At 62.7% G+C, this 54,805-nt stretch carries 58 protein-coding genes and 1 riboswitch; of the genes, 20 read left to right on the top strand and 38 right to left on the bottom strand.

The window, feature by feature from the left end:
• Nucleotides 1-42: 42 nt before the first annotated feature.
• The gene (gene purC, locus CR492_RS11125; protein WP_012590218.1) at nt 43-837 is read right to left on the bottom strand and encodes a phosphoribosylaminoimidazolesuccinocarboxamide synthase; all 795 of its coding nucleotides are present in this window, start codon (nt 835-837) and stop codon (nt 43-45) included.
• A 428-nt stretch (nt 838-1,265) separates the two neighbouring features.
• On the opposite strand from purC, the gene CR492_RS11120 reads away from it, so the two are divergent.
• From CR492_RS11120 to lepA, 7 genes are all read left to right on the top strand, one after another.
• On the top strand, nt 1,266-1,583 hold the full coding sequence (locus CR492_RS11120; RefSeq protein WP_102843821.1) for a DUF1476 domain-containing protein: 318 nt from the start codon (nt 1,266-1,268) through the stop codon (nt 1,581-1,583).
• 65 nt (nt 1,584-1,648) lie between these two features.
• On the top strand, nt 1,649-2,608 hold the full coding sequence (locus CR492_RS11115; RefSeq protein ID WP_432431206.1) for a tyrosine recombinase XerC: 960 nt from the start codon (nt 1,649-1,651) through the stop codon (nt 2,606-2,608).
• Nucleotides 2,609-2,699: 91 nt separating this feature from the next.
• Entirely contained in the window at nt 2,700-3,140 is a 441-nt protein-coding gene (locus CR492_RS11110) for a hypothetical protein (RefSeq protein ID WP_102843819.1), read from the top strand.
• Between the two features lie 143 nt (nt 3,141-3,283).
• Nucleotides 3,284-3,529: a hypothetical protein gene (locus CR492_RS11105; RefSeq protein WP_102843818.1), complete on the top strand. Its 246-nt coding sequence runs from the start codon at nt 3,284-3,286 to the stop codon at nt 3,527-3,529.
• 137 nt (nt 3,530-3,666) lie between these two features.
• Nucleotides 3,667-4,332: a tetratricopeptide repeat protein gene (locus CR492_RS11100; RefSeq protein WP_180982515.1), complete on the top strand. Its 666-nt coding sequence runs from the start codon at nt 3,667-3,669 to the stop codon at nt 4,330-4,332.
• Nucleotides 4,272-4,895 (top strand): tetratricopeptide repeat protein, encoded by a 624-nt coding sequence (locus CR492_RS11095; protein ID WP_102843816.1) that lies wholly within the window; start codon nt 4,272-4,274, stop codon nt 4,893-4,895. The genes CR492_RS11100 and CR492_RS11095 overlap by 61 nt, the downstream gene beginning before the upstream one ends.
• An 86-nt stretch (nt 4,896-4,981) precedes the next feature.
• On the top strand, nt 4,982-6,787 hold the full coding sequence (gene lepA, locus CR492_RS11090; RefSeq protein WP_102843815.1) for a translation elongation factor 4: 1,806 nt from the start codon (nt 4,982-4,984) through the stop codon (nt 6,785-6,787).
• A 48-nt stretch (nt 6,788-6,835) separates the two neighbouring features.
• Here lepA and CR492_RS11085 read toward each other — a convergent pair whose 3' ends face one another.
• On the bottom strand, nt 6,836-9,061 hold the full coding sequence (locus tag CR492_RS11085; protein WP_102843814.1) for a TonB-dependent receptor: 2,226 nt from the start codon (nt 9,059-9,061) through the stop codon (nt 6,836-6,838).
• A 135-nt stretch (nt 9,062-9,196) separates the two neighbouring features.
• Nucleotides 9,197-9,571 (bottom strand): DUF2946 family protein, encoded by a 375-nt coding sequence (locus tag CR492_RS21505; protein WP_432431205.1) that lies wholly within the window; start codon nt 9,569-9,571, stop codon nt 9,197-9,199.
• 258 nt (nt 9,572-9,829) lie between these two features.
• Between CR492_RS21505 and CR492_RS11075 the strand changes: the two genes are divergently transcribed.
• Nucleotides 9,830-10,306, top strand: coding sequence for a hypothetical protein (locus CR492_RS11075; RefSeq protein WP_102843812.1), 477 nt, complete (start codon nt 9,830-9,832; stop codon nt 10,304-10,306).
• A gap of 13 nt (nt 10,307-10,319) precedes the next feature.
• A complete protein-coding gene (gene ppk2 / locus CR492_RS11070) occupies nt 10,320-11,132 on the top strand; it encodes a polyphosphate kinase 2 (protein WP_102843811.1) in 813 nt (270 codons plus the stop codon).
• Nucleotides 11,133-11,180: 48 nt separating this feature from the next.
• Here the strand turns inward: ppk2 and CR492_RS20790 are convergent, their stop codons facing one another.
• From CR492_RS20790 to CR492_RS11050, 4 genes are all read right to left on the bottom strand, one after another.
• Nucleotides 11,181-12,374 (bottom strand): hypothetical protein, encoded by a 1,194-nt coding sequence (locus CR492_RS20790; RefSeq protein WP_245412049.1) that lies wholly within the window; start codon nt 12,372-12,374, stop codon nt 11,181-11,183.
• 245 nt (nt 12,375-12,619) lie between these two features.
• Entirely contained in the window at nt 12,620-13,297 is a 678-nt protein-coding gene (locus CR492_RS11055; RefSeq protein ID WP_102843876.1) for an energy-coupling factor ABC transporter permease, read from the bottom strand.
• 36 nt (nt 13,298-13,333) lie between these two features.
• Nucleotides 13,334-13,560: riboswitch (cobalamin riboswitch) on the bottom strand.
• Between the two features lie 170 nt (nt 13,561-13,730).
• Entirely contained in the window at nt 13,731-13,865 is a 135-nt protein-coding gene (locus tag CR492_RS21380; RefSeq protein ID WP_280951540.1) for a hypothetical protein, read from the bottom strand.
• A gap of 68 nt (nt 13,866-13,933) precedes the next feature.
• Nucleotides 13,934-14,950: an NAD-dependent epimerase/dehydratase family protein gene (locus CR492_RS11050; RefSeq protein ID WP_102843808.1), complete on the bottom strand. Its 1,017-nt coding sequence runs from the start codon at nt 14,948-14,950 to the stop codon at nt 13,934-13,936.
• Nucleotides 14,951-15,282: 332 nt separating this feature from the next.
• Here CR492_RS11050 and hemA point away from each other — a divergent pair, with 332 nt between their 5' ends.
• Entirely contained in the window at nt 15,283-16,602 is a 1,320-nt protein-coding gene (gene hemA / locus CR492_RS11045) for a 5-aminolevulinate synthase (RefSeq protein ID WP_102843807.1), read from the top strand.
• A 241-nt stretch (nt 16,603-16,843) separates the two neighbouring features.
• Here hemA and CR492_RS20505 read toward each other — a convergent pair whose 3' ends face one another.
• The 5 genes from CR492_RS20505 to CR492_RS11025 are packed head-to-tail and all read right to left on the bottom strand — an operon-like array spanning nt 16,844 to nt 21,412.
• The gene (locus tag CR492_RS20505; protein ID WP_146030242.1) at nt 16,844-17,704 is read right to left on the bottom strand and encodes a hypothetical protein; all 861 of its coding nucleotides are present in this window, start codon (nt 17,702-17,704) and stop codon (nt 16,844-16,846) included.
• A 58-nt stretch (nt 17,705-17,762) separates the two neighbouring features.
• Nucleotides 17,763-18,770 (bottom strand): adenosine kinase, encoded by a 1,008-nt coding sequence (locus CR492_RS11040; protein WP_102843806.1) that lies wholly within the window; start codon nt 18,768-18,770, stop codon nt 17,763-17,765.
• A 57-nt stretch (nt 18,771-18,827) separates the two neighbouring features.
• Nucleotides 18,828-19,598, bottom strand: a complete 771-nt coding sequence (locus CR492_RS11035; protein ID WP_102843805.1) for an ABC transporter permease — start codon at nt 19,596-19,598, stop codon at nt 18,828-18,830.
• Entirely contained in the window at nt 19,595-20,377 is a 783-nt protein-coding gene (locus CR492_RS11030) for an ABC transporter ATP-binding protein (RefSeq protein WP_102843804.1), read from the bottom strand. Before CR492_RS11030 ends, CR492_RS11035 begins: the two co-directional genes overlap by 4 nt.
• Complete coding sequence (locus CR492_RS11025; protein WP_102843875.1) at nt 20,378-21,412, bottom strand: ABC transporter substrate-binding protein; 1,035 nt, start codon at nt 21,410-21,412, stop codon at nt 20,378-20,380.
• A 138-nt stretch (nt 21,413-21,550) separates the two neighbouring features.
• Here CR492_RS11025 and CR492_RS11020 point away from each other — a divergent pair, with 138 nt between their 5' ends.
• Entirely contained in the window at nt 21,551-22,372 is an 822-nt protein-coding gene (locus CR492_RS11020) for a creatininase family protein (RefSeq protein ID WP_102843803.1), read from the top strand.
• 109 nt (nt 22,373-22,481) lie between these two features.
• Here the strand turns inward: CR492_RS11020 and CR492_RS11015 are convergent, their stop codons facing one another.
• The 3 genes from CR492_RS11015 to CR492_RS11005 form a co-directional block, all read right to left on the bottom strand.
• Entirely contained in the window at nt 22,482-23,321 is an 840-nt protein-coding gene (locus CR492_RS11015; RefSeq protein ID WP_245412048.1) for an FkbM family methyltransferase, read from the bottom strand.
• Nucleotides 23,322-23,423: 102 nt separating this feature from the next.
• The gene (locus tag CR492_RS11010) at nt 23,424-23,870 is read right to left on the bottom strand and encodes a GNAT family N-acetyltransferase (protein ID WP_102843801.1); all 447 of its coding nucleotides are present in this window, start codon (nt 23,868-23,870) and stop codon (nt 23,424-23,426) included.
• A 7-nt stretch (nt 23,871-23,877) separates the two neighbouring features.
• The gene (locus CR492_RS11005; RefSeq protein WP_102843800.1) at nt 23,878-25,461 is read right to left on the bottom strand and encodes a glucan biosynthesis protein; all 1,584 of its coding nucleotides are present in this window, start codon (nt 25,459-25,461) and stop codon (nt 23,878-23,880) included.
• Between the two features lie 846 nt (nt 25,462-26,307).
• Between CR492_RS11005 and CR492_RS11000 the strand changes: the two genes are divergently transcribed.
• Together CR492_RS11000 and CR492_RS10995 are read left to right on the top strand one after the other, a co-directional pair.
• Nucleotides 26,308-27,438: a type III PLP-dependent enzyme gene (locus tag CR492_RS11000; RefSeq protein ID WP_102843874.1), complete on the top strand. Its 1,131-nt coding sequence runs from the start codon at nt 26,308-26,310 to the stop codon at nt 27,436-27,438.
• A 155-nt stretch (nt 27,439-27,593) separates the two neighbouring features.
• The gene (locus tag CR492_RS10995) at nt 27,594-28,178 is read left to right on the top strand and encodes a GNAT family N-acetyltransferase (RefSeq protein WP_180982514.1); all 585 of its coding nucleotides are present in this window, start codon (nt 27,594-27,596) and stop codon (nt 28,176-28,178) included.
• Between the two features lie 44 nt (nt 28,179-28,222).
• Here CR492_RS10995 and CR492_RS10990 read toward each other — a convergent pair whose 3' ends face one another.
• Nucleotides 28,223-28,777, bottom strand: coding sequence for a hypothetical protein (locus CR492_RS10990; RefSeq protein WP_146030241.1), 555 nt, complete (start codon nt 28,775-28,777; stop codon nt 28,223-28,225).
• Between the two features lie 289 nt (nt 28,778-29,066).
• On the opposite strand from CR492_RS10990, the gene CR492_RS10985 reads away from it, so the two are divergent.
• Nucleotides 29,067-30,497 carry a homospermidine synthase gene (locus tag CR492_RS10985; protein ID WP_102843798.1) on the top strand — a complete coding sequence of 477 codons (1,431 nt, stop codon included), beginning with the start codon at nt 29,067-29,069 and terminating at the stop codon, nt 30,495-30,497.
• 209 nt (nt 30,498-30,706) lie between these two features.
• Nucleotides 30,707-31,552, top strand: coding sequence for an indole-3-glycerol phosphate synthase TrpC (locus CR492_RS10980; protein ID WP_102843797.1), 846 nt, complete (start codon nt 30,707-30,709; stop codon nt 31,550-31,552).
• Nucleotides 31,553-31,584: 32 nt separating this feature from the next.
• On the opposite strand, the gene CR492_RS10975 is transcribed toward CR492_RS10980, so the two are convergent.
• The 12 genes from CR492_RS10975 to CR492_RS10920 all read right to left on the bottom strand — a co-directional run bounded on the left by CR492_RS10975 (nt 31,585) and on the right by CR492_RS10920 (nt 43,174).
• Nucleotides 31,585-35,097, bottom strand: coding sequence for an indolepyruvate ferredoxin oxidoreductase family protein (locus CR492_RS10975; RefSeq protein ID WP_180982513.1), 3,513 nt, complete (start codon nt 35,095-35,097; stop codon nt 31,585-31,587).
• Between the two features lie 332 nt (nt 35,098-35,429).
• Nucleotides 35,430-36,551, bottom strand: a complete 1,122-nt coding sequence (gene pqqE, locus CR492_RS10970; RefSeq protein ID WP_102843796.1) for a pyrroloquinoline quinone biosynthesis protein PqqE — start codon at nt 36,549-36,551, stop codon at nt 35,430-35,432.
• Nucleotides 36,548-36,856, bottom strand: coding sequence for a pyrroloquinoline quinone biosynthesis peptide chaperone PqqD (pqqD, locus tag CR492_RS10965; protein WP_102843795.1), 309 nt, complete (start codon nt 36,854-36,856; stop codon nt 36,548-36,550). The genes pqqE and pqqD overlap by 4 nt, the downstream gene beginning before the upstream one ends.
• Nucleotides 36,853-37,614: a pyrroloquinoline-quinone synthase PqqC gene (pqqC, locus tag CR492_RS10960; RefSeq protein ID WP_102843794.1), complete on the bottom strand. Its 762-nt coding sequence runs from the start codon at nt 37,612-37,614 to the stop codon at nt 36,853-36,855. The genes pqqD and pqqC overlap by 4 nt, the downstream gene beginning before the upstream one ends.
• Nucleotides 37,611-38,510, bottom strand: coding sequence for a pyrroloquinoline quinone biosynthesis protein PqqB (gene pqqB, locus CR492_RS10955; RefSeq protein ID WP_102843793.1), 900 nt, complete (start codon nt 38,508-38,510; stop codon nt 37,611-37,613). Before pqqB ends, pqqC begins: the two co-directional genes overlap by 4 nt.
• 45 nt (nt 38,511-38,555) lie before the next feature.
• Nucleotides 38,556-38,633, bottom strand: a complete 78-nt coding sequence (gene pqqA / locus CR492_RS21500) for a pyrroloquinoline quinone precursor peptide PqqA (RefSeq protein ID WP_083772291.1) — start codon at nt 38,631-38,633, stop codon at nt 38,556-38,558.
• Nucleotides 38,634-39,059: 426 nt separating this feature from the next.
• Nucleotides 39,060-39,665: a 3-isopropylmalate dehydratase small subunit gene (leuD, locus tag CR492_RS10945; protein WP_102843792.1), complete on the bottom strand. Its 606-nt coding sequence runs from the start codon at nt 39,663-39,665 to the stop codon at nt 39,060-39,062.
• Between the two features lie 125 nt (nt 39,666-39,790).
• Nucleotides 39,791-40,186, bottom strand: a complete 396-nt coding sequence (locus CR492_RS10940; protein WP_102843791.1) for a (R)-mandelonitrile lyase — start codon at nt 40,184-40,186, stop codon at nt 39,791-39,793.
• A 62-nt stretch (nt 40,187-40,248) separates the two neighbouring features.
• Nucleotides 40,249-40,674, bottom strand: a complete 426-nt coding sequence (locus tag CR492_RS10935) for a metallopeptidase family protein (protein WP_432431204.1) — start codon at nt 40,672-40,674, stop codon at nt 40,249-40,251.
• 95 nt (nt 40,675-40,769) lie between these two features.
• The gene (locus tag CR492_RS10930) at nt 40,770-41,402 is read right to left on the bottom strand and encodes a Smr/MutS family protein (protein WP_102843790.1); all 633 of its coding nucleotides are present in this window, start codon (nt 41,400-41,402) and stop codon (nt 40,770-40,772) included.
• Nucleotides 41,363-42,427 (bottom strand): murein transglycosylase A, encoded by a 1,065-nt coding sequence (gene mltA / locus CR492_RS10925; protein ID WP_102843789.1) that lies wholly within the window; start codon nt 42,425-42,427, stop codon nt 41,363-41,365. Before mltA ends, CR492_RS10930 begins: the two co-directional genes overlap by 40 nt.
• A 27-nt stretch (nt 42,428-42,454) precedes the next feature.
• Nucleotides 42,455-43,174 carry a Tim44/TimA family putative adaptor protein gene (locus CR492_RS10920; protein WP_102843788.1) on the bottom strand — a complete coding sequence of 240 codons (720 nt, stop codon included), beginning with the start codon at nt 43,172-43,174 and terminating at the stop codon, nt 42,455-42,457.
• Between the two features lie 135 nt (nt 43,175-43,309).
• Here CR492_RS10920 and CR492_RS10915 point away from each other — a divergent pair, with 135 nt between their 5' ends.
• On the top strand, nt 43,310-43,801 hold the full coding sequence (locus CR492_RS10915; RefSeq protein WP_180982512.1) for an FxsA family protein: 492 nt from the start codon (nt 43,310-43,312) through the stop codon (nt 43,799-43,801).
• 1 nt (nt 43,802) lies between these two features.
• Here the strand turns inward: CR492_RS10915 and CR492_RS10910 are convergent, their stop codons facing one another.
• The 5 genes from CR492_RS10910 to CR492_RS10890 all read right to left on the bottom strand — a co-directional run bounded on the left by CR492_RS10910 (nt 43,803) and on the right by CR492_RS10890 (nt 47,041).
• A complete protein-coding gene (locus CR492_RS10910; protein ID WP_102843786.1) occupies nt 43,803-44,531 on the bottom strand; it encodes a TetR/AcrR family transcriptional regulator in 729 nt (242 codons plus the stop codon).
• A 90-nt stretch (nt 44,532-44,621) separates the two neighbouring features.
• The gene (locus CR492_RS10905) at nt 44,622-45,083 is read right to left on the bottom strand and encodes a hypothetical protein (protein ID WP_146030239.1); all 462 of its coding nucleotides are present in this window, start codon (nt 45,081-45,083) and stop codon (nt 44,622-44,624) included.
• 4 nt (nt 45,084-45,087) lie between these two features.
• On the bottom strand, nt 45,088-45,909 hold the full coding sequence (gene proC / locus CR492_RS10900) for a pyrroline-5-carboxylate reductase (protein WP_102843784.1): 822 nt from the start codon (nt 45,907-45,909) through the stop codon (nt 45,088-45,090).
• 2 nt (nt 45,910-45,911) lie between these two features.
• A complete protein-coding gene (locus CR492_RS10895) occupies nt 45,912-46,412 on the bottom strand; it encodes a YbjN domain-containing protein (protein ID WP_102843783.1) in 501 nt (166 codons plus the stop codon).
• Nucleotides 46,413-46,774: 362 nt separating this feature from the next.
• Nucleotides 46,775-47,041 (bottom strand): accessory factor UbiK family protein, encoded by a 267-nt coding sequence (locus CR492_RS10890; RefSeq protein WP_102843782.1) that lies wholly within the window; start codon nt 47,039-47,041, stop codon nt 46,775-46,777.
• Between the two features lie 162 nt (nt 47,042-47,203).
• Between CR492_RS10890 and lgt the strand changes: the two genes are divergently transcribed.
• The 3 genes from lgt to pgeF are packed head-to-tail and all read left to right on the top strand — an operon-like array spanning nt 47,204 to nt 49,903.
• Nucleotides 47,204-48,022, top strand: coding sequence for a prolipoprotein diacylglyceryl transferase (lgt, locus tag CR492_RS10885; protein WP_102843781.1), 819 nt, complete (start codon nt 47,204-47,206; stop codon nt 48,020-48,022).
• Nucleotides 48,019-49,128: a class I SAM-dependent methyltransferase gene (locus tag CR492_RS10880; protein WP_102843780.1), complete on the top strand. Its 1,110-nt coding sequence runs from the start codon at nt 48,019-48,021 to the stop codon at nt 49,126-49,128. The genes lgt and CR492_RS10880 overlap by 4 nt, the downstream gene beginning before the upstream one ends.
• Entirely contained in the window at nt 49,118-49,903 is a 786-nt protein-coding gene (gene pgeF / locus CR492_RS10875; protein ID WP_102843779.1) for a peptidoglycan editing factor PgeF, read from the top strand. The genes CR492_RS10880 and pgeF overlap by 11 nt, the downstream gene beginning before the upstream one ends.
• 8 nt (nt 49,904-49,911) lie before the next feature.
• On the opposite strand, the gene CR492_RS10870 is transcribed toward pgeF, so the two are convergent.
• On the bottom strand, nt 49,912-50,346 hold the full coding sequence (locus CR492_RS10870; RefSeq protein WP_102843778.1) for a regulator: 435 nt from the start codon (nt 50,344-50,346) through the stop codon (nt 49,912-49,914).
• 155 nt (nt 50,347-50,501) lie between these two features.
• On the opposite strand from CR492_RS10870, the gene CR492_RS10865 reads away from it, so the two are divergent.
• Nucleotides 50,502-51,527 carry an AraC family transcriptional regulator gene (locus CR492_RS10865; RefSeq protein WP_102843777.1) on the top strand — a complete coding sequence of 342 codons (1,026 nt, stop codon included), beginning with the start codon at nt 50,502-50,504 and terminating at the stop codon, nt 51,525-51,527.
• A 13-nt stretch (nt 51,528-51,540) separates the two neighbouring features.
• Here the strand turns inward: CR492_RS10865 and truA are convergent, their stop codons facing one another.
• The 4 genes from truA to CR492_RS10845 form a co-directional block, all read right to left on the bottom strand.
• Nucleotides 51,541-52,287: a tRNA pseudouridine(38-40) synthase TruA gene (truA, locus tag CR492_RS10860; RefSeq protein WP_102843776.1), complete on the bottom strand. Its 747-nt coding sequence runs from the start codon at nt 52,285-52,287 to the stop codon at nt 51,541-51,543.
• Nucleotides 52,287-53,237, bottom strand: a complete 951-nt coding sequence (gene fmt, locus CR492_RS10855; RefSeq protein WP_102843775.1) for a methionyl-tRNA formyltransferase — start codon at nt 53,235-53,237, stop codon at nt 52,287-52,289. Before fmt ends, truA begins: the two co-directional genes overlap by 1 nt.
• 66 nt (nt 53,238-53,303) lie before the next feature.
• Nucleotides 53,304-53,894 (bottom strand): peptide deformylase, encoded by a 591-nt coding sequence (def, locus tag CR492_RS10850; RefSeq protein ID WP_102843870.1) that lies wholly within the window; start codon nt 53,892-53,894, stop codon nt 53,304-53,306.
• Nucleotides 53,895-53,967: 73 nt separating this feature from the next.
• On the bottom strand, nt 53,968-54,805 hold an 838-nt coding region (locus CR492_RS10845), incomplete at its 5' end, for an NlpC/P60 family protein (RefSeq protein WP_102843774.1).

Below are 54,805 nucleotides of genomic sequence, written 5' to 3'. Positions count from 1 at the left end.
GGAGAGAAGCGGCGGCCTATGGGCCGTCGCGCCTCTTAATTTCTAGCGCACCAACTTCGGTCCGCTGGCGCGGGGCTGCTCGTTTTCCTGCAGGATGCCGAGCCGGCGGGCAACTTCTGTATAGGCCTCGACGAGGCCGCCAAGGTCGCGGCGGAAGCGATCCTTGTCGAGCTTGTCGTTGGATTTCATGTCCCACAGCCGGCAGGAATCAGGCGAGAACTCGTCCGCCACGGCGATGCGCATCATATCGCCTTCCCACAAGCGGCCGCATTCCATCTTGAAATCGACAAGACGGATGCCGACGCCGAGGAAGAGTCCGGTGAGGAAATCATTGACCCTTATGGCGAGCGCCATGATGTCGTCGATCTCCTGCGGGCTCGCCCAGCCGAAGGCGGTGATATGTTCTTCCGACACCATCGGGTCGTGCAACTCATCGTTCTTGTAATAGAATTCGATGATGGAGCGCGGCAGCTGGGTGCCTTCCTCAATGCCGAGGCGGGTCGCGAGCGAGCCGGCCGCGACATTGCGAACGCAGATTTCCAGCGGAATGATCTCGACTTCGCGAATGAGTTGTTCGCGCATGTTGAGGCGCCGGATGAAATGCGTCGGCACGCCGATGTCGTTGAGATTCTGGAAGATGTACTCGGAAATGCGGTTATTGAGCACGCCCTTCCCGTCGATCACCTCATGTTTCTTGGCGTCGAAGGCGGTGGCGTCATCCTTGAAGTGCTGGATGAGCGTACCGGGTTCTGGCCCCTCATAGAGGACTTTGGCCTTGCCTTCATAGATGCGCCGGCGGCGATTCATTGGGATTAACCGTGGCTTGAGAGGATCCATTGGCGGCGTGGCTCCTTTGGAACATCCTTGACCCGCATCCACACGGCGGCAGCGCGTTTGGCGGCGGAAGGAGTGAAATTAGGCTCGGGCAAAGCCGCATCCGGCGGGTCTTACACGCTTTTGCGCCCTGGGGACAAGTTTTCCGTCCCGCAGATCAGACAAGCGAGAACGATCGCCGAGGGCGGCGCTTGCGCGCGGCCTGTCTCAACGCTTTGATTCGACGCTGAAGATGATTCCCCCCAAATGGATCGGCTGAGGCTATTTCTAGCAGACATCCGCTTTCGGATACAGAAAAGAAATCAATCTTGCTCATGGGTCGAATGGCGGGATGGTGGACATGCGACCATGGTTTTTTCAAGAAATCGTGTTAATTAAATGGGCGTGAAGGGCGCGATTTTAAGGTCGCCCGCATAAGGGATAGTGCGCTTATGACGACTTTCGACAAACGCGAACAGGGTTTCGAGGCGCAGCTCGCGCATGACGAAGAACTGCAATTCAGGGCGATCGCGCGCCGGAACAAGTGGTTTGCGCTCTGGGCGGCGGAGAAACTCGGCAAGACGGGCGCGGACGCCGAGGCCTATGCGAACGCTTTGGTCCATAAGGAAGTCGCCGAAGGCGCCGAACAAGCGATAGCCGGCGTTCGCGCGGATTTCGAAAAGGCCGGAGCGGCGGTTTCCGAGCATCAGATCCAGCGCAAGCTCGACGAATTGCTTGTCGCGGCCACAGCCGACATCAAGCGCTCCTAACGAAAATTTAGGCTGCAAGCGGCAAGACTGGCCCCATGGCCAATAAAAAAGCCGTCGCTCCCAGCCTGACCCACGCCGCGCGCCAGGATTTCGCGCCGGCCGACGCCGAACTGGCGTCCTGCGCGAGAGCCTGGCTCGCGCAACTTGGCGGAGAGCGCCGCGTCGCTGAACTGACGCTCGCCGCCTACGCTCGCGATCTTCGCCAATTCCTGAGCTTCGCCCGCGTCCATTTTGGAGCGCCGCCTGCACTTGCGATGGTCTCGACCCTGTCGCCGGCCGATCTGCGCGCCTTCATGGCCGCGCGCCGGGCCGCTGGCGCCGGTAGCCGCTCGCTGCTGCGCCAGCTCGCGGGCCTGCGCTCTTTTTCGCATTATCTGCAGCGCCGCGGCGTCCAGCAGAGCGCCGCGCTCGGCGCCGTTCGCGCGCCAAAGGCGCCGCGCCGACTGCCAAAACCGCTGACCGCCAGCGCCGCATGCGCGGTGACGAGCGTCGAATCGCGCGCGGGGGAGGATCGCCCGCCCTGGATTCTTGCACGCGACGCCGCCGTTCTCGGGCTTCTCTATGGCGCGGGCCTGCGTATTTCGGAGGCGCTGTCGATTTTGCGCGCCGATGCGCCGGTCGGAGAGCGGGACACGCTGCGAATTACCGGCAAGGGCGGCAAGATTCGCGAGGCGCCAGTCATCGCGCCGGTGCGCCAGGGCGTCGAAGCCTATCTGAAACTTTGCCCCTATCATCTGCCGCTGGAGCGGCATTTATTCGTCGGCGCCAAGGGCGGACCGCTGTCGCCGCGCATCATTCAGCTCGCCGTCGAGCGGATGCGCGGCGCGCTCGGCCTGCCGGATTCGGCGACGCCGCATGCGCTGCGCCATTCCTTCGCCACCCATCTTTTGAGCCGCGGCGGCGATCTGCGCTCGATTCAGGAACTGCTCGGCCACGCCTCGCTGTCGACGACGCAAATCTATACGGCGGTGGACAGCGCCAGACTGATCGAGGCCTATCGCTCCGCGCATCCGCGCGCGGGTTGAGACGTCGAGATACAGGCTTGCGGTTGGCGCCGTCTAAAGGCAGTGTCCGGCCGCGTGGGCGTCAACCTCGCCGCGCAAGGGGGGGGCGCTCATGTCCTGGAAGTTCAAATTCGCCTTCGTCGCGCTTGCCGCGCTGGCGATTTTCATCGGCCTCGCGGCGCTGGTGAATTCTTACAATTACTCGATCGGCACGCGCACCGGCGTCATCGATAAATTATCGACCAAAGGCTTTATCTGCTGGACTCGGGAGGGGCAGCTTGCGCTGGCGAATTTCGCCAAATCCGACTCCCTGACGCAGAACAAGGGCGCTATCGACAATACGTTTTACTTTTCCGTCCCCGACAAGACGATTGAGAAGGAGCTTGAGGCGATCCCCCCGGGCAGCGCCGTCAGCCTCGAATATCATCAAAAGCTGTTTCCCCTGGCCCTGCCTCTTCCGTTGATGTGTCATCGGCGGACGGAATATGAAATTGTTGGCGTGAAGCTCGCGCCAGCCTATCCGCCGAACACGCCGGCGCCGGTGAGGCCTTGAGACGATCTGTGTTTCTCGGATACCCGCGACCACTGTGCGCCCGCCCGAACGAGCCTGCGGCGGCGGGTTGCGAGCGGAACAGTTTTCAGGCTCGAGCGTTTTCCATTAACGCCCGCCGCGGCTCGCGGCGCCAAGAGAAAAACATGGCCGGCTATGTCGATCCGAACGGACTGAGTCAAAGCGCCGGCGTGTTGGCTGCCGTGCGCAGCCACGGGAAGAGTTTCGCCCTGGAAATCGTCCGATGCCACAATCGCTACCTGGCCGGCGATCACGAACGGCTCGACGGTAGCGGGCGCAGCTATTACGCCACCAGCGTTTCGACAATCGTCTTTTCGCCGCCGGCAAGCGCGCCATGGTTCGCCGTCGTCAGCCTCGCGCAAGAGCGGTAGCGCCGCTATTGCAACACGGCAATAATCGACGGTTGCGAGCGGCGAAATTTAACGAACAAATGCGCGACGGGCGAAGATTGAGTTTAGTTATTTGATCGTTTTATTTTTGAAACTCTGTGCCAATTCATTCCAGAAAAATGGGCGCCGCAATGAGTTTTTATCGGGATGTCGATCTTTCCTCAATTGTGAATCAATATCAGCAACAGTCCAATTTATCGCGAAGCGAGCTAACTCAAAAGATCTGCGACGAAGCCGCGACTTTGACCCATTCAAGTTCACACGATCCAAATCTATATTTTGCTGTCAGCGACGCGATTGCTGAGCGTAATTTCTTTAATTTCCGCCCACCGGCTTCATTTCATTTCGATGTTGCGCAGACCGATTGGACGCCAGCGAGCCGTTTCTCGGAAAACAGCGCGCTCGGCCCAGCGGTGGATCGGGAGTTTCTTGTCTGGAAGGAAGAAGTCAAGAACGATCTGGCTTGGGGCAAGACGTCGCGCGCGCTTCTGGAGCTTGGACACATCCATTATGATGAAGGCGACTTTGAGCGTGCTCACCAATATTTCGTTGAGGCGGCGAAACTCGACAATAGCCCGATGGCTTACCTTGAGCTTGGTTTCCTCTACAGCCCGGGCGGGTTCAAATATGGCGAAGAAAACCAAGGCGAAAATCTGAAATACGCCTTTCAGTGTTTCGATTTCGCCGCCGCAACGGCGCGGTCGAAGCGTATTTCCCTCTGGCTATGGCCTATTGGAAGAGCGAAGGCGTTGAAAAGGATGAAGTCAAAGCCTTCGAATGGATGAACAAGGCGCATCTGGCCGGAAGTCCTCACGCAAAAACGTTCCTCGCGGAATGCCTTGTGGATGGGAGGCTGAATGTAACCAAGAATCCAGATCTGGCTCATCAGCTACTATTCAATGAGGCGATGCCGACGCTCGAGAAAGCAGGTTCGGATGCTTTCCTCGCCCGCGCCTGTTATGCGGCGGGCTATGTGCGCGAACTCGGGTTTTCCGACATCGCGGGCGCAGTCAGTCTTTATGAACGTGCTACTGGACTTGGATTTTCCGGCGCCAATATTCATTTTCGGCTTTTCGTTATTTATAAAGATGTCCTTAAACCTTCAAACGCCTCCCGCGCCCTTCATTTCTTGCGCCTTTCCGGCGATCAGAACGATCCGCACGCTCTCTATAACCTCGCCAAATTCCATCTTGATGGAACAATCCAAAAGGGAAACGAGCAGGCGGCGCTCGATTTTCTGGTCAGGCATAGCAAAATCCAATATGCGGAAGACTGCGCCAAGCGGCCAGGTCTTGAGCGAGGCCTTGCGAATTATCTGCTGGGGACCTTGCAGCATCAGATAAGGTGAAACGCCGGGCGCCCGCATAATCTGCGCCCGATGGGCGCGCCCCCGGCCGCCTTCCCTTTGCCGCCCCCTCCTGCTATCTCGCAAGGATGACTGCGCACCCCATCAAGAACATCCGCAATTTCTCGATCGTCGCCCATATCGACCATGGCAAGTCGACGCTGGCCGACCGGCTGATCCAGCAGACCGGAGCGGTGGCCGCGCGCGACATGGTCGAGCAGGTGCTGGATTCCATGGATATCGAGCGCGAGCGCGGCATCACCATCAAGGCGCAAACGGTCCGGCTCGAATACACGGCCGCCGATGGCGAGGCGTATATTCTGAACCTCATGGACACGCCCGGCCACGTCGATTTCGCCTATGAGGTGTCGCGTTCGCTCGCCGCCTGCGAGGGCTCGCTGCTGGTTGTCGACGCCAGCCAGGGCGTCGAGGCGCAGACGCTCGCCAATGTCTATCACGCGCTCGACGCCGGCCATGAGATCGTGCCCGTCCTGAACAAGATCGATCTGCCGGCCGCCGAACCCGAGCGGATCAAGCAGCAGATCGAGGATGTAATCGGGCTCGACGCCTCGCACGCCGTGATGATTTCCGCCAAGACCGGCATCGGCATCGATCTCGTGCTAGAGGCCATCGTCACGCGCCTGCCGCCGCCGCAGGGCGACGAATCGGCCCCCTTAAAGGCGCTTCTCGTCGACAGCTGGTACGACGCCTATCTTGGCGTCGTCGTGCTGGTGCGCGTCATCGACGGCGTCCTGCGCAAGGGGCAGAAAATCAAGATGATGGCCGCGGACGCCCATTATGAGGTCGACCGGATCGGCGTGTTCCGCCCGAAAATGCAGGACGCCGGAGAGCTTAGCCCCGGCGAGATCGGTTTCATCACGGCGCAGATCAAGCAGGTCGCCGATACGCGCGTCGGCGACACCATCACCGACGAGCGGCGTCCCTGCGCCGAGGCGCTGCCGGGCTTCAAACCGGCCCAGCCCGTCGTGTTCTGCGGATTGTTCCCGGTCGACGCCGCCGATTTCGAGGATCTGCGCGCGGCGATGGGCCGGCTTCGCCTCAATGACGCGAGCTTTTCCTATGAGATGGAGAGTTCGGCGGCGCTGGGCTTTGGCTTTCGCTGCGGCTTTTTGGGCCTCTTGCACCTCGAGATCATTCAGGAGCGGCTGGAGCGCGAATTCAACCTTGATCTGATCGCCACCGCGCCGTCGGTGATCTACAAAATCGTCCAGCGCGACGGCGTTACGATCGAATTGCACAATCCGGCCGATATGCCGGACCCAACGAAGATCGAAGAGATCGACGAGCCCTGGATCCGCGCCACAATCCTGACGCCCGACGACTACCTCGGCGCGGTGCTAAAGCTTTGTCAGGAGCGGCGCGGCGTGCAGGTCGATCTCAACTATGTCGGCAAGCGCGCGATGGCGGTCTATGATCTGCCGCTGAACGAAGTCGTGTTCGATTTTTACGACCGGCTGAAGTCGATTTCGAAGGGTTACGCCAGCTTCGATTACGCCATCACCGATTACCGGCCGGGCGATCTCGTCAAAATGTCGATCCTCGTCAACGCCGAACCGGTCGACGCGCTGTCGATGCTGGTGCATCGCGACCGCGCCGACACACGCGGCCGGGTGATGGTCGAGAAGCTGAAGGAGCTGATCCCGCCGCACATGTTCCAGATCCCGGTCCAGGCGGCGATCGGCGGCAAGATCATCGCACGCGAGACGGTGCGGGCCCTGCGCAAGGATGTGACGGCGAAGTGCTATGGCGGCGACGCCACCCGCAAGCGCAAGCTCCTCGACAAGCAGAAGGCCGGCAAGAAGAAGATGCGCCAGTTCGGCAAGGTGGAGATCCCGCAGGAAGCCTTCATCGCCGCCCTGAAAATGGATGGATGAGAATCGGTAGCGGCTGACCATCCGCAGGTCAGCCGCTACGCCCTGGCGCTAAAACTTCACGGACAGCCGCGTATTGAACGAGCGGCCGGGCCCCGCCACCGGATAGCCGTAGACTGCGGACGTGCCCATCATGCTGACCGCCTGGTAATTGACCAGATTGGCTCCGCCGAGGGGGAGGTCGTAGTTCTGGTTGAACAGATTGTCGATGCCGAAATCCAGCCTTACCGCCTCCCATTGATAGCCGAGGCGAAGATTAACGAGGGCGTAGGACGATGTGACGAGTTCGTTTCGAACCTGGCTCACAAGCGTCTTCGAGCCAACGAATTGGACTTCGAGGCTCGAGTTCCAGCCGCCAAAAGTCTGATCCAGCGCCAGCGTCGCGTTGACGGGCATCATGTGGTAAAGATTGATCCCGTCGGTCCGCTGACCACGCACAAAATTCAGGTTTCCGCGAAAGCCTCCCTGGCCGAATGTGTCGGTATCCCAGAGCGCCAGCTTGCCATCGAGATTGACGCCATAGAGCCAGGCGTCATGGTTGGCGAACTGCAGATAGACGAAATTGTCCGTCGTGGTCAGGTTTGAGGCCAGATTTGCGAGGCAACCGGAAAGCGCGCAGCGGTCGGCGTCGATATAATCCTCGACATAACTGTAGTAGGGCGAGACCCTGATCTCCCATGCTTTCCTGGCCGCGTCATGCCAGGCCGCGGTGAAGCTGACCGTATTGGCTTTCTCCGGAACGAGATTGATATTTCCGACATAGCCGTTGCCGTCGCCAAACCAGCCGATCATCTGCATGGCCATGGCGTTCGTCGACCAGGCGTAACGCTCGTAGAGATTGGGCGAGCGCGTCTTGCGCGCAAATCCAAGCTCATAAAGGCTCGACGGATCGGCTTCGTATCGGACCAGGGCCGATCCGTCGAAGTTGACATCGGTCCGCGCGCGATCTTGGGCGTTGAAGGCGGCGGCTTCGGCGCCGTACATCATCGCATTATAGCCCTGCACGTCTCCCGTATTCATCATGACGACGTCGTTGCGCACGCCGAAGATGGTTGTCCACGCCGGGTCCCAACGGCGTTCCCACTCGGCGAAGGTCCCAACACGGCCGCGCTGGCCATTGTTGATGTTGACGAAGGTGTCAGGCCCCATCATCGCCGAGCCCGAGACAGGCGGCCACCAATCATCGAGATGGTTATAATATAATTCGTTGCCGATCCTGACGAGATCCTGCGCCGATATCCGGATCGTTCCCTTCACCGTATATCCGGCGTCCATGCTCTGGGTGTCCATCGGCATGTCGCCGCTCTTGTCAGGCTCGATAAAGCCCATCGTGTGGCGGATGCGGTTCCCGAAAGCGGTCGCTTCAAACTTGCCCCAATCAAACAGGCCTTCATAGCGTGCGTTGATGTAGAGGCTGTGATTGTCGACCATGTCCATATATTGATTGGGATAGCCCTGATAGGGAATGGCCTGGCCGCCAACCTCGATCGAAAAGAGGCCGTCCTGGACCTTTTTCGAAACGCTGAGCGCGTAGTTCTGGGTCTGGAACAAGGTGGATTTGATTTTCGTCCCGTCGCCGGCCGTGTAATCGCCTGATCGCGCCCAGCCGCCGGTAAAGGCGACGCTTGTATCCAGATTGGACACGGTCGTGTTCGCGTTCACTCCATAAGAGGAGCCGTTGCTGCGGAAAAATCCGGAAACGCCTCCAGTCGTTATAAATCCTCCATTGGAAGCGAAGATCGGCGGCGCGACGGCCACTTCGACCCTGGCGCCCGTGTAATCGCCGCCAGCGCTCACCGGGGACGACGCCGTATAAACGCGCATGTTGGAGATCATCGCCGGATTGACGAAGGAGAGCGGCGGATTCATCTGGTTCGGACAGGCTGGAGCAAACAGCATGCTGTTGATCGTCACCTGGACGCGATCCGCGCCCATGCCGTTGACGGTCGGCAGGCTTGACACGCCGCCGGCGCCCCAGGTCGCCCCGCCGGGGATATCCGTGATGAGGGAGGCCGAATCGCTGCTCCAGAGCTCCGCTGCGGCGGCGCCCCCACCTGAAATGGCGGCGCTGTTTGCCGGGGCGAAGGCGCCGAAGGAGGCGCCGCCGCCATCCGGGAGGCTGGGCTGGACGACCACGGTCGGCAGGTCTGGGGCGGTTTGGGCGGCAGCCGCGGTGACAAAGAATGGAGTGAAACACAGGACGGCGAGCGAGGGACGTACGAGCGCGCTTGTGGCGCACAAGGCTGCGCGAACGCTCCCGAAGGGCAGGGATTGCATGGTGGATTTCCGTAATGAGGCCGCAAGCCGGCGCGCACCGACGCTCGCGCGTCTTGCGGGCGCTTGTCCGACGGGCTGGGCGATAGGGGAATTAAGTGAGAGTCCCGCGCGCGGAATCAGCGCCGGGGGGCGTTCTTACGTCAGCGTCGGAGGCGCGCGCGGCTGGCAGGCGGAACGTGGCTCAAAGATACGGAGCGAAGCCCGTAAGACAGCCCGGAAATGACATTCTACAGCGATGCGGTCGATGATGAGCGCCGGCGTCGGGGGAGGGAGCGACGCGGAATCCAAACGCAATACGCACAATGGACAATGGGATTTTATGTGATCGCTCTCATTGCCGCTCGTCGATGAATTGCCGCTAAGGCAGAGACGTCCGAGGCCGCTTGGCTCGGTGGCCGGAATGCCGGCGGCGAGGGCGCTCGTCAGGACAAGCTGCAAGACAAGCGCATAGGCGGCGACGCAAGCGGCGATCAACCCGAAATGTCGAAACTGCCCCGATCGCCCCGTCATCGCAATCCTTCCCGCAGAGGTCCAGCAATGACATAAATGTGTCCTCATCGGAATGGCCGCGGTTCGGCCGCTTCGCTGAATGATATGATGTGTGTGGTTTTTGCCGGCGCCAGAGGTCGAGGCGGGCGCCGCGGTTGTCCGCCTTCCCCGCCTTTGAGGAGGGTCTTACAATACGGCGGGCTCGATTGATGCGGATCAATCAAAAGTCTATCATCGTCGTTAAGGCTGAATCCCCCTCTGCAACGTGGGAGCGCGACCATGAACCAACCCGCAGTCAATCATTCGACGCATCCGCTCGGAGACGAGGCTTTCATGTCCGTCGCCGACCTTAAGGCCTATGTCGCCGAAACGGAATCAGCCAAGGCGTCGCAATCCTATGCGGCGATGCAGCGCGCAGGTCAGGCCAAAAAGGATTTGATCGACAAGCTGATGCAGCCGATCGATTTCACGCAGGAGCGAGCCGCGGCCTTCATGAATCGCGTGCGCCTTGCGGCGTCGCGCGGCGAGAATGAGCTGCTGATCGTGCGTTTTCCGTCGGAGATGTGCGCGGACCGCGGGCGGGCGATCAATAACACCGAGCCGGATTGGCCGCAAACCCTCGTCGGCGCGCCGCGTCAGGTCTATGAGATCTGGAAGGAAAAATTCGAGCCCCTCGGTTACCACCTCAAAGCGATGATCGTCGAATGGCCGAATGGATTTCCCGGCGACGTCGGAATGTTCCTCGCCTGGAAATGAAGCGGAGGCGAAGATGGCAAAGAGCAACGCGCCCAAGGACGAGGAAGACTCAACTAAATTGACGCGCAAGGCCTATGAAGAAGAGCTGAGAAAGCTCGCCGTCGAGACGGTGAAGCTTCAGGAGTGGGTGAAGCGCGAAGGCAAAAAAATCTGCATTGTCTTTGAAGGACGCGACGGAGCCGGCAAGGGTGGCGTGATCAAGGCGTTGACCGAGCGCGTCAGTCCGCGAACCTTCAAAATCGTCGCGCTCGCCGCTCCGACCGACCGCGAAAAATCGCAGATGTATATCCAGCGCTATATCCGGCACTTTCCCGCGGCCGGGGAGGTCGTGATCTTCGACCGCAGCTGGTACAATCGCGCCGGCGTCGAGCGTGTGATGGGGTTTTGCTCGCAGGAGCAGGCCGACCAGTTTCTGGCGATGGCCCCCGGCGTTGAAAGATCGATCATTGAATCCGGCATTCTCCTCCTGAAATATTGGCTGGAGGTGAGCCCGGAAGAACAGACGCGGCGGCTTGAAGCGCGCATCACGGACGGCCGGAAAATCTGGAAACTGTCGGATATGGATTTGAAATCCTACAGCCGCTGGTATGATTATTCGCGCGCCCGCGACGCCATGTTCATGGCCTCGGACACGCCCTGGGCGCCCTGGTATGTTGTGCATTCGGATGACAAGAAGCGGGCCCGGCTCAACATCATAAAGCATCTCCTCGCGCAAATTCCCTACAAGGACATCGAGCGAACGAAGATCGAACTGCCGAAGCGGCAGAAGGCGGACGGCTACAAGGAGCCGAATTATCCGTTCAAATGGATCGAGGAGGCGTTTTAGCGTTGAGCAAGCGCCGCGCCCGGACCATGCTCCGGGCGCGGCTCGTCGTCAGATCGGATAGCGCAGAATGGCGGCGAGATCGCCGCCAGCTGGAATGTCAGCGCGCCGGCCGGCCAGAACCTTCGCGCCGGACTGAATTGCGCGGCGGGCGATCTCGTCAACGACGCCGTAATTGACCCCGTCCGCCGCCTGCGCGAAGGCGACCGCGCCCGTCTCCTCATCCACCGTGCCTGGCAGGACGACATCCATGTCGACGATCAGCATGTCGATGGCTCCGAAGGTCGCGGCGCGGGCAGCCTCGGCGACGTCGCCGGTCGCGCGGCCCTGTGCGCCGCGCGCCGCATAGAGATCGGCGAGCGCGGCGATTTCACCGGCGTAGATCTTGTCGAGGATGGCGCGCGCAGCGCCCGCGAGTTCATGCTCGGACGTATGGCCGGCGCTGCCAGCGATGATCTCTCCGGCGAGATGGGGATAGCTGCAGACGCCGCGGAAGATCGAGGCGAGCGGCTCGGCGGCGGCAAGGATCAGCGGACGCTCATGGCCGGCGAGCACCGGCCGCAACGCTTCGTCGACGGCGCGCGAATAGCGGGTCAAAAGCGCGTGTTCGCTCGTTCCCCCGCCGCTCTGCATGTCGCCCGCGTGCTCGGCGTGGCTGCGCCGTCCGATCGCGGCGCTGGCGTCGCGCGGCATGCCCGGAACCTTCGCCTCATGCGGCGGCAGGTCGGCCGAGACCTCGACCAGACGCGCGGCGCCGATGCCGATCGCCAACACATAGGCGTCATGCGGGAAGGTCAGCGCGCGGATCAGCGGCATCAGCAAAAAGCGGTCGGAGACTTCCGCGACGGTGCTCAACCTGTTTGCCAGGCGGAAGGTGCTGATGCGCTGCGGCGTCGCGAAGATTGCAAGGCTGTTTGCCTGATAGGCCCAGAAATCATCATCGTCGATCAACGCGCCGACCCGCTCCTCGATCGGCCAGATCGCCCGCTTGTCGATTCCGGCTTCGGTCATTTCAGCGACAGCGGATTTCAGAAGGTTCTTGAGCTCGATCCGCTCGGCTTTGGAGTCCTGGGTCAGCGGCGTCGTGCGCAAGTAGAGCGAGATTGCGGGCGAGCCGCGATGGCTCGCGAGCTGCGCGATCTCGGCGCGGGTCGGAAGGTCGATGTGCAGCAAGGACTGGCTCCATGAAATGGCGCGCCGCCGCGCAGCGCCGACGGGAACGGGACGCTGGACGCGCCGGTCCATGAAAAACCGCGTCGGTTTCAGGAGGGGCACCGCAACAGACGACCCAAGACGGCAAAGTTAGCGAGCGCTTTTTCGGCCGGCCTGTCATTGATCGCGATCAGAGCCGGCCGAGGCGCAAGGGTTCGTCAGGCCACGTCCATCCGTTCGGCAAAGGCGCACAGCCGCCCGAGCCGAACCTTAATCGACGTCCGATCGGATCTTCGGTCCGATCGGGGGCGCGCTTTTGCCGGCGCGCAAATGTGCGGTCAGGCCGGCTCGTAGAGCCGCCGCTCCAGCAGGGCGCTGCCCTTCCAGCGATGGAACGCTTTGGCTGCGGCGAGAACGGCGAGATCGACCAGAGGCTCGACGATGATAACAAGCATGTAAGCGCCGCCGAACGAGGTGATCGCGGCGATGTTCCCCGCGGCGAAGCCCTGTCCGTAGAGCGCCCAGAACGCCACCCAGCTGACGATTCCCGCCTGATAGGTCGTCGATAGCGCCAGCGCCTGGCGGTAGTTCAGATCGACATAGGGCGTGTTTGGAGCGATCACGCGTTGTGCGAGAGCCGTGAGCGCGAAGAGCGGGACCAGCAGCGTCGTCACGTTCATGCCATATTGGGGCAGGTCGAAGGGCGCAAAGAAAAGGCCCTGGATCAAAAGGCCTAGGGCGAGGCCGATGGCGGCAGGAGCCGCTCCGAAAATCAGGAACAGGGTCGAGCCCAAGATGAGATGCACTTCGGACACGCCCACAGGATAGTGCGGCAGAACCTCGAAGAAAGAAAAGACCAGCGCGGTCGTCGCCGCGCTACGCGACAGCAGGGACGCCGGGCCGCGTTCGCGCAGCGTCTCATAAGCAAGTTTCAGCGTATAGCCGCCGGCGCCGGCGGCGGTGACATAGCTCAGCCAGATTTTCCCGCTGTCCACAAGGCCAGGTTCAATATGCATCGAAAGCTCCTTTGCCGTCTCACCCGACGGCTTGAGTTTGAACATGCGCACAGGGTCGGTCTCCTGACTCGCGGGTCATCGCAACCTTCCGCCTTCCCAGACGACGCCTTGCAAGGGCAGGGTCCAGTGACGTTGTGAAAGGAAGCTCGCCGCTCACAGTCGCGGGGGCGGTCGGGGCTTCGGGCCAAAGGCCCTTCCCCATTCCCATATCCATCCGGGCGCGTCGCCGCGCCCTGGTGAAAACCATGTGCCGCTCAAGCCAGCGGCATTTGCCGTCGGGCGTCAAGCTAATCTTCGCGTCGGCGGCTTGTCGGCTGGTCCGATGATCGGCCTTTGGAGCAAATTCTTGTCGATCAGATTGAATAAAACTGCCCGGCCATCGCATTGGCCTCATCGGCGCTCAGACCGAACTGACGCAGCGAATCAGCGTTCTTCAGCGCGTCGCCGCCGCAAAGCGCAACGGTCCATGCCCCGCCTTTTTTGCGAAGCTCGCCATCAGCACATGCCGGACGGCGGCGACGTCAGGCGCGTCATCGGCCGCCGCCGGAACGATGAATGCAGCAAACAAGGCCGCCGCTGCGAGTCGAAGCGCTCCATGGATGCTCTCTCGACTTATCGACGCGAGCTGCTCCGCCTTTAGCTTACGCCCGCCTGATAGGAGCGCCGCCATGCCACAAAAGCCTTGACCCCTTCGGCCAAGGGGGTCGCCGGCCGGTAGCCCGTCAGTTCGAACAGCAGCCGCGTGCTGGCGAAAGTCAGCGGCACGTCGCCCTTCTGCATCTCAAGGTAATTGCGTTCGGCCTTGAGGCCGGTCGCCATTTCGATCGCCTCGATGAAATCCATCAGCCCGACCGGCCGCTCCGTCCCGATATTGACGATGCGCCAGGGCGCGACGGGCGACAGGCTGTCGTAATCGGGCGTCGGCGAGGTCCGGCTGTCGGGCGCGGGCGGAGCCTTGTCGATGAGAAGCGCCATCGCCTCGACGAGATCGCCGACGAAGGTGAAATCCCGTTTCATCTTGCCGTGATTGAAAACGTCGATCGGGCGGCCCTCGAACATCGCGTCGACGAATTTGAACAGCGCCATGTCCGGCCGGCCCCAAGGCCCGTAAACCGTGAAGAAACGCAGCATGGTGACCGGAATTTTGAACAGATGCGCATAGGAATGGGCCATCTCCTCATTGGCCTTCTTCGTCGCGGCGTAAAAGGTCAGCGGATGGTCGGCGCGGTCGGTCTCATGGAAGGGAATTTTCGCATTGGCGCCATAGACCGAAGAGGTAGAGGCCATCAGCGCATGCTTGGGCGGCGCGTCCCGCATCAATTCCAGAAGATTGAACGCGCCGGTGAGATTGGCGTCGACATAGGCGCGCGGGTTTTCAAGGCTGTAGCGCACGCCTGCTTGAGCCGCGAAATGATAGACGGCGTCGAATCCCGCGCCGTAGACAGTTTTCAGCGCGCTCGCGTCCTCAAGCAGGATCGCGTGGCTCGAAAATCGCGGATTTTGCGACAAGATCGCATTGCGGCGGCGCTTCAGCTCCGGGTCGTAGTAGGGCGTAAAACCGTCGATCCCGACGACCTCATGGCCATCGGCGAGAAGACGCGCGGCCATGTGAAAACCGATAAAGCCGGCGCTGCCGGTAACGAGAATGCGCATGTCAACAGTCTGTGAAAAAAGGGAAATTGACCCGGGGGTTGAAGCTGACTAAAGCATTGCGTCAAGAGCCTTCCGATCAATTCGCACGTTTCCAGCCGAATTGCCAAGGGGCAAGCTTTGCCGTTTTCCGAACGGAAAAGCTCAAAGTCGCTGTCATTTTCGGCAATTCCGCCGGGAATTGATCGAATCGGCTGAGACGATCTGGCGCTTGCGATAAGCTCTTTGTAAAGAGTACAAGGCGTCAACCGGCGCCTGTCGTCACAGCCAAGCCTTGAGCGGAGGTTTGTCCGCCCATCCAGGCCCAAGGCCCGGATCAGAAGGGAACGGAGCCTATGGATTATCGGCGCTTCTTCGACGACGCCATCTCGAAGTTGAAGGGCGAACAGCGCTATCGCGTTTTTGCCGATCTCGCTCGCGACGCGGAAGCCTTTCCGCGGGCGGTGTGGCGGCGCGGCGAAGGCGGTCCCGAAGTCGACGTCACCGTCTGGTGCTCCAACGACTATCTGTGCATGGGCCGTCATCCCAAGGTGATCGCGGCCATGCAGGAGGCGGCGCAGGCGCATGGCGTCGGCGCCGGCGGAACCCGCAATATTTCCGGCAATAATCATCCGATCGTCGAACTTGAGGCCGAACTCGCCGATCTGCACGGCAAGGAAGCCGGCCTCGTCTTCACTTCGGGCTGGATCTCCAATCTCGCCGCGATCTCGACCATTGGCGACATTCTGCCCGACTGCCTCATCCTGTCCGACCAGCTCAATCATAATTCGATGATCGAGGGCGTCCGCCGCTCCAAAGCCGAGCGCAGGATTTTCCGCCACAATGATCTCGCCCATCTCGAACAGCTGCTCGCCGAGGCCGGCGAGCGCCGCGCCAAGCTGATCGTGTTCGAGAGTCTCTATTCGATGAACGGCGATATCGCGCCGATCAACGCCATCGCCGATCTGGCGCAGCGCTACAACGCCATGACCTATATGGACGAGGTCCATGCCGTCGGCCTTTATGGCGCACGCGGCGGCGGCATCGCCGAGCGCGACGGCGTCATGGCCCGCATCGACGTCATTGAGGGAACCCTCGCCAAGGGGTTCGGCACGCTCGGCGGCTATATCACCGGCGGGGCCTCGATCATCGACGCGGTGCGCTCCTATGCGCCGTCCTTCATCTTCACGACCTCGCTGCCGCCGGCGATCGCTACCGCCGCGAAAACGGCCGTAAGCCTGTTGAAACAGGGCGAGGGCGCCGAACTGCGCGCGCGCCACCAGCGCCAGTCGATGCTGACCAAGCATGCGCTGTCGGCCGCCGGCCTGCCGGTGATGCCGAATTCCTCGCATATCGTGCCGGTGCTGGTCGGCGACGCCGAGCTGTGCAAGGCGGCGACCGACATGCTGCTCGACCGGCATGCGATCTATATCCAGCCGATCAATTATCCCACCGTCGCCAAGGGCACGGAGCGGCTGCGCATCACGCCGAGCCCGCTGCATTCCGACGCCCATATCGCGCATCTGGTGGAATCGCTGGTCGACGTCTGGGCGAGCCTGAAGCTGCCCTTCGTGGAGCAGCCGAATATCGTCGAATTCCGCCGCGAAATGCCGGCCCACGCCGCCGCCGAAGCGCAGTGCACGTTTCCAGAGTTCTTCAAGAAGGCGGCGGAGTAGGGGCTTATTACGGGAGCAACGTCCGACAGGGGCCCTTTCTCGTGTTCGACCGTACACTTGCGCCCCTAATTAGGGGCGTAGAGTGACTTGTGCCTTTTACTAGCTGAAAAGTCACAAAATTCTGTGAAAGAGACCAAAGCGGGATTGTGGAGTTGCAGGCCTTGCCGTGCGCGAATTGGGCGCTATGGGCCTGCGAGGCAACCGGCTTTCAATCCGCGTTACGAGTACTTCTTCTTACTGATTAGCCAGCGGTGATATCCCGTAAGATTCTAGGATCAATTGCAATCGACGAATTATCTAAGGCGCTGAATCTTTTTGTTAGATTGCTGCCCAATCGAAGCGTGTAGAGTTGCCAAGAATTTTCGACAGCGGAGCTCAGTAGGTAAATTTCATCCGGTTTGTCGATTGCGTCTTCCTCCACTCGTCTCACTGCATCAGCAACACGCTGATAATTGGTCAGCTGACTATCGCTTTCTTCAAAGATAAGAACACCTCGAACACCGCATTTTTGCCAGTACGAGAGTTTTTTTGTTTTTGCAGCATATGCTCTTCGTATGCGATCAGTTCTTTGGTTTTCTAGGTTTCGGTCGACAAAATGCACTGTACTAATTTCGCCAAGCGGGCCTCCCTTCTGAACTCTATGTAATGCTACGTCGAACGGCACTCCTGGGATCGACGTATATTTGGTATCGATTACGTAGTCATCAAGTCGAGCGATCGGTAGGGTGCTCGCAATGCTTTTAACCCAAGCTATGAGATGTTGTTGTACTCGCTCTAATTCTATTTGTTTTAGTTTCAGCGTCGCGCAGTTTGGAACGTGCAAAACAAAGTGCTCAGTCGCAGGTAACTGTCCCTTAAGGCAATGGCGGATTGGCTGAAAGTGCGCTTGTTCTTTAACTTTCAGCTTAATTGATTTCTCAAATGGCTCGATGCCAGTGTGCTCTAAGGCAAAATGTTGATCTCCTATCAAACAAGTGCATTCAACAGGAGCGAAGTGGTTTTCCTTTTCGGGATAACTCAGAGAGTGACGTGAACAGCCTTCACGGGCTTCGATTCGACGGATCACGGCGTCGCATGCTTTACCTTCATTGAAATGCGTCACCTGACGGTCCTGTGGTGCAAGTTTGCGGCATCTAAAGGATGGCGCGTCGACGAATAAATTACACCTTGAACCCGTTCTGCTCGGCCAACTGCCGCAAATCCGTCTGCGGCCTTGCGCCGATGTGCTGGATGATTTCGGCGGCGGCCAGCGCGCCGAGTGTTGCGCATTCGCTAAAATCGCGCCCGAGCGTGTAGCCGGTCAGAAATCCCGCGGCGAACAAATCGCCGGCGCCTGTTGTGTCGACAACCTGCTCTACAGAGGAGGCCGGGGCGGATACAACAACATCGCCTTTCACTACAACACAACCCTGTTCCGAGCGCGTCACGACGCCCAGAATATTTTCGGCCTTCAGCAGCGACACCGCCGTATCGAAATCGGAAGTCTGGTAAAGCGAATGCAATTCGCTTTCATTGGCGAAGATGATCTGCGCCCCGCCGGAGCGGATGAAGTCCAGAAACTCGTCGCGGTAGCGATCGACGCAAAAAGAATCGGACAGGCTCAGCGCCGTTTGCCGGCCCGCCGCGCGGGCGATTTTCGAGGCCTTGCGAAAGGCGTCCTTGGCGGCCGGCGGGTCCCACAGATAGCCTTCGAGATAGGTCACGGCCGAATCCTTGATGACCGTCTCGTCGACGTCGGCTTCGGTCAGATCCTGGCAGGCGCCGAGAAAGGTGTTCATGGTGCGCTGGCCGTCGGGCGTGACGAGGATCAGGCAGCGCGCGCTCTCGGCGCCGTCGCCCGCCGGCGGCGTCGAGAAGCCGACTTTCGCCGCGCGGATGTCATGGGCGAACAACCCGCCGAGTTCATCCGCCTTGACCTTGCCGATGAAGGCGGCGCTACGGCCAAAACTCGCGAGCCCGATGATCGTGTTCGCCGCCGAGCCGCCGGAGACGATGGTGGTCTGTCCCATCGCCTCATAAAGCTCTTTCGCGCGCGCCTCGTCGATCAGCGTCATGCCGCCCTTGCGCAGATCATGGGCGAGCAGAAAATCATCATCAGTGCGGGCGATGACGTCGACGATGGCGTTGCCAAGACCGACGACGTCGTAACGGCAAGAAGAGGCGGGCATGGGTCGCTTTCTGTTGGGCTTGACGGGATGTAAACTTAACTTGTGCTGCGGCGGAGTCTACCGCCTTGCCAAAACGTCGCGCCAGCGGCCGAGCAGCAGATCGGAGAGGGCGGCAAGGCTGGCATAAATGGCGACGCCGGAGAGGCAAATCAGCAGGAGGGCCGCGAACATGCGCGGAACGTTGAGGCGATAGCCGGCTTCGACGATGCGGAAGGCAAGACCCGCGCCCTTGCCGCTCGCGCCGGCGGCAAGCTCCGCGGCGATCGCGCCGACCAGCGCAAGGCCGCCGCCGATACGAAGGCCGGCGAGGAAATAGGGCAGCGCGGAGGGCGCGCGCAAAAGGATCAACATGCGCCAGCGCGAGGCGCCATAGAGGGTGAAAAGATCGACGAGATTGCGGTCGACCGAGGCGAGGCCGAGCGCCGTGTTCGAGAGAATCGGAAAGAAGGCGACGAGGAAGGCGCAGGCGAGCGTGGCTTCACGCGAATCGAGATAGACGAGCAGCAGCGGCGCGATGGCGATGATCGGCGTCACCTGCAGCACGATGGCGACCGGCAGAAAGGCGCGCTCGATCCATTTCGATTGCGCGAACAGAACCGCCAGCGCGACGCCGCCGCCGACCGCGGCCGCCAACGCTTGCAGCGTCGCGCCAAGCGTGACGAGAAGGGCCGGAAACAGGATGGCCCGATCCGAGGCGAGCGTTTCGAGGATGAGGCTTGGCGCCGGCAGCACATAGGGCGGCGTGCCGCTGGCGCGAACGAGAACCTCCCACAGCGCCAGCGTTCCCGCGAGGACGAGCAGCGGCGGCGGCGCGGCGGCGGCGCTCACGGCGCCTCCTCGCCCATGGCCCGATGCAAAGCGTTTGACGCCGCCTCGCACAGCGCCGCGAAAGCGGGGCTCGCGCGAAAATTCCCGGTCTCGCGCGGCGCGGCGGCGTCGATTTCGGCGGCGATTCGTCCCGGCCGCGGCCCCATCACCGCGATGCGGGTTGAAAGATAGGCCGCCTCGAAAATCGAATGGGTGACGAAGACGATCGTCGCGCCGGTCTCACGGCGCAGCCGCAGGAGATCGTCGTTGAGCTGAAACCTTGTGATTTCGTCCAGCGCCGCGAAAGGTTCGTCCATCAGGATAAGAGAAGGGCGGGGAGCCAGCGCGCGGGCGATCGAGACGCGCATCTTCATGCCGCCGGAGAGTTCGTTCGGAAAGGCGTTCTGAAATCCGCCAAGCCCGACGAGCGTCAGCGCCTGCTCCACGGCGGGCGCGGCCTTGCCTCGGCTTTGTCCGGCAAGGCGCAGCGGGAGAAAAATATTGTCGAACACTTTCGCCCAGGGCATCAGCGTCGGCTCCTGAAACACGAAGCCCACGCTGCCGGCCGAAAAAGAGCGGGTGAGACCTCCGGCGCTCGGGGCCTCAAGCCCGGCGATCAACCGCAAAATGGTCGACTTGCCGCAGCCGGACGGCCCGAGCAGGGTCAGAAATTCTTCCGCGCGAATGTCGAGATCGACGTCGCGCAGCGCCTCGACGCCATTGTCATAGAATTTGGAGACGCCGCGCAGTGAAGCCAGCGGCGGGGCCGCCAGCGTTGCGGCTGACAGGGCCTCAGTCATTTACGGGCGCGGAATGAGATCAAGGCCGACGCCCTTGTTGATGAATTGGAGCGTGTAGGCGCGGCGATAATCGAGATCGGGCTTGAACAGTCCGGCGGCCGCCATCTTGCCGAAAAAGCTTTTCACGCGAGGCTCGGTCATGGCGCCGACGCCAAGCGTGCGGGCGTCGCCGGAAACGACGATGCCGAGCTCGCGCATTTTTTCGCGCGAATAGGCAAGCAGCTCTTTTGTCATGTCGGGGTTGTCGGCAAGGATCAGCGCGTCCGCCTTGCTGCTGTCGCCATAGAGGTAGTTGATCCAGCCGATGATCGAGGCGTCGACGAAGCGCTGCACGAGATCGGCGTTTTGCGCGATGAGGTCGGCCCGGGTTTCGATCAAAGTGGAATAGGAATCATAGCCATAATCGGCGACGAGGAACACATTGGGCCGAAAGCCGCCCTCCCGCTCGATTGAAAACGGCTCCGAGGTCGCATAGCCCTGCTGGATCGAATTTTTATCGCGAATGAAGGGCGCGGCGTTGAAATTATAGGGCTGGACCTTGTCCTCGGAAAATCCATAGGCGCTCTTGAGCCATTGATAGACCGAGACGAAGGCGTCCTTGCCGATGAAGGCCGTGGCCCTGGGGAGATCTTCCATTTTGTCGAACCCCGCGTCGGGGTGGGACATCAGGATGAAAGGGTCTTTCTGGAACAGCGCGGCGACCGCGACGAGCGGGATGTTTTGCGAGGCGGCGTCGAACGACTGGATCAGATTGGCGGCAAGATTGAACTCGATTTTGCCGGCCGCCAGCAACAGCCTGTTGTTGGCCTGAGGGCCGCCCTGCAAGATCGTCACGTCGAGGCCGTAGCGCTGATAGGTCCCGTCGGCCTTGGCCTGATAGAAGCCGCCATGCTCGCCTTCGGCAAGCCAGTTGGTCGCAAAGGTCACTCTGTCGAGGGCGAGGGCGGGCCCGCCGAAAAAGGCGACGATAAGCAGGCCGGCGACAACGGCGCTCAAGGTCGCCTGTCGGCCCGGTGATGCGAGCGTTGCGGTCATGCGAGAATCCGTTGCGCCGCCGAGGGGAAGCAAAGCCGGCAAGGCTGATATTGCTTTTTGCCTGCGCCTCGCGAAGATGCAAGGGCTGGGCTAGCCTCCAAGGCTCCTCGCCGATAACGCCGAAGGGGCGGCGACAAAATGCTGCAGACGCGCTTCTGGTCCGAGATGAGCTGGACCGACTTTCGCGACGCCGACATGGCCGAGGTCATCGCCGTGCTGCCGGTCGCCGCCGTCGAGCAGCACGGGCCGCATCTGCCGGTCGGCGTCGATCATTTTATCATGGACGGCTATATTGAGCAGGTCGCCGCGCGGCTGCCGCCGGAACTGCCGGTCTTGTTCTTGCCGGTGCAGAGCGTCGGCTGCTCGATCGAGCATGGCGATTTTCCCGGCGCCCTCAGCCTGTCGGCGGCGACCGCCATCCGGGCCTGGACCGAAATCGCCGAAAGCGTGCGCCGCGCCGGCTGCCGCAAACTGGTGCTCTTGAACTCTCACGGCGGCAATTCGGCGATCTTGAACGTCATCGCTCATGATTTGCGCGCCCGCCTCGGTATGCTGGCGGTGCTGGCGTCCTGGAGCCGGTTTGGCGCGCCGGACGGGCTGTTCTCCGAAAATGAAAAGATTCACGGCGTCCACGCCGGCGATATCGAAACCTCGCTGATGCTGAGTTTTCGTCCCGATCTCGTGCGTATGGAGGAAGCCGCCGATTTTGTGCCCGAAAGCATCGCCATCGAGAATGAATTCAACTGGCTGCGCGTCGGTCGCCCGACCGGCTTTGGCTGGATGAGCCAGGACCTTTCCGAATCGGGCGCGATGGGCGACGCCGGCGCGGCCGCCGCCCGCAAGGGCGAAGCCTGCGCCGATTATGGCGCGACGGCTTTCATCGAACTGTTGCAGGATATAGAGGGGTTTGATCTCGACCGGCTGAAGCAGGGGCCGCTCGGCCAGGCAAGCCGCTTTTAGAGCGCTAATCGATCACCTGGAAACATGCGATCGATTAGAACGCGCGCTACATCAATAAGTTGGAGCATGTCGTTATTGTTCGGATGATTCCATCTGAACGGGACATGCTCTAGATTTTTTGCGGCTGCGACAGCGCGGTAAGGCGTGCGAGAAGATCGGCCGGACTTGACGTGGCGATGTCGGAGCGCCCGAGCGGGGCGGCCGCGCCGAGCACCTTCGGCGCCGAGGGACTCGAGGCGAACACCATCCCGTCATAGCTGGTCGTCCCGAAATCGAAATCGCTGGAAACTTCGACGCGGTAGCCGAGCGCGGTCAGCTTGTTGCAGACGCCGGAATGAAGCTCCTGCGAATGGGTCGAGATGAACACATAGCTGACCTTATGCTCGGACAGGGTTTTCTCCGCCCCGTCCAGCATTTCGAGCTCGAAGCCCTGAATATCGGCATGTAAAATGTCGAGATGGGTCAGATTGCGGCTCGAAAAGAAGGGGTCGACCTCGAAATTTCCCTTGCCGACGAAGGCTTTGGTGAATTCCCCCTTAAATCCGTTCAGCTCGAAATTACGCTGCCCGACCCGCAGATTGGCTTCGTCGGGCTCGACCATGGTCACGAGCGCGTCGGGATGTTTGCGCTTCAGCCACATGGAATAATGCGCCCAGTAGGCCCCGAGTTCGAGCATCGTCGGGCGAGGCGGCAGCAGCTTCAGGCATTGCTGAAACACATATTCTTCCAGCGGCTCATGCACGCCGCGGTTGATAATCAGAATATCGCTGAACTCTTTATAATAGGCATATTCGCCCGAGTAATGAACGCGGTTGCCATTATGCAGCCAGACGAGATCGTCCTCGACGACGCCCGCCTGCGGGATGCGCTCGACGAGAAGATTGATGGGATCGGAGACGATTTCCCTGAACCGGCCGATAAAATCGGCGACGTCTGCTTTCGGCGGCACTGTTATCCCCGTCATCACATTGGCGCGGCGCGTTCGTTGCGCTGCCGCGCAATTTACGTATTTTGCCTGAAATGGCCAGCCGCATCGCGGCCGGCGGCCCGATCAGGCTTCGAGCGGTTTTTCGAGGCGGATCGCCTCGCCGCCATCCTCATAATAATCCTCATAGCGGCCGAAGATGCGATAGCCGTTTTTTTCATAGAGCGCGATGGCGCTTTTATTGTCGGTGCGCACCTCGAGCCTCAGAAAACGCGCGCCATGCGCCTCGGCGGCGCGCTCGCTGGCGCGAAGCAGCATCCGGCCGAGGCCGCGTCCGTGCTGCTTTGGATCGAGCGCGATCGAATAAAGCCGCGCCTTCAGCGATCCCTTGCGCAGGCCAACGAGACTATAGCCGACCACCTCGTCCTGCGTGGCGAGGGTCAGCATCAAGCTTCTCTTCGCCGTGAGAAAATAGCGCAGGCTCCGGCGCGTCAGCCGGTCGCCCTCGAAGACGGCGTTTTCGATGCGCTCGATCGCGGCAAGATCCTGCGCCGTCGCAGGCCGCACCATCATGCCGGCTTCAATCCGGCCGCCAGGGATAGGTCCAGGTCTCGGTCAGCGCCTGCGAGCCGCGCCGCAAGAACGCGCGCAGATCCGCCGATTGGCCGCCGTCGAGCTGGACGTCGAACGCGGCGCGAAATCCTCTGACATGCGGGTTCGGCACGAGAAAGGAGCGCACGATCTTGCCCTGGCTGGTCGAGGGCACAATCTCGACCGAGCCGGGATCCATGGCGTAGAACGGAAGATCGCCGCCGGTGAAATCGATGATGAAGCGGCGCGTGCCGGGAGCTGGAGCCTCGGCCGAGCCGAGCGCCGCCGCCGTCGTGTGATAGGTGTTGAGCGCGCGTCCGTTCGGGGATAGCCGCGTCAGATTGAGGCTGGCGACGAGGCGATAGGCATAGCTGAACGGCTTGTTGGCCTCAGGAGAATCCTTTGGCGTGAAGAAAGCGACGATATTGTCGTTGGCTTCATGCTCGGTCGGCAGCTCGACGAGATCGACATGTCCCTCGCCCCAGCTTTCGCGCGGTTCGACGAAATAGCTCGGGCGCCGCTCATAGGCGAGATCGAGGTCCTGATAATGATCGAACTCGCGGTCGCGCTGCAGCAGGCCGAACCCCCTGACGTCGCGGTCGAAGAAGGATGAAATGACCGGCTTCGTCGGATTGCGCAGCGGCCGCCAGATCCATTCGCCGGTGGCCGAATGGACGAGAAGCCCGTCCGAATCATGCAGTTCAGGGCGGAAATCCTCGTTGAAGCGGCGGTCGTTCTCGCCGAGGAAAAACATCGAGGTCAGCGGCGCGAGGCCGAAGCGGACGCCGGCCTTGCGCGGATAGAGCACGGTCGACACCTCCATCGCCGTCTCGACGCCGGGATAGAGGTCGAACCGATAGGCCCCGGTCGTCGAGGGGCTGTCGAGCAGCCCGAAGATCGTGATGCGGTCGGCGTTGGCCTCGGGCGAATCGATCCAGAATTCGCGGAAGAACGGAAATTCCTCCTCCTCGCCGCCGGCGCCGATGGCGAGCGCGCGCGCCGATATGCCGTAATGCTGGTCGCGGCCGAGGAAGCGGAAATAGCTCGCGCCGAGAAAGGCGATGACCTCGTCGTAAACGCGCGGCGAATTCAGCGGATAGTGCAGCCGGAACCCGGCGAAGCCGAGATTGACCGGAATCGGCTTCTCGGGCTTCGTCCGTCCATAGTCGAAAAGGCTGGTGGTGAAGGGGATCGGCGTCGGGATGCCGTCGCGGATGGTGTTGATCGTCACCGGGCGCTTGTAGAGATGGCCGAGATGAAACAGCTGCAGTCGGAACTGGCTGCCGGGGCTGTTCAGGAAAGCCTTGTCCGGCCGGAAGCGGATGTCGCGCCAGGCGTCGAAGTCGAGCTTGCTCAGCGCCTCCGGCAGGGGCGCGATCGCCGCGTCGAAGGGGGCCGAGGCGAGGTCCTTCGCGCGGCGCAGCACGTCGTCGAAATCGAATTTCGGCTGCGGCGCGGGCGCGGCGGGCGGCGCCGTCTGGCCCGCTTGCGAGGCCGCGGAAGCAAGATGCGTCGTCAGCGCGCTCGAGGCGATGAGGCCGGTGACGAGAGTGCGGCGGTTCAACTGGGTCATGAGCGATTTGGGATTTGGAGGGCGGCCGCGCGGAGCCGGGCGGCTCGTTTGGCGCTGTTTCAAGAGGCGCCCTTGGGGTTAAAGGCCTTTTTGGCCGGCAGCAAGGCGATACGTCACGATGATTTTCGACCGAGCGGGTCAAAATTCATGAGCGTGTTTTATTTCAATTAGTTAAGGAACGGTCTGCTTCCGAAAACTCTGCAACTTTCGCCGGCGCGCTCTCGCGCTATGGCTGCGCACCTGTCCTCAGGCTTCGTATCAAGTCCGGCTGAACTGTGTCTTTGGCGCCCCCTGCGCGGCCGACGCATGATTGGGCGAAAAAACTGCTTGAAATCCGTGCGAATCTGCCTATTTCTGCGTTTGCCCATTTTCGCACGTGCCTGTGGTCGTGTGTCGGTTGGCGGGGATCCGGACAAGAGGCCGGTTAACCGCCTGAAAAGGACCGACAGCCGGAGGCGAACCGGCGAACCCCGCCAAACGGGGGACGCGACTTAAAGCAACGACGGACCGGGCTTTTTTGGTCTCTGCCAGCCTCCACAGCTGGCAACCGAAGAGGCTTGTCTATCTTGCCGGGCGTGCGGAGGGGATTTCCCACTCCAAGCGAAGGCCATGAACGTTTCGCAAGGCGCCTCTGCGTCCTTTCGGAGCGCGATTGTCCAACGGCGCAGCATCAGTGCGATTCGCTCTGCGAAGCTTAAGGCTTCGTGGAAACGATATCGCTCGCGAATGGCGGGTCAACTGGACCGCTCGCGTCTCCAAAGCGCGGCGTGTTTCAGCATCGCCTTTCACCCCGAAGCTTATTCGTTCTGGCGCGGTCCATGCCGCGCCCTTCGAAGGGATGCCGCGATGACCGATCGTATCCTTGAATTTCTCCGCAACCGTCGCGAAGACGGCCCGTGCCTCGTGCTCGATCTCGACGTCGTGCGCGACAACTATATGTCATTCGCCACCGCCATGCCGGATACCCGCGTCTATTATGCGGTAAAGGCCAATCCCGACCCGCGCGTGCTCGAGCTGCTCGCGAACCTTGGCTCGTGCTTCGATGCGGCTTCGGTCGTCGAGATCGAGGCGGCGCTCGCCAGCGGCGCGGGCGCGGACCGCATCAGCTTCGGCAACACGATCAAGAAGGAGCGCGATATCAAGCGCGCCTACGAACTCGGCGTCAGAATGTTTGCCGTCGACTGCGAGGCCGAGGTTGAGAAAATCGCGCGCGCGGCGCCAGGCTCTAGGGTGTTCTGCCGTCTGCTCTGCGACGGCAAGGGCGCCGAATGGCCGCTGTCGCGCAAATTCGGCTGCGACGTGGATCTCGCGCCGCGGGTGCTCGAACATGCGCATCGGCTCGGGCTCGTCGCCTATGGGCTGTCGTTCCATGTCGGCTCGCAGCAACGCAATCCCGCCATGTGGGACGGCGCGCTGAAGGCCGCCTCGGCGATCTTCAATGATCTCGGCGAGCGTGGCATTGCGCTGCAGATGGTCAATCTCGGGGGCGGATTTCCGACCCGCTACCTCAAGGAAGTTCCGGCGGTGCGGGCCTATGGGCAGTCGATCATGCAGTCGCTGCGCAAGCATTTCGGCAATCATATCCCGGAGACGATCATCGAGCCGGGACGCGGCATGGTCGGCAACGCCGGCGTGATCGAGGCGGAAGTCGTTCTGATCTCAAGGAAGTCGGACAACGACGACGTGAAGTGGGTCTATCTCGATATCGGCAAGTTCAATGGGCTCGCCGAGACCATGGACGAGATGATCCGCTATCCGATCCGCACTTCGTTCGACGGCGATGAGACCGAGCCTTGCGTGCTCGCCGGGCCGAGCTGCGATTCGGTCGACGTGCTGTATGAGAAGGAGCCCTACCACCTTCCCGTCAGCCTCGAGATCGGCGCCAAGGTGCTGATCGAGGGAACAGGCGCCTATACGACGACCTATTCCAGCGTCGGCTTCAACGGCTTTCCGCCGCTCAAATCCTATGTGATTTGACGCTGTTTAGCTGAAACCGGACCTGCGCCGGCGCGTTGAGCGCCGCCGCCGGACGATTTTTCCCCAATCGCTGTCCCGAACCGCCGGCTAAGGCTTCATGCCTTCGCGCGGCGCCCGGGTTGTCGCGCATCCGGCATGACGCCGCGGAGGCACTGATGACCTTTGTTTTGACGCCTGTTCAGGCGAATGTTGCGCCCTTGATCGCGCTCGCCCGCGAGCCCGTGATTCATATCGCCGAGGAGACCCCGGGCGATGTTTTCGCGCGCGAAAATTTGCTCGACGCCGCCTTTGGCGAGACGCGATTTGAGAAGGCCTGCGAGCGTCTGCGCGAAGGCCGGCTGCCGGCGCGCGGACTTGCGCTTTCAATGAAAGATGGAAACCGGCTGATCGGTACGGTGCGGCTCTGGCATATCGACGCCGGCGGCGCCCGCGCCCTGATGCTTGGCCCGCTCGCCATCGACGCCGCTTATCGTTCGCAGGGGCTTGGGCGCAGGATGATGGCCGAGGCGCTGTGGCGGGCGCAAAGCTTTGGTCATCGCGCCATATTGCTGGTCGGCGACGCGCCCTATTACGTGGCGTTCGGCTTTTCACGCAGCTTGACTCTGCGCCTTGAAATGCCGGGTCCGGTCGATGAGGCGCGCTTTCTCGGACTCGAACTTGCCGAGGGGGCATTGCGCGACGCGCGCGGCCTCGTTTTGGCGACAGGCGTTTTCGCGGAGCGCGAATTGCTCGCCGCTTGAGGATTGGTGGCAGCCAGGCCAGCTCGGCTGCCACACGTCGCCAGTCAGAAGGATCCCTTGACCATGATCGTGACGCCGAAGGCCTGCTGAGGCGGGATCTTCCGGCTAAATGAATCCGTGCTCTGTTCGCCGGCCGAGCCGGTCGCGGAAATCCGGAACAGCGGCGAAACGCGATAGCCGAGCGAAACGCCCGCGCCGGTCAGACTGCTGCCGCCGATCGGCAGGGCGGGCTTTACGGAAAAAATCGCCGCGGCGTCGAATTTGCCGAGCTGCAGAGCAGGCGTTTTGAAGGTCGCTCCGTCGTAGACGGGGTATTCTTCCAGATCGACCTGTTTGACGATCGCGCTGGAGAGAACGCCCGGCGGAATTGGAAAAACAAGTTCGAGGCGCTGCTTCATCAGATAGTCGAGCGTCGCCTTGTGGCAGTAATCGCGCACCAATTTATCGAACTGCGCGCCGAACTGCGGCAGCTCGATCAGATTGCCCGACGGCGTCTCACAGAAGGTTCCGAGGCGTGGGATTGGCGAGGTTCCCTGCGCATTCGGCTGGCTGAGCGGCGTCAGAGCAGGAGAAGCAGAATGGCTGTCATTGTCGGGCATCATTTCGCCTGTTGGTGTGCGCCGGCCTTGGCGCCGGCGCGGGCGCGGAAGAAACGACATTACCGGTCGCGGCGGCGTCACGTTGTGCGAGGGGTCACCGGTCATGAAGGCGACATGCGGGGGCGGTAGACCAAAGCCCCCTTCGTCGCGCCTTTCGGTGGGGCGCAGCTTCTGCCGCGCCAGCCCGGGCGTCCCGCCCGGCGCGCCGTCCTTGACTTAGCCGCCCCTCTTGCCTAGTCGCGGAGCAGGCGTTCCGCGCATTCCCTTATCGAGACTGGAGAGACCAAAAATGACGCAATGGCCCGTGCATGGCGCGATTACCGGCCCGATCGTGCTGATCGGCTTCGGATCCATCGGACGCGGCATTTTGCCCTTGATCGAGCGTCATTTCACCTTCGACAAGTCGCGATTCACCGTCATCGATCCGAAGGACAAGGATCGCGCGCTGCTCGACGAGCGCGGCATCAAATTCATCCAGAAACCCGTGACGCGGGAGAATTTCGTCGATCTTTTGAAGCCCCTGCTGACCGAAGGCGAGGGCCAGCCCTTCATCGTCAATCTGTCCGTCGACGTCTCCTCCGTCGCCATCATGCGCCTCGCCCATGAGGTTGGCGCGCTTTATGTCGACACCGTCGCCGAGCCTTGGGTCGGCTTTTACACCGACCCGCGCCTGACTTTGTCGGAGCGCTCCAATTACGCGCTGCGCGAAGCGGTGCTGGATTTGAGGCGCGCCATCGGTCCCGGACCGACGGCGGTCTCCTGCTGCGGCGCCAATCCCGGCATGGTCTCCTGGTTCGTCAAGCAGGCGCTCCTGAATGTCGCTGCCGATTGCGGCGTCGACGCCGGCGAACCGGCGACGCGCCAGCATTGGGCCGAGCTGATGCGCAAGGTCGGCGTCGAGGGCATCCATATCGCCGAGCGCGATACGCAGCGATCGGCCTCGCCCAAGCCGATGGGCGTCTTCGTCAACACCTGGTCGGTGGAAGGCTTCATTTCGGAAGGCTTGCAGCCGGCGGAACTTGGCTGGGGCACGTTTGAAAAGCACATGCCGCTGGACGGCAAGCGCCACGCCTTCGGCCCCGATTGCGCGATCTATCTGATGCATCCGGGCGCTGGAACGCGGGTGCGTTCCTGGACGCCGACCGCGAAGGCGCAGCACGGATGGCTGATTACCCATAATGAAGCGATCTCGATCGCCGATTATTTCACGGTGCGCGAGGCAGGCGAGGTGGTCTATCGGCCGACCTGCCATTATGCCTATCGCCCGGCCGACGACGCGGTTCTGTCGCTCGATGAAATGGCCGGCCAGCAATGGGTTCCCCAGACCGAGCAGCATATTCTCGAGGAAGACGAGATCGTCGACGGCATAGATGAGCTTGGCGTGCTGCTCTATGGCCACGCCAAAAACGCCTATTGGTATGGCTCGCAGCTCTCGATCGAGGAGACGCGGCGCATCGCGCCCTATCAGAATGCGACCGGCCTGCAGGTCTCATCCGCCGTGCTCGCCGCCATGGTCTGGTCGCTCGAACATCCGCGCGCGGGAATACTCGAGGCCGATGAGCTCGATTTCCGCCGCTGCCTTGAAATCCAGCGCCCCTATCTCGGGCCGATCGTCGGCGAATATACCGACTGGACGCCGCTGAAGGACCGCGGCGCGCTGTTTGCCGAAGACCTTGATACGGAAAGCCCCTGGCAGTTCAAGAATGTGATCGTGCGGTAGGCTGACTTTTCCTGCGGGATCTTTGATCTGATCGAATGATCCCGCAGCGGAAAGGCGAAGCGCTGTCGTTACGCGCCTGCGCTTGTCAAAAAAACCCGCGCGGAAAAGTCGCTTTTTGCTGGCGCGCCATCCGGCGCATGATGCAATAAGCTAAATCTTGTCGGGCGCTCCTGCGTTGTCATCGCATCCCGATTTCGCAAGGGACCGGGATGACTGACCTCCAAAATTATTCTGCCGTCGGCCCGCGTCTCAAACCTCTCCTGGAGCAGCGCCAGGCCGACGTCGACAAGGCCAAGGCCAAGCGCTCCGGCGGCAGCCTGACCGGCGCCATCGGCGAGGCGGCCAAGACGGCCGGCTTTCGCGCCGCTCTGTTTCATCATTTTGCGACGACCGGCCGGCCGGGCGTCATCGCCGATATTCAGGGCGCCTCGCCCTTGACGAAAGTGACGCGCTCGCGCCTCGACGTGCGCGACCTCGCCGAGGATTTTCGCGACGCCGGCGCGGTCTGCATTTCCGCCGCGCAGGATCGTCGTCTCTATCGCGGCAGCCTCGCCGATTTCACCGCCGCCAAGGTCGCCAATCTGCCGATCCTCGCCAATGATCTCGTCGTCGATCAATATCAGATCATCGAGGCGCGTTATGCCGGAGCCGACGCCATTGTGCTGATCGTCGGCGTGCTTGGCCGCCAGCTCGGCGATTTTCTGGCGCGGGCCGACTCCGTCCTGCTCGATTGCCTCGTCGATGTGCGCAATGAGGCTGAGCTCGAAATCGCGCTGGAGGCCGGGGCCAATCTGATCGGGGTCAATAATCGCGATCTCGAGACGATGGAGGTCGATCCGTCGATTTGCGAAAGGCTCATTCCGCAAATCCCGCTCGACCGCGTGCTCGCGGTGGCCGCGGGCGGCCTCACATCTTTTGAAGATATCGATCGGATGAAGGATTTGGGCGCGAAGGCCGTGCGCATCGCCGGCGCGTTGATGGCGGCGCCCGACCCTTACGAGATGTTGCACAAATTGCTCGGAACGACGCCGCCCGAAGACCTGGAAGAGGGCTGATCGCTTCGCCGAGGGGCGAGCGCAAAACTTCTCTATTCGGCGGCGAGCTGCATGTGGCCGGATTTCATCCGGAACTTGTCCATAAGCGTCAGCCCCTCGAGTGTCGCTTCTCTGGCGTTGCGCAGCTTCACATGGCCGAAGCCGCGGACCTTTTGCGGCAATTCGGCGAATTCGACCGCGATGGCGTGATTGTCCGGGGTCAGCGTCACGGCGATCTCCGTGAGCGCGCGCTCATAGCCGACGATCAGCTTGCGCTCCATGCGTCGCTCCCGCGTATAGCCGAACAGGTCGAACGGCGTTCCGCGCAAAACCTTGAGCCGCCCCAGAGCCTTGAACGCATGCGCCATCCAGGGGCCGTAGCTTGATTTCAGCATTTCGCCCTTGGCGTTTTTGCGCGCCAACACGGGCGGGGCGAGATGGAACTCGAATTTGAGGTCGCCGTCGAAGGTCGCCGCGACCTGCCGCGCGAAACTCCCGTCGGAATAGAGCCGGCCGACTTCATATTCGTCCTTGATCGCCATCAGCTTGAATAGGCCGCGCGCGACCGCTTGCGCCAGTTCATCGCTTCCGGGCGCTTTGATTTGCTCCGCCTCGGCGATCCGCCGCACAGCGCGCAGATAGCGCTTGGCATAGGTGGCGTTCTGATAGTCGATCAGGAATTCAGCGCGCCGACGCATCACGCTTTCGAGCGATTGCGGCGCTGCGGGCGCGGCGCGGGGATTAAGCGCGGCGGCGGCGGCGGTGACCGACGCCGGATCGGCCGCGGCGCGGCGGCCCCAGAAAAAGGCCTGCCGGTTCATCGCGACGGCTTCGCCGTTGAGTTCTATCGCGCGCAGCAGCGAGGCTTCTTCGAGAGGCACAAAGCCTTTCTGCCAGGCAAAGCCCAGCATGAACATATTGGCGCCGATGGAATTGCCCAGAAGCGTCGCGGCGGTCGCGCTGGCGTCGACGAAAAAGGCTTTGTCTCCGGCGGCCTGGCGGATCGCGCGGCGGATCGCCTCTCCAGACAGGTCGAAATCCGGGTCGCGGGTAAAATCGCCCGGGAAAATCTCCGCGCTATTGACGACGACTCCGGCCTCGCCCTTGCGAATGGCGGCGCGCGCCTGCGCTGAGCCGGTGACCAGAAGGTCGCAGCCGAGCAGCAAATCGGCCTCGCCGGCGGCGACCCGGATTGCGTGAATATCGTCCGGCCGCGCCGCGATCTTGACGTGGCTGACGACCGGGCCGCCCTTTTGCGCCAGTCCGGCCATGTCGATCGCGCCGCAGCCCTTGCCCTCGATATGGGCGGCCATGCCGAGAATGGCGCCGATCGTGACCACGCCGGCGCCGCCGATGCCTGTGATGAGCACGCCATAGGGCCGCGCGCCAATCTCCGGCAGGAGCGGGCGCGGCAGCGTCGAGGCGTCAAATGCCAGCGGCTCGGCCGGCCGCTTCAACTGCGCCCCGTGCACCGTCACGAAAGCCGGGCAGAAGCCGTCGGCGCAGGAAAAATCCTTGTTGCAGGTCGATTGGTCGATCGTCCGCTTGCGGCCGAATTCCGTCTCGAGCGGCTGAATCGAAACGCAATTCGATTTGACGCCGCAATCGCCGCAGCCTTCGCAGACGAGTTCGTTGATAATGACCCGCTTCGGCGGATCGGGGTATTCGCCGCGTTTGCGCCGGCGCCGCTTTTCCGCGGCGCAGGTCTGATCGTAAATGAGGATCGAAACCCCGCGCACATCAGCCAGCGCGCGCTGCGCCTCATCGAGTTTTTCGCGCGGAAAAATAGCAACCCCCGGCGGCCATTCGAGGTCGGCCGGATATTTTTGCGGCTCGTCGGTCACGACCGTGATTCGCGCGACATTCTCCGCCGCAAGCTGGCGGGCGATGCGGTCGACGGTCAGGCCGCCTTCGAGCCGCTGGCCGCCGGTCATGGCGATCGCATCGTTGAACAGGATTTTGTAGGTGATGTCCGTTTGCGCCGCGACAGCGAAGCGGATCGCGAGAATGCCGGAATGATTATAGGTGCCGTCGCCGAGATTCTGGATGATGTGCGGCCGGGTCGAGAACGGCGCCTCGCCGATCCAGTTCGCCCCTTCGCCGCCCATATGGGTGTAGCCCTCGGTGGCGCGGTCCATCGTCTGCGCCATGTAATGGCAGCCGATCCCGGCGTAGGCGCGCATGCCGTCCGGTACTTCCGTCGAGCGGTTGTGCGGGCAGCCAGAGCAGAAATAAGGCGTGCGGACCGGCAGAGTCTCGCTTGCGCCCAGCATCGCCTGCGCCCGTTCGAGCGCCGCGACACGTTGCTCGAGATCCTCGCTGCGATTGGCGCGCAGCAGCCGTCGGCCGAGAGCGATGGCGATGTCATTGGCGTCGAGCGCTCCGGGCGCCGGGAAAAGCCAGCGGCCCGCCTCGTCCTGTTTGCCGATCACGACGGGCTGGTCGGCCGAGCCATAGAGCTCGTGGCGCAGCTGCGCCTCGATCAGCGCCCGCTTTTCCTCGACGACGATGATGAGGTCGAGGCCGCGCGCGAATTCGCGCAAGGACGTCGGCTCCAGCGGAAAGACGCAGCCGACCTTTAAAATCCGCAATCCGAGCGCATTGGCGCGCACCTCGTCGACGCCGAGGTCGTCCATCGCCTGCCGCACGTCGAGATAGGATTTGCCGGCCGCGATGACGCCGATCCGCGCGTTGGCGCCGCCGGAAATGACGATCTTGTTGAGACGATTGGCCCGTAGCCAGGCGAGCACGGCGCCGCGCTTGAAATAATGCAGCCGCTTTTCCTGATCGAGCACGGCGTCGCGCGGGCGGATGTTGAGCCCGCCTGGGGGAGGCGCGAAATCATCGGGCGGCACGGGGCTGACCCGGTCGAGCGATCCGTCGATTGAGGCGGTCGCCTCGACGGTGTCCTTCAGGCATTTGAGGCCGACCCAGACCCCCGCGTAGCGGCTGAGGGCGAAGCCGAGCAGCCCATAGTCGACGATCTCCTGGACGCCGGAGGGCGACAGGATCGGCATCATCACGTCGATGAAGGTGAATTCCGACTGATGCGCGGTGGACGAGGATTCGGCGGTGTGATCGTCGCCCATGAGGGCGACCACGCCGCCATATTTCGATGTTCCCGCCAGATTGACATGGCGCAGGACGTCGCCGGATCGATCGACGCCGGGTCCTTTGCCGTACCAAAGGCCGAACACGCCGTCGAATTTGCCCTCGCCGCGCATTTCGGCCTGCTGCGCGCCCCAGATCGCGGTCGCGGCGAGATCTTCATTGAGACCGGGCTGGAATTTGATGTCGCTCGCTTCGAGCGCGGCGCTTGCGCGCAGGAAGCCATGGTCGAGGCCGCCGAGCGGCGAGCCGGGATAGCCTGAGATAAAGCCTGCGGTTTTAAGGCCGGCGCGCCGGTCGCGCTCTTTTTGCAAGAGCAGAAGGCGCACCACGGCCTGCGGGCCGGAAACGAAAATCTGGCGCTTGGCGAGATCATATTTATCGGGCAGCGCGACGCGGCCGTGGGCGAGGCCTTCGGACTCGAGGCGGTCGAGCGGGCCTTTCACCACGTTCGCCATCGCTGCTCTCTCCCGCCGGGATCCCCGGCCGTCCAACCACACCCAATCCCTATAGGACGAGACGGCGCGGTTGCCAAGATTCTAGAGCAAGACAGCGGGGCGGCGCAAAGCTTTTCGGCGCGCGCAAAGCGTAGATCCAAGTCGCGCGGGACAGTTTTCCACCGCGAACCATGTCCCGGAGGGAAAAACCCCATCCGTTAACAAACAATGATGCTGGAAAAGCCGCGAATTTGCGCCAAGTCATCACGTCTGGAAACAAATATATAAACAGTGTGATCGCCAGCGCGGCCGCTTGGCGGCCGGTTGCTCGCCGACTCTTCGATCCGGCGGAACTATTCGGCCGGAACAGGGGCTTTGGCGCCGCGATAGACGTAAGCGATCTCGGCCGCCGCTTCTTCTTCGTTGGCGTGCGCCGCAATGGCCGCCACCTTGTCGTGATCGGGCGAGAGATGGCAGACGGGGTCGGCTGCGGATGCGTCTCCGGTCAAGGCGAAAGCCTGGCAGCGGCAGCCGCCGAAGTCGATTTCCTTGCGCGGGCAGGAGCGGCATGGCTCCTTCATCCACTCCGTGCCGCGGAAGGCGTTGAACGCCGGCGAGGCGAACCAGACGTCGCGCAGGCTGTGGTCGCGCACATTCCAGAATTCGAGTCCGGGAATGGTCTCCGCCGCATGGCAGGGCAAAACCTTTCCGGTCGGCGTGACATTCAGCGTCCGCTTCGCCCAGCCGCCCATGCAGGCCTTCGGATGGCGGGCGTGATAGTCGGGGATCACATGATCGATGACGATGACGCCGGCGTAGACCTCGCGCAGCGCCTCGACCTCGGCGATGGCGGCGTCGGCCTGCGCCTTGGTCGGCATCAGGGCGGCGCGATTGACGATGCCCCAGCCGTAATATTGGGTGTGGGCGATTTCGACGCGCCGGGCGCCGAGCGCGACGGCGAGCTTGACCATCTGCCCCGCGCGCTCGGCGTTGGCGCGGTGGATCACCGCATTGACGGTGAGCGGCAGGCCGGCGGCGATCACCCATGCGGCGACGGACTGCTTGCGCGCAAAGGCGCCCTCATAGCCGGCAATATGATCGGCCGATTTCGCCTCGGCGTCCTGGATCGAGAGCTGCACGTGATCGAGGCCGGCGTCGGCCAGCGCCTTGATGCGCTCCTGCGTCAGGCCGATGCCAGATGTGATGAGGTTGGTGTAAAGCCCGACCGAAGCGCAATGGGCGACGATCTCGGTGAGGTCGCGCCGCGCCGCCGGCTCGCCGCCGGACAGATGCGCATGCAGCACGCCAATTTCGGCGGCCTCCGTGAAAACCTTGATCCAGGCGGCGGTGTCGAGCTCGTCCGCGCGCGAATCAAGTTCGAGCGGATTTGAGCAATAGGGGCAGGCGAGCGGGCAGCGATGGGTCAATTCGGCAAGCAGGCCGACCGGATTCGGGATATTGACCGGAGCGTTCACAGGTCCACCATGCGCTTGACGGCGAGTTCGTTCAAAAGACGCCGCACATCCGCGTCGATCAGGGCGCGGTCGGCGGCATAGGCGGTCGCGAGATCCTCGACGATCGCTTCAATCGTGGCGACGCCGTCGCAGCGCTTCAAGATGGCGACGGCGATATCATCGACCTTGACGAGGCGCTCCGGCGCAAGCAGCAGCCACTGGCCGCGCGTTTCATCGAATTTGAGCCGGACGCCGCGTGGCAGACGCGGCACAATTCCCAACTCCTGCCCGGCCCCATGCTCCGCCGCCTGCACTGTCTCGTTCATGCCGCAGCTCCCTGCGCGGCGGTCTGTCCCGGCCGCCACGCGCCTGGCGGGATTTCATGCTCGACATAGGCGCCCCACAGGGCGTCAAGCTGCGCCCATAGCACACAGCATTTGAATTCGAGCGCCTTGATGACGAGATCCTGCTCGGCGCGCGTCTTCGCGTGATGGATCGAATAGGCGAGCGCGAATTCCGCGTCGCGCTGCGCCTGCGGCGGGCGCTGCGAGAAATAGGCCAGCGTCTCCCGGCTCACAAAATTATAATGCGCCAGCATGCCGGCGACCCGTTCGCCGATGATGTTCGGCGAGAACAATTCGGTCAGCGACGAGGCTACCGCCTCAAGCACGCTGCGCGAGCGGCAGAATTCCACATAGGCTTCCACCGCGAAACGCGTCGCCGGCAAAATGCCCTCGGTCGAAACCACATATTCCCTCGAAAAGCCGAGGCTGTCGGTCAGCTTCAGCCAGCGCTCGATGCCGCCGTCGCCCTCGCGCAGACCGTCGTGATCCTCGATGCGCTTGCGCCATTGCCGGCGATCCTCGGACGAGGTCAGCCGCGTCAGAACTGTCGCATCCTTGATGGGGATCATGGACTGATAATAATAGCGGTTAAGCGCCCAGGCCTGCACCTCTTCGTAGGAGCAGCCGCCGCTGTGCAGGCGGCGATGGAACCGATGCAGATTATGATAGCGCTCGGCGCCGACCTGACGCAGGCGGGCTTCCAGCTCCTCGGCGCTGAGCAGGGATTCGTCGCCGCTCATAATGTCACCTCCATGCCGTCATAAGCGACGTCCCACCCGGCCCTTACGACGCTTGCGCGTTCTTCCGAATCCTCGATCAGGACGGGATTCGTATTATTGATATGCACATAGATTTTTCTGGCGATTGCGCCAGAGGCGAAGCGCGCCACCGAGCCGTTTTCGCCGCTCATGGCGACATGGCCCATGCGATGCGCTGTTTTCGGCGAGAGGCCGAGCACGACCATTTCGTCATCGGTATAGGTCGTTCCGTCGAAGAACAGAACATCCGCGCCGGCGAGCCGGTTGAACACGCGTTCATTGATGTCGGAGCAGCCCGGCACGTAGAAGAAGGTCTTCACGCCGTCGCTGATCTCAAGCCCGATCGTCGATTCGCCTTCAGCGCCGACGTCGACATTATCTCCCTCAAGATAGAGCGGGATCTTGCCGGGTACGGGAAAGGGGGTGACCTTCAGCCCGAGGCCGGTGTCCACTGTCGCATTGAGTTCGACCGGATGCAGATCGACGAGGTCTCTGTTCAACACCCCGAACACGCTCGCGCCCTCGACTTGCGCCAGGGTCGCTCCGCTGCCGAAAACGGTGAAGCTCTGCTGCTCGCGGAGGGTCAAGAGCCCGGCGAGATGGTCGATATCGCCATTGGTGACGAACACGGCGGAAATAGGCGATTGCCGGCTCGCGCCGCGAGGGTGGAGCGCCGGCTGATTGATGATCTGCTGCCGCAAATCAGGCGACGCGTTGAGAAGCAGCCAGTGCTCCCCATCCGCGCTCACTGCAAGACTGGATTGGCTACGCGCCTTGACGCGTTTGTCTCCACTCCAAGCGAGTTGGCACACGGGACAGTTGCAATTCCACTGGGGAAAGCCGCCGCCCGCTGCCGAGCCGAGAACGAGAATGCGCAAGGCGCGAGCCGATCAGTCGATGCTGTTATCTGGAGCTTTAAGCTTTCAGATTTCGGCCGAAGCGTAGCTGGTCACTTCCATGCCGACGCAAACTTCAGTAATCACGGGGGTCGTCCAAGCCATATAAGCCTCCTCTGGAATTCAGGCACTGAGCCGGGCTAATTTTCCTACCTCGAACAGGTCTCGGCCCGTTCGACAGTGGATATAACATCGCATTCCGCGCTTCGCCATGGCTATTTTTGTTACTTTTCGGAAGGAATCGGCCTAAGCGCCTGATTTCGTTCCCTATCCCCGTGCAGCGCACCGCGCGACGTTTGTTTCGATCAAAATGATCGCCGCCCCCGATGGATGTTTTGGCAATGATTGCGGGATGGACTAGCCAATCGCTCCGGAACATAGCGCAAATATGGCAAGATTTTAAAGATCAGCCGGGGAAATTGAACGGCTATTCTCAATCATCATACCGTTCGACGCAGCGGCTTACTTGTCTTCCGGCGGTTCAGACCCAATTACGATTCGCGATCTACCGAAACCGCGGCGTTGAGGTCGCTACAACCACGATCGGCGCCCTTCGATCTTTTGTTCATGGGCGTCGATATGCGCGCCTTTTTCCAGCGTGAGCCCGATATCGTCGAGGCCATTCAGGAGGCAATGCTTGCGGAACGGATCGATCTCGAATCGGATGCGCCCGCCATCGGGGCCGCGAATTTCCTGCGCTTCGAGGTCGATCGACAAGGTCGCGTTCGCTCCGCGCTCCGCGTCGTCCATCAGCTTTTCCAGCTCTTCTGGCGCGACAACGATGGGCAGGATGCCGTTCTTGAAGCAATTATTATAGAAAATATCGGCAAAACTCGTCGCGATCACGCATCGGATGCCGAAGTCGAGCAGCGCCCAGGGCGCGTGTTCGCGCGAGGAGCCGCAGCCGAAATTATCGCCAGCGACAAGAATCGACGCCTTGCGATAGGCCGGCTTGTTCAGCACGAAATCTGGATTTTCAGAGCCGTCCTCGCGATAGCGCAATTCGGCGAAGAGCCCGCTGCCGAGACCGGTGCGCTTGATCGTCTTCAGATATTGCTTCGGGATGAGCATATCCGTGTCGACATTGGTGATCTTGAGCGGCGCGGCGACGCCCGTTAGCGAGGTGAATTTGTCCATTTTTTCGCAATCCTGAGCCTCGCCGGCGCGAAACAGTGCCGTGAGAGCGGCAACTTCTAACAAAGCCGCGCCCGGGCGGCAACGCGCGGCTTTCTTGAGAGCAGGTCAGTCTAAATTATCCGACGTCACATCCGGTATTGATCGTCGCTGACCTGTTCCATCCAGTCGACCGTCCTGCCGTCAAGCTTTTCCTGGATGGCGATATGCGTCATGGCCGTTGTCCGCGTGGCTCCGTGCCAATGTTTCTCGCGGGGCGGAAACCAGATCACATCGCCCGGCCGGATTTCCTCGACCGGGCCGCCCTCGCGCTGCGCCCAGCCGCAGCCCGCCGTGACGATCAGGGTCTGACCCAGCGGATGGGTGTGCCAGGCGGTGCGCGCGCCGGGCTCGAAAGTGACGCAGGCGCCAGCGACGCGGGCCGGGTCCGGCGCGCTGAACAGCGGGTCGATTCGGACAGCGCCCGTAAACCAGTCCGCCGGTCCCTTGCCGGAAGGCTCCGAGCCGCTGCGCGTGATTTGCACTTGTCGTTCTCCTTTAGCTCCAGGCGCCGATCGCCTCGCGAGCCGCAGCTTTCAGCGCCCTTTTAGCGCGCGGCGCTTTCGATTGCTTCCATGTCGTCGTCCGACAGTCCGAAATGATGGCCGATCTCGTGAACCAGCACATGGGTGACGATCGCTCCAAGAGAATCGTCCTGCTGCGCCCAGAAATCAAGGATCGGGCGGCGATAGAGCCAGACCATATTGGGGAACTGGCCGGTTTGCATGGTGGAGGCGCCTTGCGCGAGGCCATGGCCGCGAAAGAGGCCGAGCAGATCGAATTCGCTCTCACACTCCATTTCATCAAGGGTCTCGTCATCGGGGAAATCCTCGATGCGGATCACGACGCCCTCACAGAGCTTGCGGAATTCCTCGGGCAGATCGGCGAAGGCGTCCTTGGCCATCAGATCGAAATCATCGATCGAAGGGGCGGTCAGGCGGGTCCAGTCGATGGGGGCTTTGGTCGTCGTCACGGAAGCATCCTCCGGTCGCGCGCAAAAGCGCATATTCAGACATAAGTTGAGCATAATATGGTATCAGGCTGAAATTTATCAATTTTGCGGAAACATCAATCGCGCCGCAGGCGCGGCCGCCGAATGCGGACATAGAGCGCGCCGGCCCCGCCATGCGGACGCGAGGCCTCCTCGAAACCCACCACGATCGAGGCATAGTCATGGGCGCGCAGCCAATGCGGCACGCTGCGGCGCAGGACGCCGGCTTCCTCCTCACCCGCCGCGCCGCCGCGCCCCTTGCCGGTTACGACGAGAACGATTTTGGCTCCGTCCAGCTGCGCGCGCACCAAAAAATGACGCAAGGCGAGGCTGGCCTCATGCGCGCGCAATCCATGCAGGTCGATTGCGGCGTCGGGCGCCATGCGTCCGCGCGAGAGCTTTTGCCGCAGCCGGCGCTCGAGCGGGGCGAGCGGCGGCGTTGAAGCCGTCGCGGCAGGGATGGCCTCCCGGCTTTTCGTGGAAGCGCCCTTCGGGCTGGCGGCGACCGGCGGGGCGACCCCTGGCGCGGTCTCAGGCTTTGGTTTTGCAGGTTCGGGCAAGATGCTGTTCGGACGTGGTGAAATCGTCTTTGTGACGGCGAGCCACAAAGCAATTTCCTCGTCGGACAGCCGACGCAATCGGCCCCGGCCGACAGGTGGAGCGCTTTCCTTCACCGCGGCGCACCCTTTCCGGCGCCCTCTGCGGCGCATTCCCGGGCTGGAAGAAAAGCGACGAACGCGCCGGCATGACGAACATTGCCGGCCAGAGCGCCGGCCTCATCTCCCGATCCGAAGAAGATATCCGCGCGCGTCGGACCGACAATAGCAGAGCCGGTATCCTGCGCAATCATGAGGCGGCGCAGGCGTCCGCCCTCGGAAGCGGCCAGATTGACGTCGATCCAGACGGGAGTTCCATAGGCATAAAGGCGACGATCGACCGCCAGCGAACGCAGCGGCGTCAGGGGAAGTCCCACGCCGCCGATCGGGCCGTCCGCCGCGTCGGGCGGCGCGTCCGCCGCGAAGAAGACATAAGAGGGATTGCGCGCCATCAGCTCTGCGCCGGCCTCGCCCGGTCCTTGGCCGTGAGTCCTGATCCAGCCTTTGAGCGCGGCGAGCGACATGGCGTCCGGCGCAATGGCGCCGCTGTCGATCAGGATTGCGCCGATCGAACGGTAAGGCCAGCCGTTGCGGCCAGCGTAAACAAGACGCAGTTGCCGCCCATCGGCAAGGCGGACCCGCGCCGAGCCCTGCACCTGGATCAGAAAAACCTCAACTGCGTCCTTCAGCCAGACGACGGGCCGGCAAAGATGGTCGATCGCGCCGCCAAGGATGGCGGCCCGGTCGGGGAATTTGGCGCCGGCGGGAATATCGGGGCGAGACAGGATCGGCGCGGCAAAATCAGCGCTCTGGACCAGGGAACCCTCGACGACCGGCTCGTAATAGCCGGTGAAGAAGCCGGACGGAGCTGCATCCGCCGGAGCGCCGACAGGGCGAAAGCAGCTTTCAAAGAAGCGGCGCGCGGCGCGGACGTCGAGACCGGACGGCTCGTCGAGCGCGCGCCGGCAGATTGAAATCAGCGCCGGCGCGGGCGGAGCAGCCTGACGGAGCGGGGCGCGGCCCGCAACGATTGCGGCGGCCGTCTGCCGAAACACGGCGAAGGCGGCGGCGTGGTCGTCATCGGCGAACCCTTGAAGATCGGCGAAGGCGAGCCGTTCGAGGCGGAGCGCTGCAGCCATGAGCGAGGCGTCAAGCTTGGCGGAGCCTCAATGCTGATCGCCCGTCGAGACGAGCTTCCAGTTTGGATCGCGCGCGCCGATGTCGCGGGCGAATCGCCAGGTGTCGTTGATTTCGACGACCTGTTCGGGATTGCCCTCGATCACTGTGCCTGCGGCGTTGCGCGTCGCCGTGATGATCTGCGCCGAGAAGCGCACGGCGATCTCGGCCGTGCGGCCGTTCAGCTCGGCGTCGGCGATTGCTCCATTGTCGATGGCGACAAATGACGTTTCGATCTTGTCGCCGCGCTTTTCGCGCTCGGTGAGCGCCGCGACGAAACTGTCGTAGACGCTCTTGTCGAGCAGATTTTGCAGCATTTTCCGGTCGCCGTCGGCAAAGCCGATCACAATCATTTCATAAGCGGTCTTCGCCCCTTCGAGAAAGGATTTGACCTCGAAAGACCGGTCGGCCGCGGCGATGGCGTCGAGCCCCGCCCAGGCTTTTGAACCGGGCTCGGCATAGGGTTTCCAGCGCGAGGCGGGATCGACGGCGCCGGACTGCGCGATCGGCGCGGAGGCGCCGGGCAGCGGAATCACTTTGCCATCGCCCTCGCCAGGGCGCTTTGGGGGAGTGGGCTCGCCCGCGATGAAGGGATTTCTCGGCGGCTTCTCCGTCCCCGTCCGCGCGCCAAGGATGCTGCGCAGCTTCCATACGACAAAGGCGGCGAGAAGCGCGAAGATGAGGGTCGAGATATCGAATGAGTTTTGCATGGGGTGCAATTGGCTCCGGCACAGCCGCGGCCCGTTGCGCCGCATGCTTATCCTTATCATATATGAACTGGGGCGGCAGGCGGCGGAAATCCAGTCGCCGCGGCCTCACGGTCTCTTCGCTTGATGGTTTTATCGATGCGCCTTAGCGGCAGAATTCCGCTCTTTTTCGTGCTCTGGCTGCTTGCGGAATTCGCCGCATTCACCTTGATTTCCGGCATGGTCGGGCTGATGGGCGCCCTGTTTTTGTGCCTTTTGACCAGCCTTGCGGGCCTTGCCATGCTGCGCAGGCTCGGTTTTTCCACCGCGCTTCAGCTGCGCCGGGCCATGGCGGCGCGCTCGTCGGGACAGACGGGCGCCTCGCGCGAGGCCATGCTCGACGGCGCGCTGGTCGGTTTTGGCGCCGTCTTGCTGATCATTCCGGGCTTCGTATCGGATTTCTTCGGCCTCGCGCTGGCGGCGCCGTCGGTGCGCAACTGGATTCAGGAAAAGATGAGCACGGGCCGGACCAGCCGCGGACCCGGCCGCAAGGGGGCGCCGACGCTTGTCGACCTCGATCCGCAGGAATGGTCGCGGGTGGATCAGCCGAATGAGCCGGACCGGCTGGAGCCGACGGACCGCCGCGGGTAGGCTAAATTCCGGCGTCTTCCTTGTCGGCCCGCTGCCGGCTCGTGCGGCGGCTGTCGAACAAAGAGCGCGTAAGGGTGAAGAGCGGCGCGGCGAGACGGTTCAGATCCTCGGCGCGGGCGACGAGGCTTGCGCCTCTGGTCAGTTCGCGGTCCAGCGCCGCCATGGTCGTCGCAAGGCCGCTATCGTCGTCGCGGAACCAGACGGGGAGGATGCGCGCCCAGGCCAGCGCCAGCCCTTGCAGCTTGACCGCGCCGACGGCGCCTTCCGATTCGATTCCCGCCGCCTCCAGCATGAATCGCATGGAATTGACCGCGAGCCGATTGATCGCGGCGGCGGCGATCGGATCGCGCCGCGTCCAGTCGAAAATGCTCTCGACGCCGAGCTTGTAGGGGGCGAGCGCGTCGAGACGGCGCATCAGAACGTCGAACAGGCGCTCCTTCGCCGGCTCGCCGGCGAGATCCTCGTTCGGCGCGTCGAGAACGGCCTTGTCGATCTTGCGGAAGAAGGCGGCCAGAATCGCGCCCTTCGAGGGAAAATAATCCCGAAAAACGGACAGCGAGAGATTGGCCCGCGTCGCAATGTCCGAGATCGTGATGTCGTCCCAATTGCGCTCGCTCGCCAGCTCCAGCAGCGCCTCGACGATGGCTTCGCGCGGATCCTTCGGCGGCGACGTCAAATCGCCAGCTTCCTGTTTCGCGCCGCGTCCCGTGGATTTCTTATGCTGGTCCATCGTCAACTCCAGGCTCGCCGGGGCGGCCAGGCCGCGCCGCGAAGACATTGCATTTTAGAGCAAGTTCACAAAAATGCTTGAGGTTTCGGGCTATCTCGCGCCGATCGCGTCGTGAACGTTGCTGCAGGACCGGGTCACCTGCGCCCATTTGCCGTTGCGCAGATTGAGCCGGCAGCCGCCGTCGCTGGTCGCAACGAGGCTGGAGACAAAGGCCGGGGCGAGCATCACCGAGCCGAACGCATTGGGCAACAGGACGAAGCCCTCATGCTCAAGATGTCGGGTGATCGTTTCGCATTTTTGGAACGCCTTGATCTCCTGCCCATCGGCGAGCAGCACCGCGCAGCGCGTGGGACTGGCGTCGAGAAACACCTGAATATCCGCGAGCCGGGCGTAATTGAAAGCGCCGGGCCGCGCCGCGTTCAGGGCGAGAAAAGCGTCGGGCGCCTGCGGTTGATCTCGCGGGTGCTCCTGCGCCCTTGTCCCGGCCGGCGCGACCGCAAGGAAGATGGCGCAACTGGCCGCCAGATCGCGCCGCAGGGCAGGGGCCTGCACAGCTCTAGCCTGACAGCGCCTGCGCGCGTCGGCGCGCGGCCGCGGCGGCGCGCTGCGCCAGCGGCGAAAGCCCATCGGCGGCCATCAGCACCTCGAGCGCGGCGGCCGTGGTCCCCCCCGGCGAGGTGACGCTTTCGCGCAATTGCGCCGGCGATTTATCAGCGCTTTGGAACAGCAATTCGCCCGCCCCCTCGACGGTCGCCCGGGCGAGGCGCGCGGCCATCTCTGGCCCAAGGCCGAGCGCCTCGCCGGCCTCGGCGAGGCATTCGGCGAGATAGAAGACATAGGCGGGGCCGGACCCGGAAATGGCGGTCACGGCGTCGATCAGGCTTTCGTCCTCAACCCATTCGAAAGCGCCCGTCGCGCCGATCAGGGCTTCAGCAGCTTTCTTTTGTGTTTCCGTCAGCGCTGCTCCGGCTGTGAGCCCGGTCATGCCGCGCCCGACCGAAGCCGGCAGATTGGGCATGGCGCGGACGATCGCGCCAGCGCCCGGCAGCCGCCTTTTGACATCGGCGATGCTCTTGCCCGCCAGAATGGAGATGACCAGCGTTTGCGGCGTCGCCAGCGCCGCGAGCGCGCTCGCCTCGTCGAGCGCTTGCGGCTTGATCGCCAGCACCAGAACCTCAGGCGCCGCCGCCACGCCATTCAGGGAAAAGCCGCGCTCCGCTGCAAGGCCGATCAGATCCGCGCCGGCGTTGGGATCGATGACGCTGAGCGTCGCCGGGTCGAGGCCTGCATCGAGCCAGCCGCGCAGCATCGCGCCGCCCATCTTGCCCGCGCCCGCCAGAACGAGCGAGGCGGGGAAAGAGGCTGCTTCGCCCGGCATCGCTAAGCTTCGCCCTGGGTTTCAAACATCACCGTCTCGATCGCCTCACGGCCGTTCTTGCCGGCCCAGACGACGAACTGGAACGCTTGATAATAACGCTCGCAGGCTTTGACCGCGCTGGTCAGCACGGTCTGGCATTGATGGCCGTTGAGATCGGCGCCCCCCGACAGCACGATGGCGTGGCGGAACATGACGATCCCGTCGTTGGTCCAGATGTCGAAATGGCCAAGCCAGAGCTGTTCATTGATCAGACAGATCAGCGCGATAATCTCGCTGCGCCGCGCCGAAGGCGCCTTGAGATCGAAGGCGCAGGCGACATGTAGCGACTCAAGATCCTCAAGCCAGGTGAAAGCGACATTGTAATCCGTCCAGCAGCCCGCCACGGTGATGCAGATCTCGTCTTCCTCGTCGCGGTCGAAGGGCCATTGATTATGCGCGGCGAGCCTCTCGATGAGATCCACGGGATGTTCCGAGCGGACGGCTTCGAATTGCGTAAGCGACATAAGGGGCCCTTCAGCACAAGCGGCCGCGGCGTTTCGCCGGGCGCGCAGCAAGGACGAAGGAGCGGCGAGTGGGCGTGAACCGCGCCGACTCAATTGCTCTTTCGATCCGTGAATCTGAAGGAATCACAACGCGCCCCACGTAGGCAACAGGCGCCGACCCAATTGTCCCCTGCCTTGCAAGCCTCAAGACAGCGTGGCGGCAGTTTCGCGAAAGCCGCGAAACGCGCGCGACGCGTTCGCTCCCAGCGGGTAGAGCGGAATATCGGCGCAATCGGCGCCGCGATCACACTCATGATTTGTTTTGAAACAGGATCGCGAGCGCGGTCGGTTCCAGATGTCAGGCGCGGATGCGTCGTTGGGCTCTAATCCCCCGGTCCGGCCGCCTGACCAGTGAGCTCTGCTTCCAGCGCCGCGAGTTTGGCGCTCAGTCGCTCATTTTCCGCGCGCGCCTTCGCCGCCATCTCCTTGACCGCCTCGAATTCCTCTCGGGTCACCATGTTCATTGTGGAAAGAAGGCGCTCGAGCTGCGTCCGCACGGCCGTCTCGGCCTCCCGCCGCATGCCATGGGCGACTTCGCCGGCGTCTGCCATCAGCCGCGTCAGATCGTCAAAAACCCTGTTTTCCTTCATTGTTCCGCTCCAATCAGGCTTTGAACTTCACGCGCGGCCGGCCGCGATTCACCAAGGCGGCGCACAGCTGACATGGAGCCGAAATGATCTTCGCACAAGACTTCCCGCCATCTTGACGCCGCAGCGCCGGCGTCGCATCACCCCTTAAATCGTGGAGCTTCGATGCCGTTTGTGATCGCCTATCCGGTCATCGATCCTGTGCTGCTTTCGATCGGCCCGCTGCCGATCCGCTGGTATGCGCTGGCCTATATCGCCGGGCTCGTCATCGGCTGGGCCTATGCGCGCCATCTCGTCGGGCGCGCTTCATTCTGGGGCGTGCGGCTGCGCCCGGACGTCGGAGTGATCGACGATCTTCTGATCTATACCGCGCTCGGCGTCATCCTGGGCGGACGGCTCGGCTATGTCGTTTTCTACAATCCCGTCTTTTATCTGTCGCACCCGCTTGACGTCTTCAAGCTTTGGCAGGGCGGCATGTCCTTTCATGGCGGGCTGGTCGGCGCCGGCGTCGGCGTCATGCTGCTGGCGCGGCGGCGCGGCCTGCCGACGCTTGCGCTCGGCGACGTCGTCTCGGCCGTCGCGCCAATCGGGCTGTTTCTCGGGCGCATCGCCAATTTCATCAAGCCGGAGCTTTGGGGCCGGCCGACCGACGTTGCCTGGGCGATGGTTTTTCCGGGCGCGGGCGATCTGCCGCGCCATCCAAGCCAGCTTTACGAGGCCGCGGCAGAGGGCGCCTTGCTGTTCCTCTTTCTCTTTGTTGCGGTGCGGCTTGGCGCGCTGAAGCGGCCGGGTCTTGTCACCGGGCTGTTTGCGATCGGCTACGGCTGCGCCCGCATCTTTTGCGAATTTTTCCGTGAGCCCGACCCGCAGCTGGGCTTTCTGTTTGGAGCAGCGACCATGGGCATGCTTCTCTCTCTGCCATTGATCGCCGCCGGCGTCGCGCTGGTCGCATTCGCCTTTCGCCGCGAGGCTGTTCCCGCATGAATCCGCTTGAAACCCTTCTGCAAGAGATGATCCTCGAAAGCGGTCCGATCAGCGTCGAGCGCTATATGGCGCTGGCGCTCGGGCATCCTGTTTACGGCTATTACCGGACGCAGGCGGCGGTCGGCGCGGAGGGCGATTTCATCACCGCCCCCGAGATCAGCCAGATGTTCGGCGAACTGATCGGCCTGTGGGCGGTCGAAGTCTGGCGCCTGATGGGCGCGCCGAAAGAGGTGAAGCTGGTCGAGCTGGGGCCTGGGCGCGGCACCCTGATGGCGGATGCGCTGCGGGCTGTGAAGGTCGCGCCGGATTTCCGCGACGCCATCGAGGTTCACCTCGTCGAAATCAGCCTGCCTCTGCGCGAAAAGCAGCGCGCCGCGCTGGAAGGGCAGGGGATCAGGATCGTCTGGCACGCGAGCCTTGACGAGATTCCGCCCGGCCCCGCGATCTTTATCGCCAATGAATTTTTTGACGCTCTGCCGGTGCGCCATTACGTGCATCGGGACGGCGGCTGGCGCGAGCGCCAGATCGGCGTCGATGAGAACGGACGCCTCTTCTTCGGCGTCTCCGGCGCGCATGAGAGCGCGATCGCCGCCAAGGGAGAGCCGGAGGACATTCTCGAGGTCGGAGTCGGCGCCGCGCGGCTGATGACGCAGCTTGGCGTGCGGGTGGTGACCCAGGGCGGCGCCGTGCTGGCCATCGATTACGGCTATAGCGAGCCCGCGCGCGGCGAGACGCTGCAGGCGATGCGCGCGCATAAATTCGTCGATCCGCTGGAGTCTCCGGGTGAAGCGGACCTTACCGCCCACGTCAATTTTTCGGCGCTGGCGCGCGCGGCGCGCGGCGCGGGCGCGGCGGTCCATGGACCCGTCACACAGGGGGATTTTCTGGCGCGGCTTGGCATTTTCGAGCGCGCCTCTGCGCTGGAGCGCGCCGCCGCTCCGGCGCAGCGCGCGGCGATCAACAGCGCGCTCGAGCGTCTCGCCGGCGAAGGCGAGGGGTTTGACCGCGCCACGGACATGGCCCGCCTGTTCAAGGTTCTGGCGGTGACACGGCGCGAATTCGATCCGCCGCCGGGATTTGCCGAAGGCGCCCCGAATGAGGGTTGAGGCGCGGTCGGAGCCGCAGGCGCTGCAGGCTCGCCTGCTGCGGTGCGAAGGGTTGTCGCATGGGTTCTTTACGCGCAACGGCGGCGTTTCGGCCGGCGTCTATGCGAGCCTCAACGGCGGCGTCGGATCGAAGGACGCGCCCGAGGCGGTCCAGGAGAACCGCCGGAGGATGGGGGCGCTGATCGGCGTCGCGGCGGGGCGGCTGCTCGTTCCCTATCAGGTGCATTCGCCCGACGCGCTGATCGTGACCGAACCTTTTAGCGAGCGGCCGCATTGCGACGGCCTTGCCACCGCGACGCCCGGCCTTGCGCTTGGCGTCACCGGCGCCGATTGCGGCATGATCCTGTTCGCCGACGAGAAAGCGCGGGTGATCGGCGCGGCGCATGCGGGGTGGAAAGGCGCTCTGACCGGCGTGCTTGAATCGACCCTCTCGGCAATGGAGCAGCTTGGCGCCTCCCGCGCCGCGACGGTGGCGGCGCTCGGCCCGGCGATCGCTCAGAAAAGCTATGAGGTCGGTCCCGAATTTTTTGAACGCTTCATCGCTGTGTCCGACGATTACGCAGCCTTTTTCGATCCGTCGGCGCGCGAGACGCGCTTCATGTTCGACCTTGGCGGCTTCATCGGCTTTCGTCTGCGCGCGGCCGGCGTCAGCGACTTCGAGGATCTTGCTCGCGACACCTACGCCGAACCGGAGCATTTCTTTTCCTATCGCCGCTCGGTGCATCGGGGCGAGCCCGACTACGGGCGCCAGATTTCAGCGATCGCTCTCGCCTGAGCGCCGCGCTAAGTTGATTGCGCTTCGAGCAGGGCCTTGAATTCGGGCAGGCCGAATGTCGCGATTGGCTGTAGGTCGTCGTCGAGAATTTCGTAGATGACGTCCGCGACATTGCGGTTGCTGAAGAAGACGACGACGTCCTGGTCGCCGCCGCCTTCCCGATGTGGCTCGCCGCCGGCCTCGGTGGCGACATAGCTCCCGACCGGGCGTATTTCTTTCAGCTCGCCATTTGCGCGATAGATGCGCAATTCGCCCTGAACGACCAAAGTCCTGTAGGCCGCTTTATGCCTGTGCAAGGCGATCTTCTGGTTGGCAGAGAATTTGAAGAGAAGATCAACGCCCTTGTTGATTTCGTCGACTTCATAAATGAAATAGGAAAGGTGATCGAAACCCTCGATGGTATGCCAGCGAATATTGCTTTCATCGAATTGGTAGACCGTCATGACTGTCGCTCCCTTGTAGAGGCTGCGCGCAAGAGCGCGCGCCCGTCCCCGAAACTTCGTCACATGTTTTCGGTGGAAGCCGCAGGTTAGGAGGTCGCCCGAACCAGCATTTGCCATTTCGCGCCACAACGGGAAATATTTGGCGTGGAGGAGCCATGACAGCCTATGCGCTCACAAGAGCCAGCACGATCGGCCCGGTCGCCGATGAGATCGAACGCGCCGGCGGCTCTCTCGCGCGGGTTTTTCGCCGCTCCGAGCTGCCCGTAAAACTCATTGAAAAGCCGGATCAGCTGATCCTGCTGCGGGACCAGTTCAGGCTGATCGAAAACGCCGCGCGCGAGATTGGCGACGAGTCGCTTCCGGCGCGACTTTCAATTCATGCGGGACTTGCCGGACTAGGGCCCTACGGGCGTCATTTCATGTCGTTTTCACGTTTGGGCGCGGCCATTTCAGAAGGGGTTGGCGCTTTCGCCGAATTGCTCCAGGCGGCGACGCGGATGCAGCTGGCTGTCAACGGCCGCTGGGCGAAATGGAGCTATTCCATCACGGAGCCGATCGTGGTCGGCCGCCAGAAAAACGAGTTGCTGGCGCTTGGCTATATGATCGATCTTCTCCGTTGCTATGCGGGCAAAGGATGGGCGCCGGATCATCTCGAATTGCCGGGCGCGACCTTGCAGGCGAAGGCCGATGTTGAGGCCATTTTCGGATGCAGTCTGAAATCAGGGCCGGCAGCCGCCGTGATATTTCCAGCCGAACTTCTTCAATTGCCGAATCCACGGCCGGACCGAAAAACGCCAGGCGATGATTTCTTGTTCATCCCGGCTCCCGATGACTTTCTCTCCTGCGTATCTCATGTGCTGTTGTGCGAAACGCTTGCGGGACGCCCCAGCATTCACATGGTCGCGCGGCGCTTCGGTTTGCCCCCGCGCACGTTGCAGCGCAAGATTGCGGAACGCGGCGCGACATTCGAGTCGATGCTGCGCGCGACGCTGCTGCGGCAAGCCTCCGTTTTTCTGAATGAGCCGGACCTCTCGATCGCCGACCTCGCATATGAACTCGGTTATTCCGATCCGGCGCATTTTACGCGGGCGTTCCGAAACTGGACGGGGATGTCGCCGCGCGACTGGAGGAGGCGGCGTCTGATCGAATCGGGACCGCCTGAGGCCTTGTCAGATGAATGAATCCTGGACCCGCTCAGGCGTCTTCGTAATCGACCTGCATCAGATAAAGCCCCTCCGGCGGCGCCACCACGCCGCAGCGGCGCCGGTCCTTCGCCGCGAGCGCTTCCGCCAGATTCTCGATGCGCCATTTGCCCGAGCCGACATGCTCGAGCGAGCCGACCATGGAGCGCACCTGCGAATGCAGAAAGGAGCGCGCGGCGACATGGATGTCGATCTGTTCGCCATCGCGTAGCACATCAAACCGCTCAAGCGTCCGCAGCGGGCTTTGCGCCTGACATTGTGAATCGCGAAAAGTCGAAAAATCATGGTAGCCGAGCAGGGTCTGCGCCGCCTGATGCATGGCCCCGGCGTCGATGTTGCGGCGGATGGCCCAGCACCGCCCGGACTCAAGGGTCAAGGGCGCGCGGCGATTGATGATTTTATAGAGATAATGCCGCCGCACCGCCGAGAAACGCGCGCTGAAATCCTCAGTCACGCGCTCCGCCTTGAGGATCGCGACCGGATTCGGCCGCAGCCAAGCGTTGGCCGCGTCGCGTAGCACGTCGGGACGCCAGTTGCGGGAAAAATCGGCATGGGCGACCTGGCCCCGGGCATGGACGCCGGCGTCGGTGCGCCCGGCGCCCTGGATCGTGATCGCCTCGCCCGTAAAGGCGCCGAGCGCAGTCTCGATCGCTTCCTGCACGGAAAGGCCATTGGCCTGTCTTTGCCAGCCGACGAAGGGCGCTCCGTCATATTCGATCAGGAGCTTGAAGCGGTGCATCAGGAGGGAAGCGCTTTCGCAGGCGGCAGGATGAAGCCCGGCGCGAGCGAGGCGCCGCGCAAAAAATCGGCGGCGCTCATCGGCGTCTTGCCGGCGCGCTGGACTTCGAGGACGGCGATGGCGCCCGCGCCGCAGGCGATCGTCAGCCTGTCGTCGAGAAGGGCTCCCGGCGCGCCGTCTCCCGGCGCAAGCGTTGCGCGAAGAATCTTGATCCGTTCGGGGCCCTTGCCAAGGTCGGCCTCGAAGAAGGCGCCGGGAAAGGGCGCGAGCGCGCGGATTTTGTCATGTACGCGCCCGGCCGGTTCGCTCCAGTCGATGCGCGCCTCGCTTTTCTCGATTTTCGCGGCATAAGTCACGCCGTCCTCGGGTTGCGGCGTGAAGCGAAGGCTGCCGCGCGCGAGCGCCGCCAGCGCCCGCGCCATCAGATCGGCGCCGATCAGCGCGAGCCTGTCATGCACCTCGCCCGCATTCGTCTCCGGGCCGATCAGGGTCCGCTCGGCGAGCGCCACGGGACCGGTGTCGAGCCCTTCTTCCATCTTCATCACCATGACGCCTGTCTCAGCGTCTCCGGCCATGATGGCGCGCTGGATCGGCGCCGCGCCGCGCCAGCGCGGCAAAAGCGATGCATGCAGATTGAGGCATCCGCGCGGAAACAAGTCGAGCGCGGCTTTGGGCAGGATCAGCCCATAGGCGACGACGACGGCGGCTTCGGCCTCGAATCGCGCGAGCGTCGCGATGGCGTCGTCCGATTTGAGGCTCGCCGGCGTCTCGATCTTCAGCCCGAAACGCAGCGCCGCCATGTGGACGGGCGAGGGCGTCGGCTCGAGCCCGCGCCGGCCGGCGGGTTTTGGCGCGCGGCTATAGACAGCCGCGACGTCGTGGCCCTGGCCGATGATTTCGGTGAGGACGGGAACGGCGAAATCCGGCGTTCCCATGAAGACGATGCGCAATTGAAAAATCCGGGTTTCGGGCGGGCGAGGGGACGGCCCCGGCGGACGGGGGCAAGGGACGCCTCGTCAAAAATCGCTGGCGGCGCCGGGCTTTTGGGCGTCCGCGCGCGAGCCGCGCGGGGGGCGTTTTGGCTCTGGCGCGTCGAGTTTCGCCGCCTTCTCGAATTTCTTGATGATGCGCGCCCGCTTTAGCCGGGAAATATGGTCGATGAACAAGACGCCGTTCAGATGGTCGATCTCATGCTGCAGGCAGGTGGCGAGGAGACCGTCGGCTTCGATCTCGCGGCGCCGCCCCTCGCGGTCGAAATAGCCGACCCTCACCGCAGCGGGGCGAAAGACCTCTTCGTAATATTCCGGAATCGAGAGACAGCCCTCCTCATAGGAGGACAGTTCTTCCGACGCCCACAGGATTTCCGGATTGGCGAGGCAGATCGGATCGGCCCTGGCCGAATCATCGCGGCGCTTGGCGACGTCGAGGACGATCACGCGAGCGTCGACGGCGATCTGCGTCGCGGCGAGGCCGATGCCCGGCGCCTCATACATGGTCTCCAGCATATCGTCCATCAGTGCGCGCACTTCGCCGTCGATGGCGGCGACAGGCTTGGCGACGAGGCGCAGGCGTTTATCGGGCAGGGTGATGATCGGGCGCAGCGGCATGATTTGAGAAATAAGACGGGCCAGCGGGAAAAGCAATTTCGCTGCGATGGCGCTGACAATGCAATGCGCGCGATCAATCCGCAGATCGGAAAAGCCGCCGGATCGAGCTGATCGGCGGCCCCGCCTTCGCCAATATCCGGTCTCGGGCCTCACATAGAGGCTCGCTCGCGACCATCATGTGATGCGCATTGGCGTGCAGCAGCGACTCAGCGTCGCGCATGACCCCGACATGGCCGCGCCAGAAGACGAGATCGCCGCGCCGCAGCCCGGAGAGATCCTCGTTCACCGGCACGGGCTGCCCGAGCGCCTGTTCCTGCTGATCCGTATCGCGCGGCGATTTTATGCCGGCGGCGTCGAGCGAAATCTGCACGAGGCCGGAACAGTCGACGCCAAGGCTCGACTTGCCGCCCCAAAGATAGGGCGTATGGAGGAGTTTTTCGGCGACTGCGACGAAATCGCTCTCTGCTTCTTCAATGGGGCAAAGATGCGCGGCGAAAACGAAGCCGCCCTCCGCAAGCCGCGCGAAGGCGCCTTCCGCCGGCGCGACGCAAATCCGCGCCCCGAGCGGGAGGGCGCCAAGCGGCGGCAGCTTCATATTGGGCGCAGGATAGATAAAGCTGCGGTTGACCTTCACCCTGTGCGTGGCGCCGTTCCCAACCGCGCCGATTTCGGTCATCGACAGATAGCCGACATAGCCGTCGCGTTCGAGCTGGATCCAGCCAAAGCCTTCGCGGTCTTCATAAAGAAGCGCCGTCTCGCCATAAATCGCCTGGGTGTCGATCGGAACATCCGGCGCGGGCTCGGGCCTCAGGTCGGCCAGCCCCGCGCGAATGCTGACCCGGACGCCCTCGACAAATTCATCCGCCTCGACTTGTCCGCGCAAATGGGCGGCGGCGAGATCGGGGCGGGCG

Source organism: Methylocella silvestris (genome assembly GCF_002891535.1).
Classification (GTDB): Bacteria; Pseudomonadota; Alphaproteobacteria; order Rhizobiales; family Beijerinckiaceae; genus Methylocapsa; species Methylocapsa silvestris_A.
Note: the sequence above shows the minus strand (reverse complement) of the source record. Positions and strands in the feature narration are given on the sequence as shown.

What these genes read in the sequence shown, in the direction of transcription:
- purC (WP_012590218.1), bottom strand. Translation starts at nt 837, where the DNA reads ATGGATCCTCTCAAGCCACGGTTAATCCCAATGAATCGCCGCCGGCGC.
- CR492_RS11120 (WP_102843821.1), top strand. Translation starts at nt 1,266, where the DNA reads ATGACGACTTTCGACAAACGCGAACAGGGTTTCGAGGCGCAGCTCGCG.
- CR492_RS11110 (WP_102843819.1), top strand. Translation starts at nt 2,700, where the DNA reads ATGTCCTGGAAGTTCAAATTCGCCTTCGTCGCGCTTGCCGCGCTGGCG.
- CR492_RS11105 (WP_102843818.1), top strand. Translation starts at nt 3,284, where the DNA reads ATGGCCGGCTATGTCGATCCGAACGGACTGAGTCAAAGCGCCGGCGTG.
- CR492_RS11100 (WP_180982515.1), top strand. Translation starts at nt 3,667, where the DNA reads ATGGGCGCCGCAATGAGTTTTTATCGGGATGTCGATCTTTCCTCAATT.
- CR492_RS11095 (WP_102843816.1), top strand. Translation starts at nt 4,272, where the DNA reads ATGGCCTATTGGAAGAGCGAAGGCGTTGAAAAGGATGAAGTCAAAGCC.
- lepA (WP_102843815.1), top strand. Translation starts at nt 4,982, where the DNA reads ATGACTGCGCACCCCATCAAGAACATCCGCAATTTCTCGATCGTCGCC.
- CR492_RS11085 (WP_102843814.1), bottom strand. Translation starts at nt 9,061, where the DNA reads ATGCAATCCCTGCCCTTCGGGAGCGTTCGCGCAGCCTTGTGCGCCACA.
- CR492_RS21505 (WP_432431205.1), bottom strand. Translation starts at nt 9,571, where the DNA reads ATGACGGGGCGATCGGGGCAGTTTCGACATTTCGGGTTGATCGCCGCT.
- CR492_RS11075 (WP_102843812.1), top strand. Translation starts at nt 9,830, where the DNA reads ATGAACCAACCCGCAGTCAATCATTCGACGCATCCGCTCGGAGACGAG.
- ppk2 (WP_102843811.1), top strand. Translation starts at nt 10,320, where the DNA reads ATGGCAAAGAGCAACGCGCCCAAGGACGAGGAAGACTCAACTAAATTG.
- CR492_RS20790 (WP_245412049.1), bottom strand. Translation starts at nt 12,374, where the DNA reads ATGGACCGGCGCGTCCAGCGTCCCGTTCCCGTCGGCGCTGCGCGGCGG.
- CR492_RS11055 (WP_102843876.1), bottom strand. Translation starts at nt 13,297, where the DNA reads ATGCATATTGAACCTGGCCTTGTGGACAGCGGGAAAATCTGGCTGAGC.
- CR492_RS11050 (WP_102843808.1), bottom strand. Translation starts at nt 14,950, where the DNA reads ATGCGCATTCTCGTTACCGGCAGCGCCGGCTTTATCGGTTTTCACATG.
- hemA (WP_102843807.1), top strand. Translation starts at nt 15,283, where the DNA reads ATGGATTATCGGCGCTTCTTCGACGACGCCATCTCGAAGTTGAAGGGC.
- CR492_RS11040 (WP_102843806.1), bottom strand. Translation starts at nt 18,770, where the DNA reads ATGCCCGCCTCTTCTTGCCGTTACGACGTCGTCGGTCTTGGCAACGCC.
- CR492_RS11030 (WP_102843804.1), bottom strand. Translation starts at nt 20,377, where the DNA reads ATGACTGAGGCCCTGTCAGCCGCAACGCTGGCGGCCCCGCCGCTGGCT.
- CR492_RS11025 (WP_102843875.1), bottom strand. Translation starts at nt 21,412, where the DNA reads ATGACCGCAACGCTCGCATCACCGGGCCGACAGGCGACCTTGAGCGCC.
- CR492_RS11020 (WP_102843803.1), top strand. Translation starts at nt 21,551, where the DNA reads ATGCTGCAGACGCGCTTCTGGTCCGAGATGAGCTGGACCGACTTTCGC.
- CR492_RS11010 (WP_102843801.1), bottom strand. Translation starts at nt 23,870, where the DNA reads ATGATGGTGCGGCCTGCGACGGCGCAGGATCTTGCCGCGATCGAGCGC.
- CR492_RS11005 (WP_102843800.1), bottom strand. Translation starts at nt 25,461, where the DNA reads ATGACCCAGTTGAACCGCCGCACTCTCGTCACCGGCCTCATCGCCTCG.
- CR492_RS11000 (WP_102843874.1), top strand. Translation starts at nt 26,308, where the DNA reads ATGACCGATCGTATCCTTGAATTTCTCCGCAACCGTCGCGAAGACGGC.
- CR492_RS10995 (WP_180982514.1), top strand. Translation starts at nt 27,594, where the DNA reads ATGACCTTTGTTTTGACGCCTGTTCAGGCGAATGTTGCGCCCTTGATC.
- CR492_RS10990 (WP_146030241.1), bottom strand. Translation starts at nt 28,777, where the DNA reads ATGCCCGACAATGACAGCCATTCTGCTTCTCCTGCTCTGACGCCGCTC.
- CR492_RS10985 (WP_102843798.1), top strand. Translation starts at nt 29,067, where the DNA reads ATGACGCAATGGCCCGTGCATGGCGCGATTACCGGCCCGATCGTGCTG.
- CR492_RS10980 (WP_102843797.1), top strand. Translation starts at nt 30,707, where the DNA reads ATGACTGACCTCCAAAATTATTCTGCCGTCGGCCCGCGTCTCAAACCT.
- CR492_RS10975 (WP_180982513.1), bottom strand. Translation starts at nt 35,097, where the DNA reads ATGGCGAACGTGGTGAAAGGCCCGCTCGACCGCCTCGAGTCCGAAGGC.
- pqqD (WP_102843795.1), bottom strand. Translation starts at nt 36,856, where the DNA reads ATGAACGAGACAGTGCAGGCGGCGGAGCATGGGGCCGGGCAGGAGTTG.
- pqqC (WP_102843794.1), bottom strand. Translation starts at nt 37,614, where the DNA reads ATGAGCGGCGACGAATCCCTGCTCAGCGCCGAGGAGCTGGAAGCCCGC.
- pqqA (WP_083772291.1), bottom strand. Translation starts at nt 38,633, where the DNA reads ATGGCTTGGACGACCCCCGTGATTACTGAAGTTTGCGTCGGCATGGAA.
- leuD (WP_102843792.1), bottom strand. Translation starts at nt 39,665, where the DNA reads ATGGACAAATTCACCTCGCTAACGGGCGTCGCCGCGCCGCTCAAGATC.
- CR492_RS10930 (WP_102843790.1), bottom strand. Translation starts at nt 41,402, where the DNA reads ATGCGCCGCAGAGGGCGCCGGAAAGGGTGCGCCGCGGTGAAGGAAAGC.
- mltA (WP_102843789.1), bottom strand. Translation starts at nt 42,427, where the DNA reads ATGGCTGCAGCGCTCCGCCTCGAACGGCTCGCCTTCGCCGATCTTCAA.
- CR492_RS10920 (WP_102843788.1), bottom strand. Translation starts at nt 43,174, where the DNA reads ATGCAAAACTCATTCGATATCTCGACCCTCATCTTCGCGCTTCTCGCC.
- CR492_RS10915 (WP_180982512.1), top strand. Translation starts at nt 43,310, where the DNA reads ATGCGCCTTAGCGGCAGAATTCCGCTCTTTTTCGTGCTCTGGCTGCTT.
- CR492_RS10910 (WP_102843786.1), bottom strand. Translation starts at nt 44,531, where the DNA reads ATGGACCAGCATAAGAAATCCACGGGACGCGGCGCGAAACAGGAAGCT.
- proC (WP_102843784.1), bottom strand. Translation starts at nt 45,909, where the DNA reads ATGCCGGGCGAAGCAGCCTCTTTCCCCGCCTCGCTCGTTCTGGCGGGC.
- CR492_RS10895 (WP_102843783.1), bottom strand. Translation starts at nt 46,412, where the DNA reads ATGTCGCTTACGCAATTCGAAGCCGTCCGCTCGGAACATCCCGTGGAT.
- CR492_RS10890 (WP_102843782.1), bottom strand. Translation starts at nt 47,041, where the DNA reads ATGAAGGAAAACAGGGTTTTTGACGATCTGACGCGGCTGATGGCAGAC.
- lgt (WP_102843781.1), top strand. Translation starts at nt 47,204, where the DNA reads ATGCCGTTTGTGATCGCCTATCCGGTCATCGATCCTGTGCTGCTTTCG.
- CR492_RS10880 (WP_102843780.1), top strand. Translation starts at nt 48,019, where the DNA reads ATGAATCCGCTTGAAACCCTTCTGCAAGAGATGATCCTCGAAAGCGGT.
- pgeF (WP_102843779.1), top strand. Translation starts at nt 49,118, where the DNA reads ATGAGGGTTGAGGCGCGGTCGGAGCCGCAGGCGCTGCAGGCTCGCCTG.
- CR492_RS10870 (WP_102843778.1), bottom strand. Translation starts at nt 50,346, where the DNA reads ATGACGGTCTACCAATTCGATGAAAGCAATATTCGCTGGCATACCATC.
- CR492_RS10865 (WP_102843777.1), top strand. Translation starts at nt 50,502, where the DNA reads ATGACAGCCTATGCGCTCACAAGAGCCAGCACGATCGGCCCGGTCGCC.
- truA (WP_102843776.1), bottom strand. Translation starts at nt 52,287, where the DNA reads ATGCACCGCTTCAAGCTCCTGATCGAATATGACGGAGCGCCCTTCGTC.
- def (WP_102843870.1), bottom strand. Translation starts at nt 53,894, where the DNA reads ATGCCGCTGCGCCCGATCATCACCCTGCCCGATAAACGCCTGCGCCTC.